Annotated in this window: 51 protein-coding genes and 3 pseudogenes (1 of these 54 running past the window's edge); 25 read left to right on the top strand and 29 right to left on the bottom strand. The window is 71.7% G+C overall.

The window, feature by feature from the left end:
- From ACZ418_RS31110 to ACZ418_RS31085, 6 genes are all read right to left on the bottom strand, one after another.
- Positions 1-295, bottom strand: partial view of a 3-oxoacyl-ACP synthase III family protein gene (locus ACZ418_RS31110; RefSeq protein ID WP_468369559.1) — the start only. Its footprint begins 725 nt before the window's first position; the window shows 295 of its 1,020 coding nt (coding positions 1-295); its start codon is at positions 293-295; its stop codon lies beyond the left edge, outside the window.
- The gene (locus tag ACZ418_RS31105; protein WP_468369556.1) at positions 292-945 is read right to left on the bottom strand and encodes an SRPBCC family protein; all 654 of its coding nucleotides are present in this window, start codon (positions 943-945) and stop codon (positions 292-294) included. Before ACZ418_RS31105 ends, ACZ418_RS31110 begins: the two co-directional genes overlap by 4 nt.
- On the bottom strand, positions 917-2,668 hold the full coding sequence (locus tag ACZ418_RS31100; protein ID WP_468369553.1) for a thiamine pyrophosphate-binding protein: 1,752 nt from the start codon (positions 2,666-2,668) through the stop codon (positions 917-919). Before ACZ418_RS31100 ends, ACZ418_RS31105 begins: the two co-directional genes overlap by 29 nt.
- Positions 2,665-3,681 carry a GlxA family transcriptional regulator gene (locus ACZ418_RS31095; protein WP_468369550.1) on the bottom strand — a complete coding sequence of 339 codons (1,017 nt, stop codon included), beginning with the start codon at positions 3,679-3,681 and terminating at the stop codon, positions 2,665-2,667. The genes ACZ418_RS31100 and ACZ418_RS31095 overlap by 4 nt, the downstream gene beginning before the upstream one ends.
- Positions 3,682-3,835: 154 nt before the next feature.
- Positions 3,836-4,711, bottom strand: a complete 876-nt coding sequence (locus ACZ418_RS31090; protein WP_468369547.1) for a universal stress protein — start codon at positions 4,709-4,711, stop codon at positions 3,836-3,838.
- A 142-nt stretch (positions 4,712-4,853) separates the two neighbouring features.
- Positions 4,854-5,774, bottom strand: coding sequence for a pyridoxamine 5'-phosphate oxidase family protein (locus ACZ418_RS31085; RefSeq protein WP_468369544.1), 921 nt, complete (start codon positions 5,772-5,774; stop codon positions 4,854-4,856).
- 116 nt (positions 5,775-5,890) lie between these two features.
- Here ACZ418_RS31085 and ACZ418_RS31080 point away from each other — a divergent pair.
- Positions 5,891-6,566 (top strand): annotated as a pseudogene (locus ACZ418_RS31080) (CBS domain-containing protein).
- A gap of 74 nt (positions 6,567-6,640) precedes the next feature.
- On the opposite strand, the pseudogene ACZ418_RS31075 reads toward ACZ418_RS31080, so the two are convergent.
- Positions 6,641-7,331, bottom strand: a pseudogene (locus tag ACZ418_RS31075) (universal stress protein).
- A 430-nt stretch (positions 7,332-7,761) separates the two neighbouring features.
- On the opposite strand from ACZ418_RS31075, the gene ACZ418_RS31070 reads away from it, so the two are divergent.
- From ACZ418_RS31070 to ACZ418_RS31060, 3 genes and pseudogenes are all read left to right on the top strand, one after another.
- A complete protein-coding gene (locus ACZ418_RS31070; RefSeq protein ID WP_468369541.1) occupies positions 7,762-9,330 on the top strand; it encodes a bifunctional aminoglycoside phosphotransferase/ATP-binding protein in 1,569 nt (522 codons plus the stop codon).
- Positions 9,331-9,765: 435 nt separating this feature from the next.
- Positions 9,766-9,999 (top strand): annotated as a pseudogene (locus ACZ418_RS31065) (4Fe-4S dicluster domain-containing protein); the annotation flags it as partial.
- Between the two features lie 43 nt (positions 10,000-10,042).
- Positions 10,043-10,921, top strand: coding sequence for a universal stress protein (locus ACZ418_RS31060; RefSeq protein ID WP_468369538.1), 879 nt, complete (start codon positions 10,043-10,045; stop codon positions 10,919-10,921).
- Positions 10,922-10,941: 20 nt separating this feature from the next.
- Here the strand turns inward: ACZ418_RS31060 and ACZ418_RS31055 are convergent, their stop codons facing one another.
- Entirely contained in the window at positions 10,942-12,318 is a 1,377-nt protein-coding gene (locus ACZ418_RS31055; RefSeq protein WP_468369535.1) for a nicotinate phosphoribosyltransferase, read from the bottom strand.
- Between the two features lie 301 nt (positions 12,319-12,619).
- On the opposite strand from ACZ418_RS31055, the gene ACZ418_RS31050 reads away from it, so the two are divergent.
- From ACZ418_RS31050 to ACZ418_RS31035, 4 genes are all read left to right on the top strand, one after another.
- A complete protein-coding gene (locus tag ACZ418_RS31050; protein ID WP_468369532.1) occupies positions 12,620-13,504 on the top strand; it encodes a CBS domain-containing protein in 885 nt (294 codons plus the stop codon).
- A gap of 194 nt (positions 13,505-13,698) precedes the next feature.
- Positions 13,699-14,604 (top strand): universal stress protein, encoded by a 906-nt coding sequence (locus ACZ418_RS31045; protein WP_468369530.1) that lies wholly within the window; start codon positions 13,699-13,701, stop codon positions 14,602-14,604.
- 24 nt (positions 14,605-14,628) lie between these two features.
- Positions 14,629-15,537 (top strand): universal stress protein, encoded by a 909-nt coding sequence (locus ACZ418_RS31040; protein WP_468369527.1) that lies wholly within the window; start codon positions 14,629-14,631, stop codon positions 15,535-15,537.
- Positions 15,538-15,660: 123 nt separating this feature from the next.
- Positions 15,661-16,539 carry an NAD(P)H-binding protein gene (locus ACZ418_RS31035; RefSeq protein ID WP_468369524.1) on the top strand — a complete coding sequence of 293 codons (879 nt, stop codon included), beginning with the start codon at positions 15,661-15,663 and terminating at the stop codon, positions 16,537-16,539.
- 147 nt (positions 16,540-16,686) lie between these two features.
- Here ACZ418_RS31035 and ACZ418_RS31030 read toward each other — a convergent pair whose 3' ends face one another.
- The gene (locus ACZ418_RS31030) at positions 16,687-17,145 is read right to left on the bottom strand and encodes a cyclic nucleotide-binding domain-containing protein (protein ID WP_468369521.1); all 459 of its coding nucleotides are present in this window, start codon (positions 17,143-17,145) and stop codon (positions 16,687-16,689) included.
- Positions 17,146-17,572: 427 nt separating this feature from the next.
- On the bottom strand, positions 17,573-18,088 hold the full coding sequence (locus ACZ418_RS31025) for a DUF2231 domain-containing protein (RefSeq protein WP_468369519.1): 516 nt from the start codon (positions 18,086-18,088) through the stop codon (positions 17,573-17,575).
- A 353-nt stretch (positions 18,089-18,441) separates the two neighbouring features.
- Between ACZ418_RS31025 and ACZ418_RS31020 the strand changes: the two genes are divergently transcribed.
- The 3 genes from ACZ418_RS31020 (at position 18,442) to ACZ418_RS31010 (ending at position 21,449) form a co-directional block, all read left to right on the top strand.
- A complete protein-coding gene (locus tag ACZ418_RS31020) occupies positions 18,442-19,167 on the top strand; it encodes an AraC-like ligand-binding domain-containing protein (RefSeq protein WP_468369516.1) in 726 nt (241 codons plus the stop codon).
- Between the two features lie 157 nt (positions 19,168-19,324).
- A complete protein-coding gene (locus tag ACZ418_RS31015) occupies positions 19,325-20,176 on the top strand; it encodes an NmrA/HSCARG family protein (RefSeq protein WP_468369513.1) in 852 nt (283 codons plus the stop codon).
- 301 nt (positions 20,177-20,477) lie between these two features.
- A complete protein-coding gene (locus tag ACZ418_RS31010; protein WP_468369511.1) occupies positions 20,478-21,449 on the top strand; it encodes an alpha/beta hydrolase in 972 nt (323 codons plus the stop codon).
- 238 nt (positions 21,450-21,687) lie between these two features.
- Here ACZ418_RS31010 and ACZ418_RS31005 read toward each other — a convergent pair whose 3' ends face one another.
- The 5 genes from ACZ418_RS31005 to ACZ418_RS30985 form a co-directional block, all read right to left on the bottom strand.
- Positions 21,688-22,872: a cytochrome P450 gene (locus ACZ418_RS31005; protein WP_468369508.1), complete on the bottom strand. Its 1,185-nt coding sequence runs from the start codon at positions 22,870-22,872 to the stop codon at positions 21,688-21,690.
- Positions 22,873-22,913: 41 nt separating this feature from the next.
- A complete protein-coding gene (locus ACZ418_RS31000) occupies positions 22,914-24,269 on the bottom strand; it encodes an NAD(P)/FAD-dependent oxidoreductase (RefSeq protein ID WP_468369506.1) in 1,356 nt (451 codons plus the stop codon).
- Positions 24,259-24,468 carry a ferredoxin gene (locus tag ACZ418_RS30995; protein ID WP_468369646.1) on the bottom strand — a complete coding sequence of 70 codons (210 nt, stop codon included), beginning with the start codon at positions 24,466-24,468 and terminating at the stop codon, positions 24,259-24,261. Before ACZ418_RS30995 ends, ACZ418_RS31000 begins: the two co-directional genes overlap by 11 nt.
- A 640-nt stretch (positions 24,469-25,108) precedes the next feature.
- On the bottom strand, positions 25,109-25,498 hold the full coding sequence (locus tag ACZ418_RS30990) for a cold-shock protein (protein ID WP_468369503.1): 390 nt from the start codon (positions 25,496-25,498) through the stop codon (positions 25,109-25,111).
- A gap of 284 nt (positions 25,499-25,782) precedes the next feature.
- Entirely contained in the window at positions 25,783-26,997 is a 1,215-nt protein-coding gene (locus ACZ418_RS30985) for a PucR family transcriptional regulator (RefSeq protein WP_468369501.1), read from the bottom strand.
- A 151-nt stretch (positions 26,998-27,148) separates the two neighbouring features.
- Between ACZ418_RS30985 and ACZ418_RS30980 the strand changes: the two genes are divergently transcribed.
- Together ACZ418_RS30980 and ACZ418_RS30975 are read left to right on the top strand one after the other, a co-directional pair.
- The gene (locus ACZ418_RS30980; RefSeq protein ID WP_468369498.1) at positions 27,149-29,488 is read left to right on the top strand and encodes a molybdopterin cofactor-binding domain-containing protein; all 2,340 of its coding nucleotides are present in this window, start codon (positions 27,149-27,151) and stop codon (positions 29,486-29,488) included.
- Positions 29,489-29,497: 9 nt separating this feature from the next.
- On the top strand, positions 29,498-29,974 hold the full coding sequence (locus ACZ418_RS30975) for a (2Fe-2S)-binding protein (protein ID WP_468369495.1): 477 nt from the start codon (positions 29,498-29,500) through the stop codon (positions 29,972-29,974).
- Between the two features lie 48 nt (positions 29,975-30,022).
- Here the strand turns inward: ACZ418_RS30975 and ACZ418_RS30970 are convergent, their stop codons facing one another.
- The gene (locus tag ACZ418_RS30970; RefSeq protein WP_468369492.1) at positions 30,023-30,673 is read right to left on the bottom strand and encodes a TetR/AcrR family transcriptional regulator; all 651 of its coding nucleotides are present in this window, start codon (positions 30,671-30,673) and stop codon (positions 30,023-30,025) included.
- A gap of 83 nt (positions 30,674-30,756) precedes the next feature.
- A complete protein-coding gene (locus ACZ418_RS30965; protein ID WP_468369490.1) occupies positions 30,757-31,707 on the bottom strand; it encodes an alpha/beta fold hydrolase in 951 nt (316 codons plus the stop codon).
- Between the two features lie 196 nt (positions 31,708-31,903).
- Between ACZ418_RS30965 and ACZ418_RS30960 the strand changes: the two genes are divergently transcribed.
- On the top strand, positions 31,904-32,581 hold the full coding sequence (locus tag ACZ418_RS30960; RefSeq protein ID WP_468369488.1) for an HAD family hydrolase: 678 nt from the start codon (positions 31,904-31,906) through the stop codon (positions 32,579-32,581).
- A 42-nt stretch (positions 32,582-32,623) separates the two neighbouring features.
- Positions 32,624-33,844 carry an acyl-CoA dehydrogenase family protein gene (locus tag ACZ418_RS30955; RefSeq protein ID WP_468369486.1) on the top strand — a complete coding sequence of 407 codons (1,221 nt, stop codon included), beginning with the start codon at positions 32,624-32,626 and terminating at the stop codon, positions 33,842-33,844.
- 68 nt (positions 33,845-33,912) lie between these two features.
- Here the strand turns inward: ACZ418_RS30955 and ACZ418_RS30950 are convergent, their stop codons facing one another.
- Positions 33,913-34,608, bottom strand: a complete 696-nt coding sequence (locus ACZ418_RS30950; RefSeq protein ID WP_468369483.1) for a type 1 glutamine amidotransferase domain-containing protein — start codon at positions 34,606-34,608, stop codon at positions 33,913-33,915.
- Positions 34,609-34,725: 117 nt separating this feature from the next.
- Between ACZ418_RS30950 and ACZ418_RS30945 the strand changes: the two genes are divergently transcribed.
- Positions 34,726-35,625, top strand: coding sequence for a LysR family transcriptional regulator (locus tag ACZ418_RS30945; RefSeq protein WP_468369482.1), 900 nt, complete (start codon positions 34,726-34,728; stop codon positions 35,623-35,625).
- A gap of 39 nt (positions 35,626-35,664) precedes the next feature.
- On the opposite strand, the gene ACZ418_RS30940 is transcribed toward ACZ418_RS30945, so the two are convergent.
- Positions 35,665-36,150, bottom strand: coding sequence for a hypothetical protein (locus ACZ418_RS30940; RefSeq protein ID WP_468369480.1), 486 nt, complete (start codon positions 36,148-36,150; stop codon positions 35,665-35,667).
- Positions 36,151-36,433: 283 nt separating this feature from the next.
- On the opposite strand from ACZ418_RS30940, the gene ACZ418_RS30935 reads away from it, so the two are divergent.
- Both ACZ418_RS30935 and ACZ418_RS30930 read left to right on the top strand, forming a co-directional pair.
- The gene (locus ACZ418_RS30935; protein WP_468369477.1) at positions 36,434-37,075 is read left to right on the top strand and encodes a phosphoribosyltransferase; all 642 of its coding nucleotides are present in this window, start codon (positions 36,434-36,436) and stop codon (positions 37,073-37,075) included.
- 35 nt (positions 37,076-37,110) lie between these two features.
- Complete coding sequence (locus ACZ418_RS30930; RefSeq protein ID WP_468369474.1) at positions 37,111-38,523, top strand: RtcB family protein; 1,413 nt, start codon at positions 37,111-37,113, stop codon at positions 38,521-38,523.
- Positions 38,524-38,570: 47 nt separating this feature from the next.
- Here ACZ418_RS30930 and ACZ418_RS30925 read toward each other — a convergent pair whose 3' ends face one another.
- Positions 38,571-39,029 (bottom strand): archease, encoded by a 459-nt coding sequence (locus ACZ418_RS30925; protein ID WP_468369472.1) that lies wholly within the window; start codon positions 39,027-39,029, stop codon positions 38,571-38,573.
- Positions 39,030-39,260: 231 nt separating this feature from the next.
- On the opposite strand from ACZ418_RS30925, the gene ACZ418_RS30920 reads away from it, so the two are divergent.
- The gene (locus ACZ418_RS30920; protein ID WP_468369469.1) at positions 39,261-39,686 is read left to right on the top strand and encodes a CBS domain-containing protein; all 426 of its coding nucleotides are present in this window, start codon (positions 39,261-39,263) and stop codon (positions 39,684-39,686) included.
- Between the two features lie 119 nt (positions 39,687-39,805).
- Here the strand turns inward: ACZ418_RS30920 and ACZ418_RS30915 are convergent, their stop codons facing one another.
- Together ACZ418_RS30915 and ACZ418_RS30910 are read right to left on the bottom strand one after the other, a co-directional pair.
- The gene (locus ACZ418_RS30915; protein ID WP_468369466.1) at positions 39,806-40,810 is read right to left on the bottom strand and encodes an acyl-CoA dehydrogenase family protein; all 1,005 of its coding nucleotides are present in this window, start codon (positions 40,808-40,810) and stop codon (positions 39,806-39,808) included.
- Entirely contained in the window at positions 40,810-41,979 is a 1,170-nt protein-coding gene (locus tag ACZ418_RS30910; RefSeq protein ID WP_468369464.1) for an acyl-CoA dehydrogenase family protein, read from the bottom strand. Before ACZ418_RS30910 ends, ACZ418_RS30915 begins: the two co-directional genes overlap by 1 nt.
- Before the next feature lie 191 nt (positions 41,980-42,170).
- On the opposite strand from ACZ418_RS30910, the gene ACZ418_RS30905 reads away from it, so the two are divergent.
- Positions 42,171-42,959, top strand: a complete 789-nt coding sequence (locus tag ACZ418_RS30905) for an SDR family oxidoreductase (protein ID WP_468369462.1) — start codon at positions 42,171-42,173, stop codon at positions 42,957-42,959.
- A 111-nt stretch (positions 42,960-43,070) separates the two neighbouring features.
- Positions 43,071-44,228, top strand: coding sequence for an acetyl-CoA C-acetyltransferase (locus tag ACZ418_RS30900; protein WP_468369459.1), 1,158 nt, complete (start codon positions 43,071-43,073; stop codon positions 44,226-44,228).
- Between the two features lie 14 nt (positions 44,229-44,242).
- Here the strand turns inward: ACZ418_RS30900 and ACZ418_RS30895 are convergent, their stop codons facing one another.
- The 4 genes from ACZ418_RS30895 to ACZ418_RS30880 are packed head-to-tail and all read right to left on the bottom strand — an operon-like array spanning position 44,243 to position 47,709.
- Entirely contained in the window at positions 44,243-45,292 is a 1,050-nt protein-coding gene (locus ACZ418_RS30895; protein ID WP_468369644.1) for an NAD(P)H-dependent flavin oxidoreductase, read from the bottom strand.
- A gap of 11 nt (positions 45,293-45,303) precedes the next feature.
- Complete coding sequence (locus ACZ418_RS30890) at positions 45,304-46,068, bottom strand: CoA-transferase subunit beta (RefSeq protein WP_468369456.1); 765 nt, start codon at positions 46,066-46,068, stop codon at positions 45,304-45,306.
- Entirely contained in the window at positions 46,061-46,918 is an 858-nt protein-coding gene (locus ACZ418_RS30885; protein WP_468369642.1) for a CoA transferase subunit A, read from the bottom strand. Before ACZ418_RS30885 ends, ACZ418_RS30890 begins: the two co-directional genes overlap by 8 nt.
- A gap of 14 nt (positions 46,919-46,932) precedes the next feature.
- A complete protein-coding gene (locus tag ACZ418_RS30880) occupies positions 46,933-47,709 on the bottom strand; it encodes an enoyl-CoA hydratase family protein (protein ID WP_468369455.1) in 777 nt (258 codons plus the stop codon).
- 79 nt (positions 47,710-47,788) lie between these two features.
- Here ACZ418_RS30880 and ACZ418_RS30875 point away from each other — a divergent pair, with 79 nt between their 5' ends.
- Together ACZ418_RS30875 and ACZ418_RS30870 are read left to right on the top strand one after the other, a co-directional pair.
- The gene (locus tag ACZ418_RS30875) at positions 47,789-48,565 is read left to right on the top strand and encodes an SDR family oxidoreductase (protein WP_468369453.1); all 777 of its coding nucleotides are present in this window, start codon (positions 47,789-47,791) and stop codon (positions 48,563-48,565) included.
- A 36-nt stretch (positions 48,566-48,601) separates the two neighbouring features.
- Entirely contained in the window at positions 48,602-49,513 is a 912-nt protein-coding gene (locus ACZ418_RS30870; protein WP_468369450.1) for an SDR family oxidoreductase, read from the top strand.
- Between the two features lie 43 nt (positions 49,514-49,556).
- On the opposite strand, the gene ACZ418_RS30865 is transcribed toward ACZ418_RS30870, so the two are convergent.
- A complete protein-coding gene (locus ACZ418_RS30865; RefSeq protein ID WP_468369447.1) occupies positions 49,557-50,318 on the bottom strand; it encodes an alpha/beta fold hydrolase in 762 nt (253 codons plus the stop codon).
- 46 nt (positions 50,319-50,364) lie between these two features.
- Positions 50,365-52,071, bottom strand: a complete 1,707-nt coding sequence (locus ACZ418_RS30860; RefSeq protein ID WP_468369445.1) for a carbohydrate binding domain-containing protein — start codon at positions 52,069-52,071, stop codon at positions 50,365-50,367.
- A 256-nt stretch (positions 52,072-52,327) separates the two neighbouring features.
- Here ACZ418_RS30860 and msrA point away from each other — a divergent pair, with 256 nt between their 5' ends.
- Positions 52,328-52,849: a peptide-methionine (S)-S-oxide reductase MsrA gene (gene msrA, locus ACZ418_RS30855; protein ID WP_468369442.1), complete on the top strand. Its 522-nt coding sequence runs from the start codon at positions 52,328-52,330 to the stop codon at positions 52,847-52,849.
- A gap of 146 nt (positions 52,850-52,995) precedes the next feature.
- On the opposite strand, the gene ACZ418_RS30850 is transcribed toward msrA, so the two are convergent.
- Entirely contained in the window at positions 52,996-54,069 is a 1,074-nt protein-coding gene (locus ACZ418_RS30850) for an NAD(+)/NADH kinase (RefSeq protein WP_468369440.1), read from the bottom strand.
- Positions 54,070-54,434: 365 nt separating this feature from the next.
- On the opposite strand from ACZ418_RS30850, the gene ACZ418_RS30845 reads away from it, so the two are divergent.
- Positions 54,435-56,135 (top strand): purine-cytosine permease family protein, encoded by a 1,701-nt coding sequence (locus ACZ418_RS30845; RefSeq protein WP_468369437.1) that lies wholly within the window; start codon positions 54,435-54,437, stop codon positions 56,133-56,135.
- Positions 56,136-56,232 lie beyond the last annotated feature (97 nt).

Below are 56,232 nucleotides of genomic sequence, written 5' to 3'. Positions count from 1 at the left end.
CCACCTCGGTTCCGGCGCCCACGAACGGCAGGTCCGGCAACTGGCTGTGCACCAACAGCACGTCGACGCCGCGTATCTCCGCCGCGCCGTGCCGTTCGATCAGGGGCTGTACGGCGCGCTCGACCATGTCCGCGTTGGTCTCGTTCCTGGCCACGTGGTGCCGTAACGGCGGGACCTTGAACATGGGGTGGTTGCGGAGCTTGTCCTCGGCTCCGGGGAACTCCGTGTAGAACGCCGCGGGGACCGGCTCACCGGGCAGGTAGCTCGCGACGTCGGTGAGGCTGACCGTGGTCACCGCGCCACCGCCCGCTGCGGAGCCGAGCTGACCGGCAGGCCGCGCCGGTGGCGGTGTTCCAGGATGGCCTTGAGGTTGTTCATCTCCACGGTGTGCCCCGCGTAGAAGAGGTCCCAGTAGTCGCCCACCCAGGGCCGGTCCGGGCGGGGAGCCAGGTCGGGGTGCGGATTGTCGTCGTAGTAGGGGTGCCGGCAGTTGGTCCAGGTGATCACCGAACCGGGCTTGTCGAGTACCAGTCGGGCCGGGACGACCCGCATCAGGTAGATCATCCACAGCTTCTCGCCCTGGTCCCAGGAGCAGTGGTAGTCCACGGTCATGGCCTCGGGGTTGGCGAGCACCTTGCAGTAGATCCTGGTGTCGTCCTCCAGCCGGTCGTGACCGACCCACAGCCCCGGTGTGCCGGTGGGCGCGAAGTCCCGCAGACTGCACGTCCACTCCTCCAGGTGGTGCCCCTGGCGCAGATAGTCGTAGACCTGCTCCGGGGGGCAGTCGACGTACTCGTGGATGGTGCAGTACTGCCCGTAGACCTGATGGTGCGGGTAGACCGCGTGGGTGAGCTCCATGCAGTGGGCGGTCAGTTCCTCCTTGTCGTTGTTCTCGATCCGGACCAGACCGGGGATGTCAGCCAACGTGGACGACTCCTCGCTCATCTGAACCCTCCTTGCTGTTGGTGGCTTCGGTGAAGGACTGGAAGGGAAGGAACGGGGGGATCTCCCGCGGGTCGCAGGCCACCGCGACGAACGCCGGGCCGCCGCCCGCGTTGCCGCGCAGCAGTGCCGTGCGCAGGTGCGCCGCGTCGGCGGCCGCCGTGGCCTGCAGGGACGGGAAGGCGGCGGCCACTCCGGCGGCGAGGTCGCTCGGGGCGAACAGGTCGTCGCTGCGGACGCCGCCCTGGAGGAACTCCTCCCGCAGCGCGCACATGGCGTGGGCGTTGTTGTTGAAGATCACGAACGTCACGGGCGCGTCGTACTCCACGGCGGTGTGCACCTCCATCCCGTGCATGAAGAAGGCCCCGTCGCCGGCGAGGACGTAGGTGCGTCGGCCGGTGGCGAGCGCGGCGCCGATGCCGGCGCCGAAGGTGTAGCCCATGCCGCCCATGCCGACCGCCACCACGAAGCGGCCGTGGCGCGGTGCCGGGAGGAGATGGATCGCGCTGGCACCTGCGTTGCCGGCGTCCACGAAGACGTGTGCGTCCTCGGGGAGTGCCGCCGCCACCGCGGCGACCGCCTGGGCGTGGGGCACGGTTCGCTCCAGGGACTGGAAGAGCGGGCCCGGCACGGGTGTGGGAAGGGGGCCGGCGTGCGGCGGGCAGGGGCGTGGGCGCGCCGGCAGTCGGAGGGTCACCGCGCGCAGCGCGTCCCGCAGGTTCCCGCCCAGGGCGGTGCCTGCCACGAACGGCGGTTCGGGGCCGAGGGACACGACTTCGGTCGTGGCGAGGGCCCCGTCGAGACCGCCGCGTGCCAGGAGCGGCAGCCGGGTACCCACCAGCAGGCACAGGTCGGCCCGGCGCAGACAGGCCTCGACGTTGGCGTGGCCCATCACCCCGGCCACGCCCGCGAACCGTGGATCACGGTTGTCGAAGACGTCCTTGGCGTCCGGGGTGACCGCCACCCATGCCCCGAGGCGGCGGGCCAGTTCGGCCAGATCCCCACGCGCGTCGGCGGCGGCGACATCCTCACCGGCGATGACGAGGACGCGACCGGCCCCGCGAAGGGCGTCCGAAACGGCCCCGACGGCAACTGTGTCGAGCCGCGCCGCGGATGCCGTCGCGGGACCGCCCGGTGCCGGTGCCGGGTCGCGGACGGGCACCTGGATCCGCGCCTGCTGCACGTCCTTGGGTAGCAACAGCACGGCCGGCCCGCGGGGATCGGCCTGAGCCGCCGCGACTGCCCGGGGCAGCAACTCCGTGAGTGAGTCCGGGTCATCGACCCGGGCGCAGAACCGGGAGACGGGCGCGAAGACGTCCCGTGCGTCGAAGGAGCCCGCCTTGCCGCTGGAGTCCTGGAACGCCCCGTGCCCTTCCTGGCCGGTCGGCGGCTGGCCCACCAGGGCCAGTACGGGCACCCGGGAGGCGTACGCCTCGGCCAGACCCGGCACGAGATTCATCGCCCCACCGCCCGAGGTGGCGGCAACGACGCCGAGGCGCCTGGTGGTACGTGCGTATCCGTCGGCCATGGTGACGGCGGAGAACTCGTGTTTCGCGACGACGCCGCGGATGGTGCCGCCGCGGTGCACCGCGTCGAACAGGTCCTCGATGTTCGCGCCGCCGACGCCGAACACGTGGGTGACGCCGGCCCGGGCGAGTTCCCCGGCCAGACAGTCGACCAGGCGTACCGTTCGGGTCTCGCGTAATTCCGAGGTCGTGGGGGTCATGCGGGGCTCCCCTCCCGCTCGTGGTGCCGGTCGATGAAGCCGCACGGCGAGATCACCTGGAAGCGGTGCCGGTACTCCTTGGGGGTGAGCCCCAGAGTTCGTCCGAAGGAGCGGAAGAACGTCTCGGTAGTGGCGAATCCGCAGCGGCCGGCTATCTGACCGATCGTCAGGTCTGTGGTCTCCAGCAGTTCGCGTGCGCGGGCGATACGCGTCCGCTCGACGTACTGGCCGGGTGTCGTGCCCACCTCGCGCCGGAAGACCCGGGCGAAGTTGCGCTGACTCATGTTGGCCTGCCGCGCGATGTCGGCCACGGGCAGCGGACTGTCCAGGTTGTCCAGGATCCACTCCTGTGCCGCCCGGATCGGCGGATGGTCGGCCAGCTGGGCGTCGAGGACGGCGCTGTACTGGGACTGTCCTCCGTGCCGCTTGAGGAACAGCACCAGAAACCGTGCCGTCTCCAGAGCGAGCGCCGATCCGTGATCGGCCTCCACCAGCGCCAGCGCCATGTCGATGCCCGTCGACACGCCCGCGGAGGTCACAAAGGGGCCGTCCCAGACGAAGATCGGCTCGGCGTCCACCGTCACATCCGGATAGCGGCACGCCATCGCCTCGCTGTACGCCCAGTGCGTGGTGGCGCGTCTGCCGTCGAGGAGGCCCGCCTCGGCCAGCAGAAAGGAACCGCCGCACACGGAGGCGACCCTGCGCGAGCGGGCCGCCGCCCGGCCGATCCAGGACACGAGCGCCTGGTCCCGGAGCGCGTTGTTCAGACTCCATCCGCCCGGCACGAGGAGCGTGTCGATCGGGCCCTGCCCCGCCTCCAGCGGCGAGGCCTCCACCACCACCCCCGAACTCATGCGCACCAGTGGTGCGTCGGCGGAGACGAACTCGGTCCGGTAGGGGGTGCCCGAGGCGCCCAGGAGCCGGTTCGCCGTATCGAACACTTCAATCGGTCCTGTGATGTCCAGGGCCATCGCGCCCGTGTACACCACCACAACAACACGTCGTTCCAACACGGTCACAGCCTGTATCGGATGTCGCACTGGCTGCAATGACAGATTAGTGACGTATCCGGCCAACAAAGCGGCGTCGCACGGGTGCGCAGGGCGCTGGTGAGGCAGTTCGCGCGCCGAGCAGACGGGGATGGGTGAGGCAGCTCACAGGACCGTCTCAGACCGGCTGGGGGACCGTGGCGACCGGGCACTCCGCGTGGTGCAGCAGGGCGTGGGCGACCCTGCCGAGCTGCAGACCGAAGTGGCCGTGCCGGCGCTGAGCACCGACGACGATCAGGTCGGCCTCGGCCGATGCCTTCAGCAGGACGCGGTGGGCCGGGCCTTCCACTGGCTGACGATGGACATCGACGCGGGGGTGCTCCCGTACGGTCTCGCGCAGTGCGTCGTCGAGGCTGGTGGCGGCCCGTTCCTCCCGCAGGCGGGCGGCGTCGTCCGCGATCAGCATGTGGTCCACGGGCTCCTGCGAGGGGTTGCGCCAGGCCCGCACGGCCGTCAACGCACACTCGCGCACCTCGGCCTCGCGGACGGCGAACCGCACAGCCCCCACGCCGCCGCCCGCCTCACCGACCCCCACCACGATGCGGCCGAAGGCTCCCCGGCGGTTGGCTTCCGCGCCACGGACCACGACGACCGGGCAGACCGCGCGCGCCGCCACCCCGAGGCTTACGGATCCCAGCAGCATCCCGGCGATCTCGCCACGCCCACGTGACCCCGTGACCAGGGCGAACGCCTCGGGCCCCGCCCGCAGCAACGCGGACACCGCGTCCTCGGGCAGTGCCCGGCCCGAGACCTTGACCTCGGGGTTGCGCCGCCGGGCCCGCTCGACGCAGGAAGCGACGATGTGCTCGGCCATGACCTCCTCGGCCGGTCGGCCGGTGCCGAAGGACGGCTGGGCCCCCTCGTAGACCTCCCACCGGGAGGCATGGACGAGGTGGAGGGGCAGCCCGTGCCGCGCCGCCTCGTCCACCGCCCAGTCGACCGCCGTCAGACTGGAGTCCGATCCGTCGACGCCCACGACCAGGGGGAGTTCCATCGCCGTCACCGCCTTCGCCGCCCGGCTGCCGAGAGGCCCCGTGAATACCGTCGCACCGCCTGCTCGGCGCCGCGACACGCCGTCCGGTCCGGACCGAGGGGACGTGCATGTGGCGGTGCCATGGCGAGTGCACCGTGACCGCCTACTGATCAGCCGGAGTGATCCGCCGCCCCGTCAGGTGCGAGGGCCGGATCGACACCCACATCTCGCGCTCTCCGCCCGCCCACGGCGTCGTGTGCGCGAGCTGGACGAGCCTGCGCACCGCCTCAGGATCCGTCACCACACTTGCGTGGCCGACGGCGAGCACGCTCCAGCCCTGGCTCAGGGCCTCGTCCACGTGGTCGACCTCGAAGGCGACCTCCGCCTCCGCTGCCGCCGCCGTCACGGTGTCGGGCGCGGTCCGGAAGACGATGGCGTCATCGACGATCTCGTAGTTGACCGGGACAACCGCCGGGCGGCCCTCGGACGTCGACACCGCGATGCGTCCCACGCCGTGTGTGGAGAGCAGGGTGCGGCACTCCTCCGGGCTGAGGTCCCGTAGCTGGGGGCGCAGCAGTGCGTGACCCCGACCGGGCGGGAGATCGATGCCTCCGCCACGCAGTGCTGCGACCGTGGTGCCCAGGGCGTCCGCCAGCCTGATGAGAGTCGCCAAGGTCGGGTCGGCGGGCCTTTCCTCCAGGTAGGCCAGGTAGTCGGGCGACATCCGGGCCCGGCCGGCCGTTTCCTCCCGGCTGAGCCCGCGCCTTCGGCGTTCGACGGCCACGCGTCGGCCGATGTCGCCGGGATTGCCCGCCCCGATCGACTGGGGCGCGGTGGAGACGGAGGCCGCCTCGTGCCGGTCCGGCACTGCCTGGTGCGCGGCCACAGGCTCCGCGTGCTCAAGATGGCGGATATGGGCGTCGGGCCCGGGGAACACGAGCGTCACCTCGTCCGTGTCCGACCAGCGCACGTCGTAGGGGGGTGTTCCGTCCTCGTGGTGGAGTCCGACGATCTTGCCGTCGCGCCTGGCCGCGCCGGTCGCCGGGCTTTCGATGACGAGTTGGTCGCCGAGGTGAGCTCGCATGATCGCCGCCCTCTCCGCAGAATGGTGCTGTATCCAACCTGCCATGCGGGCCACACCGCCGCACGGGCGGCGGCCCCGTATCCGCGAGGCGGGTGTCCCCGCACGCGGGAGGCGCCATGCACCACCGAACGGTCGAGGAGCTCATGACCCGGAACGTCGTCCGGGCACGGCCCGACACGCCGTTCAAGGAGCTCGTCAGGCTCCTGGAGGAGAACGACGTCACCGCCGTACCCGTGGTGGACGAACTCGACCGTCCGATCGGTGTGGTGTCCGAGGCCGACCTGCTGCGCAAGAGCGCCGACCAGACCGACCCGTCCGGCAGGACCCCCATTCCGCATCTCGAGGCCTGGGAGCGGGCGAAGGCCGAGGGGGCCCAGGGCCGAGGAACTGATGTCCGCCCCCGCGGTGTGCGCGCGACCCGAACGGACCCTTGTCGAGGCCGCCCGACTCATGGAGACCCAGCAGGTCAAACGGCTGCCCGTGGTCGACGAAGCCGATCGGCTCCTGGGCATCGTCAGCCGCGGTGATCTGCTGCGGATCTTCCTGCGCCGTGACGAGGCCATCCGCGAGGAGATCACCGGGGATCTCCTGCGGCGCACCCTGGGGCTCGACCCACGAGACGTGACCGCGGAGGTGCGCGAGGGGCGGGTCACCCTTGCAGGCACTGTGGAGCACAGGAGTCTGATTCCCGTCATCGAGCAGTTGTGCCGGGGCGTCGACGGCGTGGTGTCGGTCTCCGGGAACCTCACTCCCCGCACGGACGACACCCGGGATGCGCCCGCCGGCCCCTGACCGGGTGGGGCATCCGGGTTCACCCTGTGATGTCGCACGACGTGCTTCCCGCCCTGTTTCCAGCCCTGTGGCGGTCACATCTGCGGGACGACGGCGACGGGACACGGTGCGTGATGCAGCAGGGCGTGGTTGATCAGGCCGAGCTGCAGGCCCGGATGCCCAAGTCGTCGGCGGGCCCCACCACCAGCAGATCCGCCGTCGACGCGGCCTCCAACAGGGCCGGTCGTGCCGGTTTCTCGATCAGTCGCCGGCTCACCACGATGTCGGCACAGCTTTCCGGGGGGTGGCGCAGGACGTCGTCGAGCACTTGTGCCGGGGGACGCCGGTGGGCCTCCAGGAACCATGACGGGGCCTGCGGTGTCGTACACGCACCGGACGGTGCGCTCCAGGCGTGCACCGCCACCAGTCGGCAGCGCCGCACATGGGCCTCGCGCCATGCGAAGTCCACGGCCGTGCCACTGCCCTCCCGGAAAACTCTCCGAGTCCCCTGTACCCCAGTACCAGCGCAAAGGCGTTGCGCCCACGGTCGACCAGAACGGAGGCCGCGTCCTCGGGCGACACCTCGTCCGACAGCGGCACCGCCGGAGCGCCGTCCCTGGCACGCGCCCAGGCCTCGCTGATCACGGCGGACGCTTCCCGCTCACCGGCGGCCGCGTACAGGAGGTGGAGCGGGACCCCGTGCCGGGCCGCCTCGGCGGCCGCCCAGTCGACCGCCTCCAGACTCGCCTCGGATCCGTCGACGCCCACCACGAGGGGAATCGTCACCGCGTCCGTCTCCTCTCCTGCCGCGCGCCATGGCGCCGGCCCCTCCGCACGCGTCCACATGCGCCGCGGCGAGGACCGGGAGATCCTCGAATGGGGGAAGCTCATAGCGTCCGGTCAGGCAGGTGATGTCCGGACCGACCACACAGTCCGCCGCGTGCACCGTCCGCTTCAGCTTCTTACGAGACGGAGGCCGCCGCCATGCAACCAGTCGCCACCGTGGGCCTCGTAGCGCGCCGCTCCACGCACATGTGCCCTGGGGAGTGGACCACGCGTCCCGAAAGTCCGGCCAAGGCCGTTGTACAGGCCGGCGAGGGTGCCGCAGTGCTGGTCGTGGGCCGACGCCGGCATCGTGCCGGTCCGGCGCCCCACCTCGGCCCGGTCGCGCAGGCCGCCAACCATCACGGCCGCTGCCCCGTCGCCGTCGTTCCCCATGACTGAGCCCGGCCGCCACGAGCCGCGCGCCGGCACGTCCGCTCTCCGCTCCGGCGCCCGGCACGACGGCGAGCCTGTGGCGCGCGCCGGGGTCTGCGAGACCCACACCGCGACGCTGTTCTTCGTCGGCGACCGGGTCTACAAGGTGAAGAAACCGGTCGATCTGGGATTCCTGGACTACACCACGGTCGCTGCGCGCCGGGCTGCGTGCGAGCGCGAGACAGTCCTCAACCGCCGGTTCGCCCCCGACGTCTACGTGGGCGTGGGTGAATTCCACAGCCCCGACGCGGAGACACCGGAACCGGTCGTGGTGATGCGCCGCATGCCGGAGGATCGCCGCCTCTCCCACCTTGTCCGGGTCGGGGCTGCCTTGGACGACGTCCTGCGAACCGTCGCCCGGCATCTGTCCGCGTGGCACGCGGCCGCACCCCGCGGCCGTGACGTGGCCGAACAGGGCACGCGGGATGCCTTGTCGGCACGTTGGGAGGCGAGCTTCGAGCAGCTTCACGCGCTGGCCGCGGAGGGCGTCGTGCCCGACTGCCTGGCGGAGATCGAGCAGCTGGTGCGCCGCTATCTCGCCGGTCGCGAGCGGCTGTTCGACGCCCGTATCGAGGAGGGCCGGGTGGTCGACGGCCACGGCGACCTGCTCGCCGAGGATGTCTTCTGTCTCGACGACGGTCCCCGGGTGCTGGACTGCCTGGAGTTCGACGATCATCTCCGGTATGTCGACGGCCTGGACGACGCCGCCTTCCTCGCGATGGACCTGGAACAGCTCGGCGCCCCCGAGGCCGCGGAGTATTTCCTCGCCCGGTACGGCGAGTACGCCGGGGATCCCGCGCCCCCTTCGCTGTGGCATCACTACGTCGCCTACCGCGCGTTCGTCCGTGCCAAGGTCTCGGTGATCCAGGCCCGCCAGGGCGCGCCCGGCGCGGAAGCGGCGTCGCGGCGGCTTGCTTCCATCGCGCTGCGTCACCTGCGTACCTCCGCCGTCGGCCTCACCCTCGTCGGGGGACTGCCGGGCAGCGGGAAGTCCACCCTCTCCGGAGCGCTGGCCGACCGGCTGGGGGTCACTCTGCTCAGCAGCGACCGCATCCGCAAAGAGCTGGCCGGAATCCCGGCGGAGCAGTCCGCGGCGGCAGGCTACGGCGAAGGGCTGTACACGCCCGAGTGGACGGCCAGGACGTACGCCGCCCTGCTCGACCGCGCGGCCGTACTGCTCTCCTCCGGCGAATCGGTCGTGCTCGACGCCACCTGGTCCGATGCCGCACAGCGTGAGGCCGCTGTGCGGGTGGCCGAACGCACCAGCGCCGACCTGGTGGCCCTGCACTGCCATGTGCCTGGCGATGTGTCCGCGGCCCGTCTCCGCACGCGCGTCTCCGGCGCCTCCGACGCCGGCCCCGAGATCGCGGCCGCCATGGCGGCCAGGGAACCGCGATGGCCGGAAGCCGTCCCGGTCGACACCAGTGGCACGCTGGAGTCCGCCGTCGCTCAGGCGCTGACGGCCGTACGTCCGTGGGGCACCGGTCAGGCCCCGGTCTTCCGCCGCCCGTACATGGAGCCGGACTGAGCGTGCGGACATGGTGCCGGGAAGTTCGTCCGCCCCCTCGCCGACGATCAGTACGTGGCGCACGGCGGCGAGCCGACGACGTTGCCCTTCGGGCCTTCCTCGACCATCCGCCCGGTCCGCTCCGTCCGCACCGGGTCGAAGGGCCCCGTCCCCGGCCGGACGGCTCAGGGCCGCGGCCGGCGTCCCCGCGCCTGCGGGCTGCGCTCCGTTCTCCGGGATCACCTCTGCCGGCTCGCCCCGGTGAGCGGGGACCAATGGACCCCGCTCACGTGCCCGCGTGGCCCTGTCGGCGCGGCGCCGTACCGGACATGCTGCGATCGTGGGCATGAGGGGACGGCGGGGCTCCAGGTGCCTCCGCTGTGCCGAAGGAGGTCGGCCATGAGTGCCGACGCCGATGTGAACGCCTCCCGGCCGCCCGCATCCGACGGGCTCGTCATGGGCAAGGACGGCATGGCCGCGCTCGTGGACGTGCTGAGCGGGCGAGGATTCACCGTGATCGGACCCACCGCGCGGGACGGCGCCATCGTGCTGGCGGAGCTGCGGTCGGCCGAAGAGTTGCCGTACGGATGGGGCGTGGAGGTGGAAGCAGGGTACCGGCTGCGGGAGCGGTCGGACGGCGCGGCCTTCGCGAACGCGGCGGGCCCCCAGTCGTGGAAGTCCTTTCACCCTCATGTGCTGTCCGCCAGGCGGCTCATGAAAGGCGGTGAGGACAATGACACTCCTCCCTCTGGTGGTGGGCGTCGACGGATCGGACTCGTGTCTGCTGGCGGTCGACTGGGCCGTGGACGAGGCTGCCCGCCACGGTCTGCCGCTCAGGCTGGTGTACGCCTCCCTCTGGGAGCGTTATGAGGCCGGCCTTCCAACCGTGGGCCCGGGGCGTCCCTCCGAACGGGCCCCGGCCGAGCACATCGTGGCCTCGGCGGCCCGTCGCGCCGCACGGCGCAACCCGGACGTGAAGGTCACCACCGACATCGTTCCGGAAGACGCGGCGGCCGCTCTCGTACACGCGGGCGACGAGGCCTTCGCGCTGGTGACGGGGTCGCGCGGCCGGGGTCAACTCAAGGGACTGCTTCTCGGGTCGGTCTCTCTGGCCGTCTCCGCCCGGGCGCACTGCCCCGTGGTCGTGGTCCGGGGCGATCGGGCGGGCCTGGCGGGCACGCACGAGCGGATCCTGCTCGGCCTCGGTGAAGCAGACACGAGCCATGAGGCGGTGCGGTTCGCCTTCCGGGAGGCCGAGGTGCGCGGCTGTGTGCTGGATGTGGTGCATGCCTGGCGAAGGCCCGCCTACGACAGGAGCGGCGGCCGGGTACCGGTCGCAGGACCGGCGGACACATACGAAGAGCGCGCCTCGGCCGTCGTCGACGCTCGGCTCAAAGCCGCGATCGACGAGTATCCGCACGTCCGGACGCGCCCTGCGGCGCTTGAGGGACCGGCCGGCAAGATCCTCGTGGACCGGTCGGCGGCCGCAGACCTCGTGATCGTCGGGGCACGGCGCAGAACCGGTCACTTCGGATTCCAGCTCGGTTCCGTCAGCCATGCACTCCTGCACCACGCCGAGTGCCCGGTCGCGATCGTGCCCGAACGGCACTGAGCTCGGCCTGGCCCGGCCGGTCACCGTGTGCGCGCGGAGAGCGCCGAGCGAGCAGCTCCCCGGTGAGGCTCCGGGCACAACCGGGCTTCGAGGGCGGCGCGCACGGAGGCGGTCAGCTGTTCAAGAGCCTTTGACCGGACCGGCGGGACCGGTTCGGGGTTCTCGATCCGGAGTGCCGATCCGGGGAGAGCGGCGACGTCCTCGCGGAATCGCCGGCGCGCGTCCTGCCAGCGGCCCGGCACTCCGGTCCGTCGCCCACCCCGCATGACCGTGCGCAGCAACGGCCGCGCGGAGTTCGGGGGTTCCTCCACGGCCAGGGCTATGACGTCCGGCCGTCCGGGCCGGCGGAAGACCTGCTTGCGGCCGGGGGCCGTGACTTTCGCCGAGGACAGCTTCATCACGGGACGGCGGTCGTACTCGACGAGCTTGTACGCGGCGTCCAGGTACGGGGCGTCCGCAGCCACGCCCACCCGCGTGCCCACCGCGTAGACGTCGATCGGGGCGCCGGCGCGTACCAGCCGCTCCACCCCGTACTCGTCGAGTCCGCCGCTGGCAACGATGTGTACGTCGGTCAGCCCGGCGGCGTCCAGAAGTCCGCGCGCCTGCCGCGAGAGGGCGTCGAGATCGCCACTGTCCAGGCGGATGGCGCAGCCGGGGCCGCGCCCGAGATCGGTCAGGACCCGGGCGGCGATACGCACGCCCTGCTCCGTGTCGTAGGTGTCGACGAGGAGGGTGATCGGACCGGGGTGGCAGTGCGCGAAGGCGCGGAACGCCTCCTCCTCATTGGGGAAGGCCTCGATGTAGGAGTGCGCCATGGTGCCCGAGGCGGGGATGCCCAGGGAGGTGGCGGCGGCGACGTTGCTGGTGCCTGCGAAGCCCACCATGGCGCCCAGCCGGGCCGCCTGGAGTCCCGCCCCCGGGCCATGCGTGCGGCGCAGTGAGAAGTCCACGACCGGCCTTCCGGCAGCGGCGAGGACACAGCGCGCCGCCTTGGAGGCCACCACTGTCTGGTGGCAGAGCTGGTTCAGCAGGTACGTCTCGACGAGCTGGGCTTCGGGAAGCGGTGCGGTCACCTCCAGCAGCGGTTCACCGGCGAACACCACTCGGCCCTCCGGAATCGCCCGCACTTCACCCTCGAAGGAGAGACCGAGGAGCGGTTCGAGGTCCCGGACGGGGCGGTGCAGGGCGTCAGCGAACCCTTCGACGTCCTCCCGCTCCACGCGGTACCCGGCAAGGAAGTCCAGGGCGGCCTCCAGGCCCGCCGCGACCAGGAAGCCCCGGCCGGGCGGAAGGTCACGGACGAAGAGGCTGAAGGTGGCCGGTGCCCACATGTCCTCCCGCAGGTAGGACATGGCCATGGTCACTTCGTAGAGGTCGGTGGTGGTGGCCTCGGACATGGTGATCGCCGCCGGCGTCGTGGGTTTCCTGCATCCCAGTCTGACCGCGACCGCGCAGGACGAAAGGGACCTCAGGACCCCGTGCAGGTGCTGTTCGGCCCATCGGCTGGCTCGGAATGCCACGCGCTGGACCGGATGTGTTCGGCCGCCTCCGACATCAGTTCCACCGTGTGCAGTTCCCGTTCCGCCCCGCGCCGGATAGGGCCGTCACGCCGTTTCACCAGGGCCGTTCGGCTCTTGGCAGGGGATTGGGGGCGGAAGACTGTGACGGTAGGCAACTCGACGGAGTGAGGAGGCCGCCGTGAACGCGCACGAGAACTTCTCAGCGGAGGCCCAAGCCCGGCGCAATGTGCCGTCCCGTTCGTGGAGCCCTGGCGAGACGGCACCGCAGGACCTGCTGGTCCGCTATCTGGGTGCCGTGGCCACGGCCGCAGCCGAGCACGTCGGCACCGGGAAGCCGGCTCCGTCCGGTTCGGCCGGCCCGACGACCCGCACCGCTCCGCCGGCCGCCTCGCCGAAGCGGCAGTCGGTCCTCCCGCCGGGACAGGGACCGCCCGTGGTGCGGGACGTGATGGACGTGCCTGCCGCCTCGCTCCGCGACGACCTGCCGTTCCGTGACATCGCCCGCCGACTGGCCGGCGAGCGGGTGGGGGCGCTCCCGGTCGTGGATGCCGAGGACCACGTGGTCGGCGTCGTCTCGGAGTCCGATCTGCTGGCGAAGGTCGCTTTCGAGGCCTCCGGTCATCGCTTCGGTCACATCGGCAGGCTGCGCGAGCGCCGTCTGCACGGCAAGGCCCGTGGCGAAACGGCTGCCGACCTGATGACGTGTCCGGCGATCACGGTGCTGCCCGGTGCGACCGTTGCCGAGGCTGCGTGGCTCGCCGCGCTCTCCCGGCTGAAGCGGATGCCTGTCACCGATCATGAGGGCCGCCTGGTGGGCGTCGTGCGCCGTGACGCGCTGCTTCAGGCGCTCATCAGGGATGACGCCGGTATCCGGACGGAGGTCGAGGCCAAGATCGAAGCTTGCTGCCCGCCGGCCGACCGGGACGCCGTGGAGGTGGCCGTGCACGACGGCGTCGTGGAGCTGAGCGGGCGGGTGTCACGGGTCACGGCGGCCCGACTGGTGGCGGAGATCGAGCAGATCACCGATGTGGTCGAGGTCAAGAACCTGCTCACGGCCGCCTGAGCATCGGGGTCGCCGCGGAGTTCCTCCTTGGGCAGCGGGTCGGCCTCGGAGAGACTCCTCGACCCTTGGCGGGCCTGTCCGGCTTCGCACTGCAGAGGGTCGGTCGGCCTCCGATGGGGCCGGGTGGCCCCTGAGCCCGTCGGCGGCACGGCGTCACGCTGGGGTCGGAACCTTTACGCCGGGAGGCGGAGACCATGTCCCGAACCATCACCGTAGGTCTCGACGACTCGCCCGAAAGCCGGGCCGCAGCCGAGTGGGCGGCGCGCGAAGCGCTGCTGCGTGCCCTGCCGCTGAAGATCGTGCATGTCCAGGAGCCGACACCCGGGTACGTGGCCCGGACCCCGCTGCTGGACCTCGGGCGTTACCAGCACTGGGCCGAGCAGCTGACACACGAGGCCGCGGAAGGGATCGGGCTGCGCCACCCGGGCATCGAGGTGATCACCGAGCAGCTCACGGGGACCGTGGCCGACGTCCTGTGCGAGGCGGCGGGGTTCGCCGAACTGCTGGTGCTGGGCTCTCGGGGCCTCGGCGGGCTCAGCGGGTTCATGGTCGGCTCGGTCAGTCTGGGAGTGGTGGCCCGAGCCGAGCGTCCGGTGGTGCTGGTGCGCGCGGGGGAGCAGGCCGCAGACGAGCACAGGATGGACCCGGCGGGCGTGCCGTCCGCTGCGGCGCCCTTCCGGCCCGTCGTGCTCGGCCTCGACCTCGAGCAGCCGGACGACACGCTTCTGGAGTTCGCCTTCGACGCCGCCGCACGCCGGAAAGCTGCCCTGCGTGCCGTCCACGCCTGGCCCGAGCCGCCGACCTCCTTCTACCGCTTCTCCGGCGACGCCGAACTCTACGACTCGCTCGAGCGCGGTCAGGCCACCCTCCTGAGCAAGGTGCTGCGTCCCTGGCGGCAGAAGTTCCCGGACATCGAGGTGTTCGAGGCGAGCCGGTGCGGAAGCGCCCCGCAGGTCCTCCTCGACGAGTCCCGGGACGCTTCCCTGGTGGTCGTCGGCCGTCGGATCCGCACCAGCTCGTTCGGTGCCCACATCGGCCATGTCACGCACTCCGCCCTGCACCACGTCGCCGCCCCCGTCGCGGTCGTCGCGCACAGCTGACCGGCCGCCCGAGGAGAGGAAGCCATGAGTGCAACGGACGCACATGCCTGCGGCGAGCCCCTGGACCTCCCGGTGATCGTCGGCGTCGACGGCTCCGAGCCGAGCCTGCGGGCCGTGGACTGGGCCGCCGACGAGGCGGCCCTGCGCAGGGCGTCCCTCCGGCTGGTGTACGCCTCGCTCTGGGAGCGCTACGAGGGCGCTGCCCTGGCCTCCGACCTCGGTGAGCCGTCCGAGGATGTGGTGGCCGAGGACATCATCGGGGCTGCCGAGCGGCGTGCTCGCCATCGGCAGCCCAGCGTCAAGGTCACCACCGACGTCCTGCCCGAGGAACCGGAGGTCGGCCTGATACGCGAGAGCCGCACGGCTCTCGCGATGGTGCTGGGCTGCCGAGGCCGCAGCGGTGTGACCGAGGCGCTCCTCGGCTCGGTCGGCGTCGCCGTGGCAGGGCACGCACACTGTCCGGTGATCGTGCTGCGCGGAAGCCACGACAATCAGGCACGCCCGAGCGCACGCGGCCGCATCGCCCTGGGGGTGGGTGAGCAGCCGGCACGCTCGGCCGCCGTACGGTTCGCGGTCGAGGAGGCCATGCTGCGCGGCGTCCCGCTGGAGGCCGTACGTGCCTGGCGACGGCCCCTGAACGAGCCGCGTCCGCATCCCCTGATCGTCAGCGAGCCCGCGCACCTGCAGGAGCGGCAGGCTGTGGAGTGGGTGGCGGAGGCGCTGCGGCAGGCCCCGACCGGCTTGCAGGTGCAGCGGCGTACGGTCGAGGGCTACGCACGCGACGCCCTGCTGGCGGTGTCCCGTGAGGCCGACCTGCTCGTCGTCGGTGCCCGGCGACGCCAGGGCCGTTTCGGACTCCAACTGGGCCGTGTCGCCCACGGCGTGCTCCACCACGCGGCATGCCCGGTGGCGGTCGTACCTGAGCCCGCCTGAGCCCCGCCCGGGCCGCGGCCGGCGCACACGCGCACGTCCGCAGCGCGGCAAGGCGACAAAAGGTGTCTGGATTGGCTTCTAGCGTCGTGCTGGACACCGCCGAAAGGACAAGGACACCGAGCCATGCGTATCGCAGTCACGACACCCACCGGGAACGTCGGACGGCACGTCGTCGCCATGCTCCTGCGCGCAGGAGTCCGTCCACGGGTACTGGTCCGCGATCCCGGCAGGCTCGATCCCGACGTCCGCCGCGAGGTCGATGCGGTGACAGTGGACCAGCGTGACCCGGACGCCGTCGTCGCCGCGACCACCGGGGTCGACGCCCTGTTCTGGGTGGATCCCCCGACGACCGGTGAGGATCCGCTGGGAGACTACGCGCTGGCCACGGCGAGCGTGGTGCGTGCCGTCGAGTCGAACGGTATCGAGCGGACGGTCTTCCAGAGCAGCGTCGGCGCCGAAAAGCGCCATGGAGCCGGCGAGATCGACGGCCTCGCGGGGACCGAGCTCGCCCTCGACACCCTCGGCGCCACGGTCACGCACCTGCGCTGCGGCTACTTCTTCACCAATCTGGAGCTCCAGCTCGATGCCGTACGGGCCGGCGTCATCCCCGTGATCCTGCCCCTGGACCAGCCTCTTGCCTGGGTCTCGCCGCGCGACATCGCGGAGGTCGCCGCGACACGGCTGCTATCCACCGACTGGTCCGGACGCTGTGTCCAGGCCGTGCACGGCCCGGCCGACCTCACCTGGCCGCAGGCCACCGAGATCGTGTCGGCCGCCATCGGTCGCCCGTTGCGCGCGGAGCGCGTCAGCGACGACGCGATGCGGAACCTGCTGCGCGCATCCGGGATGACCGACGGCCTGGTCGAAGCGGTCATCGGGATGTCGACCGGGCTACGGGACGGCTTCGTCCCGGAACAGCCCCGAACCCCGCGCACCACCACACCCACCACTCTGGCGGCGTGGGCCTACGACGTCCTCCGCCGCCAGGTGCCGTCCCGGTAGGGTCAGGTCAGCTCGACCGTGACACAAGGTGGTTGCCGGCCGTATCGTCTCCCCGCCGCCGAGCGGCACGGAGGCGACGCTGCAGGCGGTTGGCGGAACCTGAGCGGGGGCAGGGGCTGACCTTCGAGTACGCTCAGCGGCGGGCGGTCACGCCAGGCCTCCGCTCCCGTACGGGGCGTAGAGGTCGAGCAGCCGGACGCGCGAGGCATGCAGCCGCTGCGCGACCACACGTCCCACCCAGACGGCTACGGCCCGGCCGAACTCGGCGTCGCCGGCGCACATGGTCCGTACCGCCTCGGCGTCGAACTCCCACGCCCGTACCGGGCTCAACGCCTCGGCACCGAGGTGCCAGATGCACGGAGGGAAGTGCCAGGACCAGCCGACCAGTTCACCGTGTCCCAGCGTCTCGATGACGGCGGAACGGCGGCCGGGAACGTGCAGGTCGAGGGCGATGGTGCCGGTGCGTACGATCCAGAACCGGTCGGCCCGGTGCCCCTCCTCGAACAGGCGGGTGCCGGCGTCGAAGGAGACCTCACGGGCGAGGCGCATCAGCCGTTCTCGGTGCACGGGCTCAAGAGCCGTGGTCATGGTGGTGGCGGAGGTCATCGCACGCGCTCCCTTCATGGGCTGTTGATCCCAGCGTGCGCGCCCTTTCGCCCCCGCGCCACGGGCCGCCCGGACCGGGCCGGGGGCGCTTCGGCCCATGCTCCGGATCCGCTGCCTCCGCAGGGGGCGTCCGGCGGAGGGCCCGGCAGCGCATGCGGGCGCGGACCCGGCCACGGTACGACCGGAGGGGAAGGGCCACCCGCTTCCCGCGGATCCGGATTGCGCGGTGCGCGGCTGCCGACCGCTCCGCCGCGTCTGCAACAGGTCCCCCCGGGGGCAACACGAGGACGGACCGCATGGCGGCGCGACCATGAGGCGGACGCCGACCGATGGGCCGCCTCCAGCCGGACCAGGGGGAGCATCCGGGCCGACCGGAGACAGGGCCTCTCGGCGGAGGAGCGGACCGGCTGAGCGGGCGTGCGCCCGATCAAGAGCCGTGCTCTGACCCTGTCGCCGTCTTGGAGTAGCCGTCGTGCCAGGCGGCCTTCGCTCCGGAGTCACCGATCCGGTAGACGTCCACGACCGCTCCCACCGCGACGGCCAGCGAGAGGACGCCGACGACGACCCGCACAGGCAGGGCCGACGACCAGCGCCTGCCGCTGCCCTGTCCGGGCTCCGCTGAGGCGCGCCGCCCCGCCCACCACACGACCGCCGCCAGCACGAACAGACCCAGGGCCCACGGCAGCAGTCCGTCACCCAGCTCGGTGTGCCGGCGTACCAGGGCGTCGTCGTCCACGTGCCGCTCCAGCCATTCGCCGGCCTGCGTGGTCAACGGCACGCTGACCAGGGCCACGAAGGCGAGCATCGGGAGCACGACGCCCAGCCGCCGGGCGGCGCGCGGCCAGAGCGCGGCCGTCACCAGGGCCAGCGCGGTGAGGGGTATCAGCACGACGACCACATGGACGAAGAGGACATGGGCGGGCAGACCGTTGATCAGAGTCATCCAGGGGCTCCTGAGGGGATGTGGGCGCGCCAGCGTGGCACAGCAACCTCTCAGTTACCTCTCAGCGATCAAGGTGTGTCCGGCCGATCGGTAGGCGCAGCCGGCGCAGCAACTGCGCCAGGCAGATCGTGGCTCAGATGGCTGGAGATCGCCGTCGCGATGGCGGACGCGCCGGTCCAGGCGTCCTACTTCGGCCGCCTCGACGCGGTCTCGGAGGCCGCCGGCGGAGGCGGTTGCTGCACGATGGAACATGCGAATGGCCGGAGTCGAGGTATTCCAGCACAGAGCGGGGCAGGACGCTGTAGCCGGCGTCGGCGTTGATCGCGGACAGGACCGCGTACAGGTTGGGTACGGTGACGGCGGCGCGGGCGGCTGGGCAGGCGGCGGCAGCGCCGGCGAACGAGCGTGTGGAGAGCGGCCGCCCGTGGGCGGGCGGGCTGACCGCCGAGCGCCTGGGCGCACTCCAGATCGCCACCGAGGAGTTCGGCCCGGGAACGATCCTGCGCAGCGCCCGATCGGTGGCCGCCGACCCCGGCACCCACATCCTGGTGCGGCTGCAACTGGACGGCACCGCACTGCTGTTGCAGGACAGCCGCACCGCCGAACTCCGGTCCGGCCGGCTGGCGTTCCATGACGCGCGGCGCCCGTACCGGATCGTGCTGCCCCAGCGGCAGCGGGCCCGGGTCCTCATGCTGCCCCGCGCCCTGCTCCGGTTGGAGGAGGGGCAGTTGTCCGCCCTCACGGCAACCGTGGTGCACGACACCGGGGAGGGAGCGGCGGCCCTGCTGCTGCCGCTGCTGCGCGGCCTCGTCGACGAGGCCGTCCGCGCGGACGTGACCCGACGCGACGACCTCGCCCGCATCGCGGCCGAGATCCTCGCCACCTTGGCCCTGGAGCAGGCCGGCAGGCGGACCGCGCCGGCGCTGTGGGAGCGGATCACCGCGTCCGTCCAGGTCCGGCTGCCGGACCCCGGACTCACCCCCCAGGACATCGCCGACCAGCACGGCGTCTCGCTGCGCTATCTGCATCGGCTCTTCCAGCTCCTGGGCACCACCGTCAACGCCTGGGTGCGTACCTGACGGCTGGAGGCGGCGCGCGACCTGTGCGTGCACGGGATCGAGTCCTCCAGCGCCCGTCTCGGGCGAGTCTGCGTCATGCGCAGCAGTTCGTGACGGATGGTTGCCGTCGGGGCCGACGTCGGATCCGATGCCCCGCTGCAGGGAAAGGAGTTCATCCATGGTGCAGCAGCCGATCCTGGTGCTTGCCGCGACGGGCGGGCAGGGTGGTGCCGTGACCGACGCGCTGCTGGCCCGCGGTGCCCGGATCAGGGCGCTGGTCCGCGACCCCGGCCGCAGCGCCGCGCGGCAACTGGCCGACCGGGGTGTCGAGGTGGTGGCGGGTTCCCTGAGCGATCCCCGGTCCCTCGCCGCGGCCATGAAGGGGGTGGCCGGTGTCTTCGCGTTCACCACACCCTTCGAGGCCGGTGTCGAGGCGGAGGTGGACCAGGGGCGGGCGATCCTCGCCGCCGCGGCGCGGGAGCGCGTTCCGCATCTCGTGTTCAGCTCGGTCGCCGGGGCCGACCAGAACAGCGGGGTACCGCACTTCGAGAGCAAGGCTCGCATCGAGGCGGAACTGACCGCGGGTGAAGTGCCGTACACGATTCTGGGGCCCACGTACTTCTTCGACAACGCACTCGGCGGAGCGGAACGCATCCTCGACGGTGTTCTCGATCTGCCGCTGCCGCCCGATCGGCCGTTGCAGCAGCTCGCCCGCCCCGATCTCGGCGCGTTCGCGGCGCAAGTGCTGCTCAACCCCGAACCGTACGTCGCAGAGCGCATCGAACTGGCCGGCGACGCTCCCACGCCCACGCAGATGGCGGCCGCGCTGAGCGCCGCGCTGGGACGGGAGGTCCGGCATGAGCGCGTACCGCTGACGGCCATCGGCAATCCGGACATGCATGCGATGTGGACGTTTCTGAACGGTCCCGGCTATCGCGTCGACATCCCCGCGCTCCACGCCGCCCACCCGGAGATCCACTGGACCGGCTTCGCCGACTGGGCGCAGCGTACCTGGGCGGCCGCCCGTTGATCCTGCCGTCCGCCTCTGGTCGGCTTGCCGGGCACCGCGCACGAGCACGCCCGTCCGAGCCCTGCCGCACCAGATCTCACGCGTTCACGCGATATGGCGAACACCCCCGACTGACGGTGACTTCCGGGGCGGGCCGGTACGTCATTCGTACGCTGTGGGGACATCAGACGTGCGCTTGCGGACAACTACCGCGCACGCTGGCGATCTACGTGCGGAACAGCGGCGCCGGAGTGCCCGGCACGACGATCCGGAGCAGTGCCCGGAAACGCCCGCCGTACCCGACGAACACCAGGAGACACGCATGTCTGACGCCTTTGTGCCGGTCGAGCCGGTGCTGGAACCCGCCGCAGCCGAGTTCGCCGCGGCGACCGCCAACCCGCCCTACCTCTTCGACCTGCCCCCGGCGGAGGGCCGTAAGGCGGTCGACGAGGTCCAGTCCGGCGAGCTCGACAAGCCCGTGATCGACGAGGAGTGGATCACCGTCTCCGGCGGTCCCACAGGCACCGTCCGGGCCCGGATCGTCCGCCCCGCGGACGCCGCGGGCACCCTGCCGGTGATCCTCTACATCCACGGCGCGGGCTGGGTCTTCGGCAACGCCCACACCCACGACCGCCTGGTGCGCGAACTCGCCGTCGGCGCGAACGCCGCGGTCGTGTTCCCCGAGTACGACCTGTCTCCCGAGGCCCGCTATCCGGTCGCGATCGAGCAGAACTGGACCGTGGCGAAGTGGGTCGTGGACCAGGGTGCGTCGAAGGGTCTGGACGGCACGCGGCTGGCCGTGGCGGGAGACTCGGTCGGCGGCAACATGACGGCCGCGCTGACGCTGATGGCCAAGGAGCGCGGTGGCGTCCCACTGGCGCAGCAGGTGCTGTTCTACCCGGTGACGGACGCCAACTTCGACACGCCGTCCTACCACCAGTTCGCCACCGGCTACTTCCTGCGCCGTGACGGCATGCAGTGGTTCTGGAACCAGTACACGACCGACGAGGCCGAGCGGGCACAGATCACCGCCTCCCCGCTGCGCGCCACCGTCGAACAGCTGCAGGGTCTGCCGCCGGCCCTCGTCATCACCGGCGAGGCCGACGTGCTGCGCGACGAGGGCGAGGCCTATGCCAACAAGCTCCGCGAGGCCGGCGTACCGGTCACCGCGGTGCGCTTCCAGGGCATCATCCACGACTTCGTCAAGCTCAACGCCCTGCGCGGCACCCATGCCGCGGAAGCCGCCATCACCATGGCCGCCCACACCCTTCACGCGGCCCTGCACACGGCCTGAGTCCGCGGAGCCGGCGCAGCCGCGACCATGCCCACGGTCGTGTCGTCCGCGGCGCGTGCGCCGACGCGAACGGCTGGTCCGTGGCCTGCCCCCTCGGTTGGTCGCGGTCGCGGTCGCTGCCGCAGACGTTCCGGCCCTTGCACGCACTGGCCGGGACGCTGGGCGGATGCCTGCGGTTGCGCCCAGTACTGGAACCCCGAGCTGTTCACTCGCTGGAGCCGCTCGCAGGCATCCCTCCTCACAGTTGTATGGGCAGGTGGCGGGGCCCGCGGAGCATGGCGTTCCGGCGGTAGGGAGGCGGGTCCTCCACCAGGCCTGCGGTGCCGAGGTAGGGGAGCAGCCCGCGGAGCGCGGCCTGGGCCTCGAGGCGGGCGAGGGGTGCGCCGTAGCAGAGGTGGATGCCGCTGCCGAAGCCGAAGTGCTGGATGTCCGGGCGGGTGGGGTCGAACCGGTCGGGCTCGTGGAAGCGCATGGGGTCGCGGTTGCCCGAGCCGAGGACCAGGATGACGGACGCGCCTTGGCCGATGCGGGTGCCGGCGACGTCGATGTCGGTGTGCGGGATGCGCTCGCGCATGTGGACCGGGGGTTCGTAGCGCAGCAGCTCCTCGACCGCTTGCGGCAGCAGGCCGGGTTCACGGCGCAGGTGGTCCAGGTGCTCCGGCTGGCGCAGCAAGGTGAGCACGCCGTTGGTGATGAGGTTCACCGTGGTCTCGTGTCCGGCGATGAGGAGCAGTACGGCGGTCTCGGCGAGTTCCTCCTGCGTGAGCCGCAGGGCCGGGTCCGGCTCGTTGACGAAGGCGGAGAGCATGTCGTCGGCCGGCTGGCCGCGGCGCTGTTCGGCGAGGTTCACCAGGTACCCGCCCATTTCGAGGCGAGCCTGGTCCCCCGCCTTGTCGGTGTCGGCGGTGTCCTCGTCGGGCCTGACGTCCGCGGCTGCGACGATCGCGTCGGACCAGGCCCGGAACAGCGGCTCGTCCTCGCGTGGCACACCGAGCAGCCGGCAGATCACCGTGACGGGCAGCGGATAGGCGAAGTCGTCGACGATGTCGATCCGCCGGCCGGCCTCGAAGGGCTCCAGCAGGTCCTTGGTGATCCGGTCGATCTCGCCGCGCATGCCGTCGACCCGGGCGGGGCTGTGCGGCGGGCCGAACGGCCGCATGGCCAGCCTGCGCAGCCTGTGGTGTTCGGGGTCGTCGAGCCGCAGGAACGGCGGCTTGTGGGTCACCTCGCCGCGGGTGCGGGGATCGGCACTCATCCGTGGGTCGTGGAGCAGAGCGGCGATCTCGTGGTAGGTGCCGACAAGGTAGCTGCCGCTCGCCTGGGGCACCACGGGACCGGCCTCGCGGAGTTCTGCGTACAGCGGGTAGGGATTGGGGCGGCTGGCGTAGTCGGTGATGCGTGCCAGCAGGGTCTCGGAGTCCATGGTGGCTCCTCGGGTGGGGCAGGAGGTGGACGGCCGGTGTGTCACACCACCGTCAGCCGGCGATCGGGGAGGTGTCCGGTGAGCGCGACGGTCGGGCCGTGGGACAGCACGGACGGGTCCGGCACATCGGAGGGAATCGGGACATCGGCCGCGATCGCACGGTCCGCCGCGCCCGGCGGGGGCGGGAACGCAGCAGCCGTCTCGATCAAGTGCCGGTAGTAGTCGAGGACCTTCGCCATGTCGACGGTGACCGCGGCCGTCACCCGTCCCTGGTAGCCGTAGACCATGGCCAGACGTCGCGCCTCCAAAGAGCCCTGGGCGATGACCACGTGGTCGGAGTAGGTGGGCACGCCCACCGACTTGATGTTGAGCCCGAACTGGGTCGACCAGAACACCGGGACGGCCAGGTGCGGGCGCCGCAGGGGCCCCGGGCTGACCATGTTGTGGGCCGCCACCTCGGCCTGCTCGACCGCGTTCCCCCAGTGCTCCAGGGACAGCATCTGGTAGCCGAACAGCGGGTGGGGGAAGCGGGAGACGTCACCGGCCACGAAGACGTCATCGGTGACGATCCCGTACATGTTGAACGCGCGGCATCCGGCGTCGCAGGCGACCCCGCGCGGGCCCGCCGCCAGCCCGGACTCCGCCAGCCACTCGACGTTGCGGATCGCCCCGAGCGCCACGACGCACACATCGGCATCGACGCGGCTGCCGTCCGACAGCTCCGCACCGGTGAAGCTCCCGTTCCCACGCAGGGCGGTGACCGTCACACCGGTGCGCAGATCCACGCCGTGGTTGCGGTGCATGACGGCCGCGAGCTTCGACAGCGTGCCGCCGAGCGCACCCACCAGGGGTGCGGGACCGCGTTCGGCGACGGTGACGGCCAGCCCGAGTTCCCGGCAGGCCGAGGCGATCTCCGAACCGGTGAAACCGGCGCCGATCACCAGCACCCGCTCCGGCCCGGCGGCCAGCCGCTCGGACAGCCCGCCCGCGTCCTCACGGGTGCGCAGGGTGAACACCCCGTCCAGGGCGGCCTCCTCCGGGTTGGGCCAGGGACGCGCACGGGTTCCGGTGGCGATCAGCAGCCTGTCGTACGGCAGTGACTCGCCGTCTTCCAGCACCACTCGTCTCGCCAGCGGGTCCACACCGGTGGCGGGTACGCCAAGGCGCCACTCGGCGTCCGGATCCCGGCGCATAGGCAGCTCGGTGGTCTCCGCAGTCGCCTGCCCGAGCAGCACCTGCTTGGACAGTGGGGGCCGGTCGTAGGGCGCATGGGGCTCGTCCCCGACCACGGTCAGCGAGCCGATGAAGCCCTCCTCGCGCAGCGCCTCCGCGGCCCGCAGCCCGGCCAGCGACGCACCGACGATGACGATCCGGCCGTCCTTGAGATCAGCGGGCACCAGTGCTCACCTCCTCGCCGAGGAGGATCGCCTGCACCGGACATGCCGCGGCGGCCTGGCGCACGCGGTCGATCTGATCGTCGGGCACGGCCGTGGCGTACAGCAGCCCCTCCTCGCCGTGCAGCTCGAACACCTCGGGCGCGAGGAACACGCACTGTGCGTAGCCCTGGCACCGTGTGAGGTCGACAACGGTCCGCATCTTCACCACTTCCTCCGTTGTCACACCCCCCTCATCTCCAGCATGGGGCGACATCCGCACGCTCGCACGACGACTGCTCGAGGGGCGCGGCCGGGCAGTCGTCGACCCCGGGACGCGGTGAAGATCGAAGGAGTTCCGCGCCTCTGTGGCTGATCTCCTCGGCGGGCGGGCCGAGTTGGTCGGTGACGCGAGCATCCTCGCCGAGGGCCAGGCGGATTTCGTCACGGAGTGACCGAACACATGGGCTATGTCGGTTCCAGACAACTCGCACTTTCAACCACCGCTTGCGGCGCGGCCCGCGACAGCAACGTCGCCCAGGTGCTCGCCGCGTCCGACGCCTGCTTCAGCCTGCCGGCGGCGGTCCAGGGGATCGCCCCGGGCGCCGCCGACTTCCGGCTGACCCGGGCCCTCGGGCCCAGGGGCGCCCGGCAGGTGATCCTGGGTAGGTGCCGTATCCGGGCCGCCGAACCGGAGGGACGGCGGGCGCGCGGCGGCTGCGCGGCTCCGCCGTCCTGGCCAACCGGCGGATGCCGCATCTGGCGGAGGAATCCTCGGCGGTGCGCAAGGCCGTCGAACTCGCGTCCTCCAGGTACACCGTCACACCACGGCGGGTCAGAGCGACCGCGACCGCCTGTACCACTCAGCCCTCGATCCAGCCGTGGTTCTTCGCGAACTGTGCCAGGGCGCCACGGACCTGCAGGATCTCCTCACCGGTGAGGGAGGGGGCCGAGGCCAGCAGAGTCTCGGTGACCTCGCGGGTGAACTCCTCCGCGGTGAGCAGATCACACAGTGAGTCGCCGTTCGGGTCGACCGGCCTCGCCTCGGCTCCCCGCGCGAGCCGGACGGCGGACGCCTTCGGCCCGCGTTCGCCGTTCTCCACCTCGAATTCCACCGCCACGCCGGGGCGGACGTACGCCTCGGCGATCAGCATGTCGTTCACATGCAGAAACACGTCTTCTCCGCCGTCGTCCGGCGTGATGAACCCATACCCACGCGAACTGTCGAAACGCACCACACGACCGGCAACCATGCCAACCCCCAACAACTCCGGGCCCCTTGCCCAGGAGAGACGGCTCAGATCGTAGTTGGCACGCCGGTTTCAAGCGACTCCGGTCGGTGACCGGCCTCCGCTGAGCCTCGGTTGAGCACGACACGCCAGTGTGCCGGTCTCCTGCTCCAGCCGCCGCAGCGGCTCCACCCGGCGCCCGGAGACCACCACGTGGTGCCCCTGCTCGCGCAGCAACCGGGCGGTGGCCTCGCCGATGCCGGCGCCGGCGCCGGTGTCGCCATCGGCGCTGCCGGGGATCTCCGGGCTCAGTCCAGCGTGCCGTGCCCGTCGTACGAGCCGGGCCGCCCGCTCAGACGTACGGCCTCGAGGGCGATGTACAGCTCGGCGGAGGACTCCGCGTCGGTGGTGCGGCGGCCGGTCAGTTCGGCGATGCGGTTGAGGCGGTACAGGACCGTGTTCCGGTGACAGTGCAGCCGGCCGGCCGCCGCCGTCGTCGATCCGCCGCCGGCGAACCAGGCGTGCAGGGTCGCCAGCAGGGTGGCCTGTTCCTGCGGGGGCAGGGCGAGAAGGGGGCCGAGGACCGCCCGGGCGACCTCCTGCGCCATGTCGGGGGAGGCGGCCGCCAGGAGCGACACCGGCGCGCTGCCGTACAGATGGGTGCCGCCCGCTCCCTGGGGCAGGCACTGTACGGCCAGTTGGGCCTGCCGCCAGGCGGTCGGGGCGTTCACGGGCGAGGTGAAGGCGCGGCTGACCCCGACCCGGGACAGCGCGATGTCGGACAGCTGGTCGACCGCAAGCGCGATGGCCTGCTCGTGGGGCAGGGACAGCAGGCCCACCCAGGCCCCTATCGGCTGGATCCACTCGGAGCCGATGCCGGCGGCACGCAGGCGGCTTCGCACGCTGGGCAGGGGCTCCACCCCCTCGTGGACCTCGGCGCAGACCACCAGAAAGGGGCCCTGCCGGTCGAGGTCCAGCACCCGTGCGATCTCCCATGCGCTCGCCCCGGTGCCGGCCCTGCCGTCGAGCAGGGTGGTGAGCATCATGCTCCGGGCCGTGGTGTCGCGCCGCGACTGTTCCTCGACGGTGGCCCGATAGGCGTCGGCGGCCGCACTGGAGTAGTCGTCGATGGCCGCCCAGATGTCGGAGGCCATGTGCAGCAGCTGGACGGTGCTCTCCTCGTCCACGGCGGTCGCGAGCAGCCGGTCCCAGATGAAGCGGCCGGCCAGCCGGTAGGCGTGCAGGAGGGCGGCCAGCGGGATGCCCTGCACGGCCTTCAGACGCCCTGCGGCGCGGGGCGCCTCAAGCGTCGTGGGCCGCCCCTGCAGTGCCGCGAACATCGTGGTGAGGTTGTCGCGCACCACGGCGCGCAACTGTTCCCGGGCGAGCAGAGTGCTCTCGGCGTACGCGTGCTCGTCTCCGAGGATCTCGTCGGTGAGGTCCTCGGCGAGCCGGTCCACCTTGGTCAGCAGACGGCCGACCAGTTCGACGACCCGGTCGGCGGCCCTCGGCTGCGTCGCCACGGGCGCAGTGTAGTCCGGCGGAACTGTGCGCCGGCACAGTCCTACGACGCCTTTTCCCGTCCCCCGCCTATGGCCGAAACCGGTGGCGAGCGGTGGAATCACCGGCGGCGTGCCTCATTGTGCTCGCGCGGATCGGGCATGTGCACAAATCATGGCGGATCGAAGGAGATCGCATGGACAGCTCGGGTCACATACCCGGAAGGCCGGGATCGGGCGGCGGAGATTCCTCGGGTATGTGCTGGCCGCCTCGACGCTGACCGTGGCCGCCGAAGTCGGTGAGGCGGTGTTCGCGCCGGACGAGGCGGCGGCCGTCGTCCCCTCCGTGCCGGGTCCGGCGGAGATCTACGACCTCAACGACATGCTCACCGATGCCGCACTGCCGACGGCGAACCTGATCACGATCCGCGTCGACAGCGACGGCACGGCCACCTTCGCGCTGCCCCGGGCGGAGGTCGGGCAGGGCATCACGACGTCCAGCGCCATGCTGATCGCCGAGGAACTGGACCTGCCGCTGGAGCGGATCCGGGTCACGCTCGCGGACGCGCGGCCGGAACTGCTGTTCAACCAGCTCACCGGTGGTTCCAACACCACGATCTCGACCTTCACACCGATCCGGGTGGCGGCCGCGGTGGCCCGGGGCCGGCTGCTCAGGGCGGCGGCCCTGGAACTCGGGGAGGCCCTGGACACCCTGACCACCAAGGCCGGGGTCATCACCTCGTCGGCAAGCGGCCGCAGTCTCACCTATGGCGAACTCGCCGAGAAAGCGGCGTCAGTGACGTCCGGTCAGGTGTCCGTCACGCTCAAGGAGGCCGCGGAGTTCGAGGTCATCGGCACCGCGCAGGGGCGTATCGACGCGCGGGAAGCGGTGACCGGGCGCAAGACGTTCGCCATGGACCTGCACATCCCCGATGCCCTGCCGACGATGGTCTGCCGACCGCCGACGATCAACGGCACCGTGCGCTCGGTGGAGAATCTCGCCGAGGTGCGGGCGATGCCCGGCGTCACGGACGTCGTGGCCGTCTCCACCGGCGTCGCCGTCCGCGGCCGTACGTTCGGTCAGTGCATCGACGCCGTGCGCGCGCTGAAGGTCACCTGGGGCGCCGGAACGGCCGACGGAAAGAGCGACGACACCGTCCGCGACGAACTCCGTGAGGCCGAACTCCCGCTTCCGGCGCTGGACCCGCTGACCAAGTCGGTCGACGCCAGGTTCACCTTCCACTTCGCGAGCAACAGCGCGTTGGAGACCAACTGCGCCATCGCCGACGTACGAGACGACTCGGCCGAGATCTGGGGGAGCCTGAAGTCCCCGATCGTCGCCCAGGAGCAGATCGCGTCGAAGCTGGGGCTACCGGTCTCCGCCGTGAAGGTCCATGTCACCGAGGGCGGCGGCTCCTTCGGACGCAAGCTCTTCCACGACGCCGCCGCCGAGGCCGCCGAGATCTCCCGGGCGATGGCCAAGCCGGTCAAGCTGATGTGGCACCGCACCGACGACTTCCGGCAGGGCCGTACCCACCCGATGGCCACCTCGCGGGTGCGGGCCACCTATGCCCTCGGCCAGGTGCTCACCTACGACCAGCGGCACACCTCCGTCGCCACCGACTTCGGCCACGGGGTCGGCGAGATCATCACCGCGCAGGCCGCGCGGCTGCCCGTCGGCGACCTCACCTTCTCCGAGACCGTCTTCGCGCTCAGCCAGCAGACGCCGTACGACTTCGGCGTCGTCACCCAGATGCTCGGCGAGACGGACAAGGGCTTCAACACCGGCTCGATGCGCAACATTTACTCGCCCAATGTGCGCTGTGCGCAGGAGCTGGTCGTGGACGAGCTGGCCGCGCGGATGGGCAAGGACCCCTACCGGTTCCGCCGGGAGTTCCTCAAGGACGAGCGGGCGCGGGCCGTGCTCGACAAGGTGGCCGACGTCGGGAACTGGGGCCGGAGCATGCCCGACGGGACGGCGCAGGGCATCGCGCTCCATCCCGAATACCATGCGTACGTCGCCGTCCTCGCCGAGATCGACTGCCGGCCGGAGACCACCGGCCGCACGGTCCGCGACGCCTGCACCGGCCCCCGCGTCACCAAGGTCGTGTGCGCCGTCGACGTGGGTCTGGCCGTCAACCCTCGGGGCCTTGAGGCACAGATGACGGGCGGCATCATGGACGGCATCGCGATCACCCTCAGCTCCGGCCTCCATCTGGACAACGGCCACTTCCTTGAAGGGAGTTGGGACAACTACTTCTACACCCGGCAGTGGAACACGCCGCCCGAGCTGGAGATCGTCGTCATGCCGCCGACCACCGGGCAGCCCGGCGGTGCGGGCGAGCTGGCCGTGGCGGGTGCGGCCGCCGCCGTGGCCTGCGCCTACGGCCGGGCCACCTGCACCATGCCGACCAGTTTCCCGGTCAACCACGCCGGACCGCTCGGTTTCGAGCCGCTGCCCACCACACCGCCCATCCCCGCGTCCCCCACCGACGGCCTCGACCGCGCCTTCTAGGAGACCCCTGTGCCCGAACACACCTTCATCCTCAACGGCAAGCGGGTGACCGTCGACATCGAGGACGACGTCCGGCTGCTGTGGGTGCTCAGAGACGTCCTCGGTGTCACCGGGCCGAAGTACGGCTGCGGTCTCGGCGTCTGCCAGGCCTGCACCAGCCACGTCAACGGCAAGGCGTTCAACCCGTGTTCGGTGCCGGTGCAGGACATCGGCGCCGCTGACGAGATCACCACCATCGAGGGCCTGCCCGGCACCGTCGGCCGTGATCTGCATCCGATGCAGGAGGCCTGGCTGGAGTACGACGTCGCGCAGTGCGGCTACTGTCAGCCCGGTCAGATCATGACCGCCGTCGCCAAGGTCCGCCAGGCCCGCGAGGAGGGCCGGGACATCACCGAGGCCGATCTCGACGAGATCCGCAACGTCTGCCGGTGCGGCACCTACCACCGCATCCGCGAGGCGATCCAGGCCGGCGCGAAGAAGTACTGAGGCACCGTGCTGGACCTCGCCGAGCAGCCGGCGCCCCCGGCGACGGTCCTAGTCACGGCCGGCGGGCTTCAGCTGGAGCGCGTTCTCCCAGATCTTGTCGAGCGTGGTCACCAGCCGTTCGAAGGGGATCCGCTGACCGAGCACGAACACGCTGTAGGCCATGCGGCTCACCATGCCGGACAGCGCGTGGGCTGTCACCAGCGGATCGAGCGTGGGGTCGGCCTCGCCGCTGTCCTGCAGGGCGCGGATCATCTTGGCGTTGCGTCGCGCGAAGGCGTTGCCGCGTTCGATGCGCAGCGCCCGGAAGTTGTCGTCGATGTGGGCCACCTGCTCGAAGAGGGCCATCAGGCGTGCGTTCTTCTTGTACGAGCGCAGATAGTCACGGTTGGCCGCGTCGATGAGCTGCCGGGTGTCGGTGATGCCGGTGCGCTCGCGCAGGTGCGGGTGGAGCATCTCCTCCTGCACGATGTCCACGAGCGCGCGGAAGACATCCTCCTTGTCGTTGAAGTACGTGTAGAACGAGCCGGAGGCGACATGGGCGGCCGCGGTGATGTCGGTGATCCGGGCGTCGAGATAGCCGTCGCGTTCGAAGACCTCGCGCGCCGCGGCGATGAGCGCGTTGCGCGTGCGCTCGCCCCGTCGGCTGCGCGGGGCGAGCGGTTGCCGGGAGCCGTCATGAGCCGGGGCCTGGGAAGCCAATGCAGTCCATTCGCCGTCGTTCGCACACATACAGGTGGCAGCCGATGATAGTCGCCGCCGGGCGGATCGGCCGGGCAGCCGTTTCACTGCCCCGAGTCGAGGGATCCCAGGAAGCGGAGCAGCGCCGCGTTGACCTCCTCGGGGCGCTCCTGCTGGACCCAGTGGCCGGCGCCTTCCAGGACGACGTGCTCGCGCAGATCGGTGAGGATCCTCCCCAGGTTGTCCGCCGGCATGAACCGGGCGACGGGATCCCTGGAGCCGGTGAGGAAGAAGGACGGCTGTGTGATGGGGCGACCCTCCAGTTCGCGGGTCAGCGCCCAGTTCCGGTCCATGTTGCGGTAGTAGTTGAGGCCGCCCGTGAAACCGGTCTCCTCGAACGTCCTGACGTAATGGGCCAGCTCTTCCTCGCCGAGCCACGGCGGGGGCGCGAGTTCCGCCTCGTCGCGGGAGGCCCACTCGGCGGAGTAGACCTCCCGTGCGACGAGTGTCCTGCGGACGTTCCGCGCCAGCGCACGGTCCGCGACTTCGGGCTCCTGGAACCACACCATGTAGAAGTCGTCGCCCAGCCGCGAACGAAGAACAGGCAGCGGCGGGACGGGGGAGCGCGGCGTGGCGGGAACGCTCATGCCGGCCACGGCGCGTACCCGTCCGGGGTGCAGCCAGGCCATGTGCCACACGACGTTCGCTCCCCAGTCGTGTCCCACGAAGACGGCGTCCTCGGCGCCCACGTCGTCCAGCAGACCCGCGAGGTCGGCGCACAGGCTCACCACGTCGTAGGCCTCGATGTCCTGAGGCCGTGAGCTTCCTCCGTAACCACGCATGTCCGGTGCGAGGACCCGGTATCCGGCCTCGGCGAGGGCGAAGACCTGATGCCGCCAGGAGAAGGCGAGTTCGGGGAAGCCGTGGCACAGCACCACCGGCGGCGTTCCGGGCCTGTGCTCGCCGTACTCGAAGACGCGCAGCGTGATGCCGTTCGTCGCGACATCACGCGACTCGAGGCGCTCCCAGTCCGCGAGTGAAGCCTTCGTCGTCATGTGCCACCACACCGCCAATCGGCTGATCCCGCCGAGCGAAGAAGCCCTGTTCGGCAGGGTGTTGTAAGTATTGAACTTGACGTTGGATTCAACTATACAGGGGCTCCGGCCCCGCGCACCGACGCGACGAGGAGGTCACGCAGATGACTCGAACCACCCCGCGGCAAGCCGAGGAGACGGTCGAGGTGAGTTCGTCGTGAGTACGGATCTCTTCGGCCAGGGCGCGGACACGTCGCCCGGGACCCGCAGTGCCGTCCTGTTCGACTTCGGCGGGGTGCTCACCACCAGCGTGCTCGCGGCCTTCGAGCAGCTGGGCTCCGCCCTGGGCTGCGACCCACGGCTGCCGCTGCGCCTGTTGGCCACGGACCGGGCGAGCGGCGCCCTGCTCGTGGCGCACGAGGAAGGCCGGATCGGCGAGCTGCAGTTCGAACAGGGCTTCGCCGAGCGGCTCCGTGCCCACGGAGTGGCGATCGACCCCGCCGAGCCGGGCATCGTACGCCGGGTGCAGAGCGCGATGGAGCCCGACCGCGCCATGATCGACCTGGTCGCGCAGGTGCGGGAGGCCGGATACCGCGTCGGGCTGCTGTCCAACTCGCTCGGCGACGACTGCTACGCCGGCTTCGACCTGCCGGGCATGTTCGACGCCGTCACCGTCTCGGCAGAGGTGGGCGTCCGCAAACCCTCGCGCCGGGCCTACGAGATCGCCTGCGAACGGCTGGGCGTCCGCCCGCGGGACGCGGTGATGGTGGACGACCTGGAGCAGAACATCACCGCGGCTGAGCGCGCGGGTCTCGCCGGGATCGTGCACACGGACGCCTCCGCGACGGCCGTGGCGCTGAAGTCCGTACTGCACCCGCCCGCGCGGACGCCGTGACCTTCCTTCGTTCCCCAACCACGAACCCACCGAGGTGAACCGGTGTTCCAGACGACCGACAGGGCCAAGGCGTACCAGGAGAAGCTGCTGGCCTTCATGGACGAGCACATCTACCCCGCGGAACCCGTCTACGAGGCGCAGATGGCGCAGTCGGGCGATCCGCACTTCCACCCGCCCGTCCTGGAGGAGCTGAAGGCCGAGGCCAGGAAGCAGGGACTGTGGAACCTCTTCCACCCGCATCCCGAATGGGGACCGGGCCTGACCAACCTCGAGTACGCCCCGCTCGCCGAGATCATGGGCCGCAGCCCGCACCTGGCGCCGGAGGCCACCAACTGCAACGCGCCGGACACCGGGAACATGGAGGTGCTGACGCTCTTCGGGACCGAGGAGCACAAGGAGAGGTGGCTCAAGCCGCTGCTCGCCGGGGAGATCGCCTCCGCGTTCGCCATGACCGAACCGGCCGTCGCCAGTTCCGACGCACGCAACATCCAGCTGCGCATGCGGCGTGACGGCGACGACTACATCCTCGACGGACGCAAGTGGTGGACCTCCAACGTCCTGCACAAGAACTGCAGGGTCCTCATCGTGATGGGCAAGACCGACCCGGACGCGCCCAGCCACCGTCAGCAGAGCATGATGGTCGTGCCGCTGGACACCCCCGGCATCACCGTGGTGCGCAACCTGCCGGTGTTCGGCTACCAGGACCGGGAAGGTCACGGCGAGGTCCTCTTCGAGAACGTGCGGGTGCCGTCCACGGCCCTGCTCGCCCGTGAGGGCGACGGCTTCATGATCAGTCAGGCCCGGCTGGGTCCCGGACGCATCCACCACTGCATGCGCAGCATCGGGATGGCCGAACGGGCGCTGGACCTGATGATCGACCGGGCCCAGGAGCGGACCACGTTCGGGGCGCCGCTCGCCGAGCGGGCCAACATCCAGGACTGGATCGCCGAGGCCCGTATCGAGATCGACATGGCCCGGCTGCTGACCCTCCAGGCGGCCCATCTGATGGACACCGTGGGCAACAAGGTGGCGCGGACGGAGATCGCCGCGATCAAGGTGGCCGCTCCGGACATCGCCCTCAGGGTCGTCGACCGCGCCATCCAGGTCCACGGCGGAGCAGGCGTCTGCGACGACTTCCCCCTCGCCGGCATGTACGCCCATCTGCGCACCCTGCGCCTGGCGGACGGTCCCGACGAGGTCCACAAGCGGACCATCGCCCACCGGGAACTGCGCCGCCGCGAGGCCGAGCGGGGCGCGCGGTGAGGTCGGCGGAGGGCGCGTCTCCTCGGTGCGACCTACTGCTGGACCGCTGACCGGGACACGCCCACGGTTCAGCCCAGCTTCCTCAGCAGCTCGGCGGCGAGCGGGGCGGAGGAGGCGGGGTTCTGCCCGGTGACCAGGTTGCGGTCGACCACCACGTTGGGCGCCCACGGCTCGCCGACCTGGACGTCGACGCCCGCCTCTTCGAGCCGCGTCTGCAGCAGCCACCTGGCCTTGTCGGCGAAGCCGGCCTGCGCCTCCTCCGCGTTGGTGAACGCGGCCACCCGGTAACCGGCGAAGGCGTTGGAACCATCGCTCTGCTCGGCGGCGAGCAGCGCGGCCGGGGCGTGGCACACCACGCCCAGCGGCTTGCCGGAGCCGAGCGCGTCGACGAGGAGCCTGCCGGAGACGGCGTTGACGGCGAGGTCCTCCATGGGGCCGTGGCCGCCGGGGTAGAAGACGGCGTCGTAGTCGTCCAGGCGGACGTCCTCCAGTCGGATCGGCTTGTTGATCTCGGCCATGTTGGCGAGGGCGGCGGCGATCCTGTCGGCGCCCTCCTGGCCGCCGTTGACCTCGGGCGCGAGGCTGCCGCGGTCGACGGTCGGGACGACGCCGCCGGGCGTGGCGACGACGATCTCGTGGCCGGCGGCCTTGAACGCCTCGTACGGGGCGACGGCCTCCTCGGCCCAGAAGCCGGTGGGGTGCTTGGTGCCGTCGGCCAGCGTCCAGTGGTCGACGCCGGTCATCACGAAGAGGATCTTCGACATGGTGCTTCTTTCGGGAGGAGCCGGATGGATCGCTCTCGAACGTAGGGTCCCCAGCCATTTGTTTCCAATGAGGACGCCAATGTCAGGCATTGGAACTTCTATGGCTACATTTGCTGCGTGACCGATCTCGATCTGAACCTGCTGCGCACGTTCCTCGCGGTGTACCGGTCGGGTTCGTTCACCGGTGCCGCCCAGGTGCTGGGGCTGTCGCAGCCCACGGTGACGACACAGATGCGGACCTTGGAGCGGCAGACGGGACGGGAGCTGTTCGAACGGCTGCCGCGCGGGGTCGCGCCGACGGCCGTGGCCGACGAGCTGGCGGTGCGGGTCGCGCCGGGGCTCGACATGCTCGCCGCCGTGGCCGGACCGGACGCGGCCGAGGGCCCTACGGCCGAGCCGGTGCACCTCGCCGGTCCCGCCGAGTTCCTGTGCACCAGCGTGCTGCCGGCGCTGGCGCCACTCGTGGCGGAGGGGGTGCGGCTGCGGGTGGCGACCGGGCTGACCGACGCGCTGCTCGACGAGCTGCGGGCGGGCCGCCACGACCTGGTGATCGCCACGCTGCGCCCCCGGGGCCGTACGCTCTCCGCGGTGCCGCTGGCGGACGAGGAGTTCGTGCTGGTGGCGGCGCCCGCGTGGGCCGAGCGGCTGAAGGGGCCGCTCGCTGCCGAGGGCCCCTCGGCCCTGCACTCGGTTCCGCTGGTGACGTACGCCGAGGATCTGCCCATCGCCCGCCGCTACTGGCGGCACGTCTTCGGTCGCCGGCTCTCCTGCCCCGCCGCCGTCACCGTGCCCGACCTGCGCGGAGTGAAGGCCGCGGTCGTGGCCGGCGCGGGCTTCACCGTGCTGCCCCGCTATCTGTGCGCCGGTGAGCTGGCCTCCGGGGCCCTCGTCCCCCTGCACGAGCCCGACGACCCTCCGATCAACACCGGCTACCTGGTCCAGCGTCCGGGTGTGCCGGTCAACCCGGACGTGATCCGCGTCCGCGACCACCTGCTGCGTGCCTTCCGCGGCGGGTGACGACCTGGGCACCGGCACCGCCACGTCCCGGACCGTGGCTCAGCGTTCCCGCTTTCCGTCCGGATGCCTCTCCGCGGCCATGGGCAGGGCACGAGGGGTGGTCCCCTCGGAGGTCTCCTCGGCAACCGGAACCGGCTGCCGGTAGCGGGTGGAGGTGTCGATCCTCGGTGCGGTCCGGCCGAGCCGCTGAGCCATGGCCCTCGCCTCGTCAACGTCCGGCACGGACACCGCGAGGAGCCGGAAGGGAGCCGAGGGCCGCAGTTCGACGTCCACTACGGGCCGGCCGGGCCGCAGGGCCACGAAGTCCGTCCCGCCGGGGTGGCCGCGCGTGCCGACGGACCAGCCGCCGGGAATCCAGGTGCCACGCTGCCGGACTCCGCGCAGGGCGCGCCACCAGTCGGTTTCGACCGTCACCCGGCACACCGCCGTCAGCGGCACCCGCACATCACCGCGGCGGGCGGCCACCCGCTGCCACCACGACAGGTGTACGACCAGGTCGTCCCCGTCGACGAGAATGCGTGCCATTTCTCAGCTCCTCCGTTCCATACTCGTCGCTCCGCCGGGCGGCCGCCGGACACCGCCGCGGGCGCTGCCGCTCGTCACCGAGCCCGGCGCCGCGGACACGTCGGTGTGTCCGTGTCGTGCGCCCAGGCCCGGGTACCCGACGGGGGGCCGGAGGGAGGTGCCCTCGTGCCGGTCCGGTGGTCCGAGTGCGAGCAGGCGCACCCGCCGGGCGCGAGCCGTCGTACGACCGCACGCCGTGGCCCGGTGACGAGCACGGCGCAGGTGTGGAAGGAGTCGACTGGGCATGCGGTTTCATGATCGCGTCCATGCCGGCCGGGAGCTGGCCGAGCGGCTGCGCATCCGGCAGGAGGCGGGGGCGCTGACGCATCCGGTCGTGCTGGCCCTGCCGCGCGGCGGGGTGACGGTGGCCCGGGAGGTGGCGCGGGCGCTGGAGGCACCGCTCGACGTGCTGGTCGCACGCAAGATCGGCGCGCCGTTCCAGGAGGAGCTGGGCGTCGGGGCACTCGCGGGTGACGACCCTCCGCTGTTCGACGAGCGGACCCTGGACGAACTCGGCCTGAACGAGGCGGCGCTGGACGACGTGGTCGAGCGCGAGCGGGCGGAGCTGCACCGCCGGGAGGAGCGGTACCGGCAGGGCCGTCCCGCGCCGGAACTGCGGGACCGCACCGTGATCCTGGTGGACGACGGGGTGGCCACCGGGGCGACCGCGCGGGCGGCGCTGCGCTGGCTGCGCCGGCAGTCGCCGGAGCGGGTGGTGCTGGCGGTGCCGGTGTGCTCGCCGCAGGCGGCCGAACTGCTACGCGGCGAGGCCGACGAGGTGCTGTGCCTGCAGCGGCCGACCGTCTTCCTGGCCGTGGGGGAGTGGTACGAGGACTTCGAGCAGCTGACCGACGACGACGTGCTCGCCGCGCTGCAGGGGCAGTGACCCCGAGGGCGCGCCGAGCCGGAGCGGAGACCGCGATGGAGTTGGTCGAGGAACGTTCCTTCCGCTACCGCATCGAGCCGCACGCGGGCATGCGGGTGCCCGGGGTCGTGTTCGCGTCGCGGGAGCTGCTCGCGGATGCCGAGCAGTCCCTGGAGCAGGTGGTGCACGTGGCCACGCTGCCCGGCATCGTCGCCGCCTCGTACGCCATGCCGGACATCCACTGGGGGTACGGCTTCCCCATCGGCGGTGTCGCCGCCACCGACGTGGAGGCCGGCGGGGTGGTCTCGCCGGGCGGCGTCGGCTTCGACATCTCCTGCGGGGTGCGGCTGCTGGCCGCCGACTGCGACGCCGACACGCTCCGGCCCGCGCTGACCGCGGTGATGGACGGCCTGGACCGGGCTATTCCGCGCGGGGCCGGTCCCGGCGGCGTGTGGCGCCTCACCGGCCCCGGAGAGCTGGAGCGGCTTCTGGACGGCGGCTCCCGCTACGCCGTGGAACAGGGCCACGGGGAAGAACGCGACCTGCTGCGCTGCGAGGACGGCGGTGCGGTCGCCGACGCGGACGTGACCCAGGTCGGGCAGCGGGCCCGGGAGCGTGGCCTCGGCCAGGTGGGCAGCCTGGGCTCCGCCAACCACTTCCTGGAGGTGCAGCAGGTCGCCGAGGTGTACGACGGCCCGGCCGCCGCCGCCTTCGGGATCGGGCCGGGCCAGGTGTGCGTCATGATCCACTGCGGCTCGCGTGGTCTGGGGCACCAGATCTGCACCGACCACGTGCGGCTCATGGACCGCGCCATGGCTCGCTACGGCATCTCCGTGCCCGACCGGCAGCTCGCCTGTACGCCGGTCGACTCGCCCGAGGGGCAGGACTATCTCGGGGCCATGGCCGCTGCCGCCAACTACGGCCGGGCGAACCGGCAGTTGCTGTCCGACGCGGCACGCGGCGTGTTCCGGCGCACCGCCGGTACCGGCCTGACGCTGGTGTACGACGTCTCCCACAACCTCGCCAAGATCGAGACCCATCCGGTGGACGGTCAGCGGCGGCGGCTGTGCGTGCACCGCAAGGGCGCCACTCGTGCCTTCCCGCCCGGGCATCCCGAACTACCCGAGGACATACGGGAGTTCGGGCAGCCGGTGCTGATCCCCGGCACCCTCGGCACAGCGTCGTACGTGCTGACCGGCGTGTCCGAGGGCGACGCCTTCCACTCCACCTGCCATGGCGCGGGCCGCACCATGAGCCGTCATCAGGCCGCGCGCAGCATCACCGGCAGTGAGCTGCGGGCGCGGCTGCGCAACGCCGGCATCGCCGCGCGCCCGAAGTCCTGGCGCGGCCTGACGGAGGAGACGCCGGAGGCGTACAAGGACGTCGACGCGGTCGTCGCCGCGAGCGAGGGGGCGGGGCTGTGCCGGAAGGTCGCCCGGCTGGTGCCGCTCGGGGTGGTGAAGGGCTGACGCCGGTGGCCGGCGGGTGCCCGTGCGACAGGGGTGCGCGTGTGCGGTCAGACGTCCACGATCACCGTGCAGGACCATCCGTACGCGTCCGGACCGATGTGCAACTCCTGCCAGGAGACACCCTTGGGTGCGGCACCGATGACGGTGACGTCCGCGAGGTCGGCCAGCGACAGCCGTACCGCCAGTCCACCGTCGTAGGTGGGCTCCGCTTCCACGTCGACGGGGATCCGGCCCGCCACCTCCAGCCGGTAGATCACCTCCTCCAGCAGCGCGACCAGCAGATCCGCGTCGTCGCCGGGGGCGAGACGGACCCGTTCCATGGTGGCCGGGTGCGCCTCGGAGACATCGGCGAAGGCCTCGACCATGGCGCGTACGGCCTCGGTCAGGCACTGTTCCCGGGTCGTGCCCCAGGCCTGCAGACGGGTGTCGGCCGTGTGCGGCATCGAGCGGTGACCGTTCTCGCCCTCGCGCCGTGCCCGCAGCTCGTCGCTGATGTCACCCACCATGGCCGCCGTGATCCCTTCTGCGACCCCCTCGGCTTCCATCCTCACTCGCCGGGCCCGGCGGCGCCACGCCGGCTCCTCGGCGCTCGCCGCGGGAGCGGGAGCGGGTGCGGCCCCGGTCCGCCGGGAAACGTGAGCGGCGGGCGACGGAAAAGCCGGTTTGCCCGAGCCGTCCCTGGCTACGCGGGCGGGCGAGGCCGTACGCCTCACCATTTCGGATCCGGGAGGTGCCCGATGACACGGCGGATACGTGACGTCATGTCGCCCGGCGCGGTGGCGGTGGAGCCCATGACCACGGTGGAACGGGCGGCGCTTCTCATGCGGGACCACGACATCGGTGACGTCCTGGTCGCCTACGACTGCGATCTGTTCGGTGTGCTCACCGACCGCGACATCGTGGTGCGGACGCTCGCCGCGGGACTGGACCCGCACACCACCGCGGTCGGCAAGGTGTGCAGCCGGCCGCCGTTGTTCACCCTGACCCCCGAGGACACCACGGACCACGCGGTCGAGCTGATGCGCCGGCACGGCCTGCGCCGGCTCCCCGTCGTGGAACACGGCGGCTGTCCGGTCGGGGTCGTCAGCCTCGGTGACCTGGCGGCCGTCGAAGATCCGCACTCGGCGCTGGCGGAGATCAGCACGGCGGCACCCAACCACTGAACCGTCGCCGGCCGACACCTTCGCGACAGCTGCCCGCTGCCGGGTGCGGTCCGGAAGACCGGATCGATGGCATGGAACGACGCGCTCGCACGCTTCCGTGCCCTCCCGGGCGGCGACCCCTACGGCGTGACCGGCGCTGACGCGAGTACCCGGGCTCGACAGGCCGATGGAGTCCCCCAGGAGGTCCGCAGCGCACGAGCCTTGCGGATCCACAGGGACAGGTCCAGTTCCTCGGTGTAGCCGAGGGCGCCGTGCACCTGTAGGGCGGTGCGCGCCGCGGCATACGCGGCCTCGCAGGCGGAGACCTTCGCCGCGGCGATCTCCCGCCCGCATCCGGCGTCGCCCCGCTCCATCGCCAACGCGGCCGCGTGGAGCAGTGGTTGGGCGAACTCCAGGGCGATCAGCGAGTCGGCCAGCCGGTGCTTGACCGCCTGGAAGGAGCCGATGGCGACCCCGAACTGGCGGCGCTGCCGGGCGTGTTCGACGGTCCGCTCCAGCAGGGCGCGGCCCAGTCCGAGGGCCTGCGCCGCCGTGGTGAGCGCCGCGACCTCGGCGGCGTGCGCGGCCGCGGCGGCGACGGCCGGCCCCTGGGCCAGCACGGCGCCGCCGAGCGGGCGGGCCGGCCGCCGGGCCGGATCGAGCGAGTGCTGTACCGGACCATGCGCCTCGGCCAGGCGCAGGACGTCGCGCTCGACGACGAACACCGCGTCGGCGGCCTCCGCGTCCAGGGCGTAGGGGCTGTCGGGGGAGAGCAGGCACACCGAGGCGACGACCTTGCCGGCGGCGATCCCCGGCAGCCATGCTGCGGCCGTCGTCGCGTCGCCCAGACGGTCCAGGAGGGCCGCCGCCGCGACCGACTCCGCCAGCGGGCCCGGCACCGCGTGGCGGCCCAACTCCACGAACGACACGACCAGTTCGACCGGATGTGCGCCCAGGCCGTCGTACCGCTCCGGTGTCCCGAGCGCGAACACTCCGGCCTCGGCCAGCCTGGTCCACAGCGCGCGGCCCGGTCCGGTGTCCCCGGCTGCCCAGGATCGTACGACGTCCGGCGTGCCCGCCGCCGTCAGCATGGCGTCCAGCGAGCGGGCGAAGTCGCGCTGCTCGGCGTCGAGGAGGAAGCGCATCACCGGCGTCCCTTCGGCAGGCCGAGCAGCCGCTCGGCGATGATGTCGCGCTGGATCTCGTTCGTGCCCGCGTAGATGGGACCGGCGAGCGAGAAGACGTATCCCTCGGCCCAGCCGCCGTGCGCGGGAGCGTCGGCGGCGTGGTCGGCGAGATCGCCGTAGGGGCCGAGGAGATCTAGGGCGGTCTCGTGCAGGGCGATGTCCAGTTCGGACCAGAACACCTTGTTGAGGCTCGACTCCGCCTCGATCGAACCTCCCGCCACCAGGCGCGAGGCGGCTGCGTAGGCGAACAGCCGGTAGGCGCGGGCCCCGATCACCGCGTCGGCGACCCGGTCGCGCAGGGCGGTGTCGGACGGGTCGGCGTGCTCGTGCCACAGCCGGGTCAGCCGGTCGGCGGCGGCCGTGAACCGGCCGGGGCTGCGCAGGGTGAGCCCGCGCTCGTTGCCCGCCGTGCTCATCGCGATCCGCCAGCCCTGTCCGGGCTCGCCGATGACGTCCTCGTCGGGCACGAACACCTCGTCCAGGAAGAGTTCGGCGAAGGCGGGCTTGCCGTCGAGCCGCCCGATCGGCCGCACCGTCACTCCCTCCGCGTCCAGCGGGAACATCAGGTACGTCAGGCCCCGGTGCGGCCGGTCGGCGTCCGGGTCGCTGCGGAACAGCCCGAAGGCGCGGTCGGCGAACGCCGCCCGCGACGACCAGGTCTTCTGGCCGCTCAGGCGCCAGCCGCCCTTGGTGCGTACGGCCGTGGAGCGCAGCGAGGCGAGGTCGGAGCCGGCTTCCGGCTCGGACCAGGCCTGGGCCCAGACGACCTCGCCGCTCGCCATGGGCGGCAGGACGCGCGCGCACTGCTCCGGCGTCCCGTGCTCGAAGAGGGTGGGCGCGAGGAGGTTGATGCCGTTCTGGCTGACCCGGCCGGGCGCACCGGCCGCGTAGTACTCCTCCTCGAAGATCAGCCACTGCAGGATCGAGGCGCCCCGGCCGCCGTACTCCTCGGGCCAGGAGACCACCGACCAGCGGTCGGCGAACAGGGCGCGCTCCCAGTCGCGGTGGGCCGCGAACCCCTCCGCCGTCTCCAGCGAGGGCAGCGGGGTGCCGGGCACATGTCGGGCGAGCCAGGCGCGAGCCTCGGCGCGGAAGGCGTCGTCAGCGGCGGAGAAGTCGAGGTCCATCAGCTGCCTGCCTCCTTGACACGCAGGTCCTCGGCCTGGTTCCCGGCCCACTTGGCGGGCTCCGTGGGCGCGGTGCGGGCAGTGGCCATCCGCCCTCCTTCCCTAACAAGTGTTTGGTAGGTTAATCTAACGGCCCGTCAGCCGTCGAGACCCGTCGAGCGCGTCCCCGGCCTGCCGAAGGAGGCCCGCCCGTGACCACGCCGCCGCCGCCCTACGTCCCAGGGCACGCCCTGCTGCAGGGCCGTACCGCCGTGGTCACCGCCGCCGCGGGCGCCGGTATCGGCGGTGCGACCGCCCGCCGGCTGCTGGAGGAAGGCGCCCGCGTCGTGCTCTCCGACGCCCACGCCCGCAGGCTCAAGGAGTCGGAATCGGCGCTGGCCGCGGAGTTCGGCGCGGACCGCGTCGCGGCAGTGCCCTGCGACGTCACCGACGAGGAGCAGGTCGCCGCGCTCTTCGACTTCGTGGCGGAGCGGCACGGGCGCCTGGACGTCGTCGTCAACAACGCCGGACTCGGTGGCACCGCCGACCTGGTCGAGATGACCGACGAGCAGTGGGACGAGGTCCTCGACGTCACCCTCACCGGCACCTTCCGCTGCACCCGCGCCGCGCTGCGCCGGATGAAGGCGGCGGGCGCCGGGGGCGTCGTCGTCAACAACGCCTCGGTGATCGGCTGGCGGGCGCAGCAGGGCCAGGCGCACTACGCTGCCGCCAAGGCCGGGGTCATGGCCCTCACCCGCTGCGCCGCCGTGGAGGCCGCGGAGTACGGCGTGCGGGTCAACGCCGTCTCGCCCAGCCTCGCCATGCACCCCCACCTGGTGAAGGTCACCACACCGGAACTGCTGGAGGAACTGACCGCCCGCGAGGCGTTCGGCCGTTGGGCCGAGCCGTGGGAGGTGGCCAACGTCATCGTCTTCCTGGCCAGCGGCTACTCCTCGTACCTGACCGGCGAGGTCCTGTCCGTCAGTAGCCAGCACGCCTGAGACCCGCGGGCGCCCTCTGCCGGCGGGGTCCGAGTGCCTGGTGAGCCGGCCGCGTTTCCCCTGACATCGCAGACATCACTGATCCCCCGCACTGATCCCCAAGGAGTGGCCATGGCCGAGGCGTACATCGTCGAAGCGGTCCGCACGCCGGTCGGCAGGCGCGGCGGCGGACTCGCGTCCGTCCACCCGGCCGATCTCGGCGCCCATGCGCTGACGGCGCTGATGGAGCGCTCGGGAGTCGACCCGGCCGCCGTCGAGGACGTCGTCCTCGGCTGCCTGGACACCGTCGGCCCGCAGGCCGGCGACATCGCCCGCACCTGCTGGCTGGCCGCCGGACTGCCCGAGGAGGTGCCGGGAGTGACGGTGGACCGCCAGTGCGGTTCCTCCCAGCAGGCCCTGCACTTCGCCGCGCAGGGTGTGCTCTCGGGCACCCAGGACCTGGTGGTCGCGGGCGGTGTGCAGAACATGTCGATGATCCCGATCGCCTTCGCCACCCGCCAGGCCGCCGAACCCCTCGGGCTCACCCAGGGCCCCTACGCCGGCTCCGAGGGCTGGCGGGCCCGCTACGGCGACCGGCCGGTCAACCAGTTCGCCGGCGCCGAGATGATCGCCGAGAAGTGGGGCATCTCCCGCCGGGACATGGAGGAGTTCGCGCTGCGCTCCCACCAGCGGGCCGTCCGCGCGATCGACGAGGGCCGCTTCGACCGCGAACTCGTCCCCTACGGCGACGTGACCACCGACGAGGGCCCCCGGCGCGACACCACACTGGAGAAGATGGCGGCCCTGAAACCGGTGGTCGACGGCGGGCGACTGACCGCGGCCGTCTCCTCCCAGGTCTCCGACGGCGCCTCCGCCCTGCTGATCGCGAGCGAACGAGCCGTACGGGAGCACGGTCTGACGCCCCGAGCCCGCATCCACCATCTGTCGGTGCGCGGCGAGGACCCCATCCGGATGTTGTCCGCACCGATCCCGGCCACGGCGTACGCGCTGAAGAAGGCCGGGATGACCCTCGACGAGATCGACCTCGTGGAGATCAACGAGGCCTTCGCCTCCGTCGTGCTCGCCTGGCTGAAGGAGACCGGCGCCGACCCGGAGAAGATCAACGTCAACGGCGGCGCCATCGCCCTCGGCCACCCTCTGGGCGCCACCGGCACCAAGCTCATGACCACGCTGCTGCACGAACTGGAACGCACCGGCGGACGCTACGGCCTGCAGACCATGTGCGAGGGCGGCGGCCAGGCCAACGTCACCATCGTCGAGCGGCTCTGACGCCGGGGAGGCCGCTACTCGGCCGGCGGCAGTCCACGGAGCGTGGCCCGGGCCTCCGTCATGATCCGGCCGACGAGTTCGGCACAGGACGGCAGATCGTCGATCAGGCCGGCGACCTGACCGGAGGCCATCACGCCGAGGTCGGTCCGGCCCTCGACCATCGACGCCCTGAGCAGCATGGGGGTGTTGGCGGCCAACAGGACCTGACTCCACGTCAGGTCCTTGCCGTGCCTCATCGCCAGGCCGTCGCGGATCATCCGCGCCCAGCTCATGCCGGACAGCGCCTTGAAGGACGCCGCGTGACGTACGGCGCGCAGCAGTGCGGTCGCCCGGCCCGAGCGCTCGAGGGAGTCGACCAGCTCGGTGCGCAGCATCCGGTGGGGGAGTCCGTCGACCTCGGTCGTGACGGTGACGTCGTCCACCGTGGCCGCCAGATACCGGGCCTTGACCGCGTCGGGGACGGTGCTGTCGGAGGTGAGCAGGAAGCGGGTGCCCATGGCGATCCCGGCGGCACCGTAGGCGAGGGCGGCGACCAGTCCGCGGCCGTCGTGGAAGCCGCCGGCCGCGACGACCGGGATGCCGACCGCGTCGACCACCTGGGGAAGCAGAACGGTGGTGGCGACCTTCCCGGTGTGCCCGCCGCCCTCCCCGCCCTGCACCACCACCGCGTCGGCGCCCCACGCGGCGACCTTCTCCGCGTGCCGCCGGGCGCCGATGGACGGGATGACGACCACGCCGGCGTCCTTGAGCCGGGCGATCAGTTCCCGCGAGGGCGCGAGCGCGAACGAGGCGACCCGCACCCCCTCCTCGATGATGATCCGCACCCGCTCGGCCGCGTCCGAGGCGTCCGCCCGCAGATTGACCCCGAAGGGCGCGTCGGTACGGGACCTGACCTCGCGGACGGCCGCGCGGAGCTGCTCGGTCGTCATGGTGGCCGAGGCGAGGATCCCGAGCGCGCCCGCCTCGGCGGTGGCCGACACCAGCCGCGGACCGGCCACCCAGCCCATGCCGGTCTGCACGATGGGGTGCCGCACACCGACGAGCTCGGTCAGCGGGGTGGCGATCGCGAAGTCGGTCACGCGGACACCTCGCGGTCGCGCCGCGCCTTCGGATCGATGACCTCACGGATCAGCCGCAGTTCTGCGGGGGTGGGGTCCCGGGTGTACGGCACCTCGTCCGGGACGGTGAGCGCGAAGCCGGTGGCCTCGGTGACCTGCTCGACCGTGACCCCGGGGTGCAGGGAGCGCAGTCGCATCGTCCGGTCGGGCGTCCGGAAGTCGAGGACGCCGAGGTCGGTGACGACATCCGCGATGCGGTGGTGGCGGGTTGCGGAGGGCCCGGCCGCGGCGGCACGGTCGTGGCCGACGCCGCAGACCATGTCCACCCGCTCGACGAACACCCGCTTCGAGTGTCGTGGCACCCAGTAACTGGTCGGATTGTTGAGGGTGTTGGCGGGGGCGCCGCGCACGCCCAGCAGCTGCCGGGTGGGCCTCGCCCAGTCGCCGATGCAGGAGATGTTCTGGTTGCCGTACCGGTCGAGCTGACTCGCGCCCATCATCACATGTCGCCGCCCGGTCGCGACCAGGGCCAGATGCTGCCGGTACGGCAGCCAGCCCTCGACCACCTCGGCCTTGGCGCCGACCGCCGGGACGTCACCGATCAGCAGTGCCTCGCCGTCGGTCAGCAGCAGATCGGGGGAGAAGGTCAGCTTCGCCAGCCGGGCCCCGATCGTCGGGACGGTGCCCATCGGGCTCGCCAGTATCTCCCCCGCACCGCGCCAGACCTCGGCGCAGGCCAGCACACAGTACTCGGCGCGCGTCGCCGTACGGGTGTCACTCATCTGCCGCGCCCTCCTCGTGGAACGCCGCCACCGCGGCCTGGTACGCGTCCTCGTCGCCGGACAGGAACCGCTCGGCGAAGGCCCGCCAGGCCTCCGGGTCGCGGGCGGCCCGTGCGTAGGCCCGCTGGAACGCCTCGTCGCGGTCGTGGTCGGGGACGCAGGAGGTGAAGTGGGCGCCGTGCGGTGTCTCCACGACGCCGGTCACGAACGCGCGCTTGACCAGCAGGGTCTGCGGCCCGACGTCCTTGAGCAGGTCGGCGCTGTCCACGATCCGCTCGCAGGAGACGTACGCGGCGTCGGCGGCCTCGCAGAACAGGTCGTCGAAGTAGGGATCCGGGCCCAGATACTGCGCGTTGCCGTGCACGTCCGCCCGGTTGAGGTGCACCAGTGCGGCGTCCAGGCGCAGGGCCGGGACGGCGACGAGTTCCTCGCCGTCCTCGTACGGCGAACGCACCGTCCGCAAGCGGGGGTTCACCGTCATCACGTCGGATCCGAGACCGGCCCGGACCGGCATGAAGGGCAGCCGGTGCGCGGCCGCCGTCAGTCCCCACATGAACATGGCCTCGTCCAGCTCCACCAGTTCCAGCGCGCCGCGCTGCCGTGCCGCCGTGAAGTGCGGCTCCAGGGGAATGGAGTCCAGGGTGGCGAAGGCCGCGACCAGCGTGCGGATCCTTCCCGCGGCGGCGAGCAGGCCGACGTCCGGGCCGCCGTAGGAGACGACGGTCAGATCGGTGACGTCCGAGCGCAGCAGCGCCCGCACCAGTGCCATCGGCTTGCGTCGCGAACCCCAGCCGCCGATACCGATCGTCATGCCGCTGTCCAGCCGGTCGACGACCTCCTCGGCGGTCATCGTCTTGTCCCTGCTCACGACTGCTGCTCCCGGTCCGTGCCGATGGAATCCCGGTCCTTGCCGAAGGCGGCGCGGACTCGGTCGGCGACGCCGCTGAGATTGGCCTCGAAGGTGAAGCCCTGCTCGAACCGGTAGCTGCGGCGCACGTCGACCGGGTCGATGCCGTTGATCGCCGCCTTGGCCAGCCGGATCAGGGACCCGTCCTTGGCGGCGATCTCCCGCGCCAACTCCATTGCCGCCGTGTGAAGTTGGGGACGTGGGACCACCCGCCACACCGAGCCGTGCCGGTGCAGCTCCTCGGCGGTGACGGTGCGGGAGGTGTAGTACAGGGCCCGCATCAGGTGCTGGGGCACCAGCCGGGCGAGATGGGTGGCCGCGCCGAGGGCACCCCGGTCCAGCTCGGGCAGGCCGAACACCGCGTCGTCGGCGGCCACGATCGCGTCGGCGTTTCCGGCCAGCCCGATGCCGCCGCCCAGACAGAAGCCCTGTACTGCGGCGACCACCGGGACCTCGCATTCGTACACGGCGGCGAACGCCTCGGAGCAGCCGCGGTTGGCGCCGACGAGGGCCGCGTGCCCGGCCGTGCGCTGCATCTCCTTGATGTCGACGCCGGCGTTGAAGCCGCGGCCCTCGGCAGTGAGCACCGCGCACCGGACCTTCGGGTCGGCGCCGGCGGCGCGCACGCAGGTGGCCAGTTCGTACCAGCCGTGCACGGGAAGGGCGTTGACCGGCGGGAAGTCCACGGTGACGACGGCGATGCCTTCTTCGGGGACGGAGGTGGAGACACCCATGAGCAGATCAGCTACCTTTCCACCAAACGTTTGTTAGGCGAGAAGGTAGCAGCGGAGTGCGCGCTGCGGGAGGTGTCCTTTGGCGGCGGTCATCGATCTCACCGGACGCGTCACGGTGGTCACCGGCGGAACCCGGGGCGTCGGCGCCGGCATCGCCCGGGCGTTCCTGGAGGCCGGCGCCGACGTCGTGACCTGCGCGCGCCGACCCCCGGAAGAGCCGGTCGAGGCGGCCGGCCGCACGGCCCGCTTCCTCCCTGTCGACCTGCGCGACCCCGACTCGGCCGGCGCCTTCTTCGAGCGGCTGCGGAGGGAGTACGGCCGCCTCGACACCCTCGTCAACAACGCCGGGGGCACCCCCTTCCGGCTGCTCGGCGAGGGCGGCGCCGGACGGCACGCCCGGGTTGTGGAGCTCAACCTCCTCGCCCCCCTCACCGCGTCACTCGCCGCGTACGAGGTGATGCGCGGTCAGCACAGTGGCGGCTGCATCGTGATGATCGGCAGCGTCAGCGGAACCCGCCCGTCACCGGGCACCGCGGCGTACGGTGCGGCCAAGGCCGGGCTGGACAGTCTCGCCCGCTCCATGGCCGTGGAATGGGCGCCGCGGGTGCGGGTCAACACGGTCGTCCCCGGCATGGTCCGCACCGAACTGTCGCACCTGCACTACGGGGACGAGGACGGCATCGCCGCCGTCGGCCGCACCGTCCCGCTCGGCCGCCTCGCCGCGCCCGCCGACATCGGCGACGCCTGTGTCTTCCTCGCCTCCGAGCGGGCCGGCTACATCAGCGGGGCGAGCCTGCACGTCCACGGCGGAGGGGAGCGCCCCGCGTTCCTCGACGCGGCCGGCGTCAACAAGTAGCGGGTCCTGCCAGATTCGACGAAAGGACTTTCCCTCATGACCGGACTGTGCACCGGCCGCGTGGCCGTGATCACCGGTGCGGGCCGCGGCCTGGGCCGCGCCCACGCCCTCGCCTTCGCCGCCGAGGGAGCCAAGGTGGTCGTCAACGACCTCGGTGTCGGCCTCGACGGCACGGGCGGGACCGGCGGACCGGCTCAGCAGGTCGTGGACGAGATCCGCGCGCTCGGCGGCGAGGCGGTCGCGCACGGCGGCGACATCGCCACCACCGAAGGCGCGGCCGCCCTCGTCGCCACCGCCCTGGAGACCTACGGCCGCCTGGACACGCTGGTCAACAATGCCGGGTTCCTGCGGGACCGCATGCTCGTCAACCTCGACGAGGACGACTGGGACGCGGTCGTACGGGTCCACCTCAAGGGCCACTTCCTGCCGCTCAGGCACGCCGCCGCACACTGGCGTGCCGAGGCGAAGGCGGGCCGCACGCCCGAGGCCCGTGTGATCAACACCAGCTCCGGAGCGGGGCTGCTGGGCAGCGTCGGCCAGGGCAACTACTCCGCCGCCAAGGCCGGGATCGTCGGCCTGACCTTGGTCGCCGCCGCCGAACTGGGCCGCTACGGCGTCCAGGTCAACGCCATCGCCCCGGCCGCGCGGACCCGGATGACGGAGCGGACCTTCGCCGACACCATGGCCGCCCCGCAGGACGGCGGCTTCGACACCATGGCCCCGGAGAACGTCTCCCCGCTCGTGGTCTGGCTCGGCTCCGCCGCCTCCGCCGGGGTCACGGGCCGGGTCTTCGAGTCCGAGGGCGGCCGCATCACCGTCATGGAGGGCTGGCACCCGGGCCCCACCACCGACAAGGGCGCCCGCTGGACCCCGACGGAGGCGGGCGAGGCAACCCTGAAACTACTCGCCGGGACGAAGCCCCCGCAGCCCGTGTACGGCGCACAGTAGCCCCCGACGGGCCGGCTCGTGAACATCCCGACGCGAAGGGCGCTCACCGGTGCTCGGCGAGGAAGTCCACCATCGCCGCGACCAGTTCCGGAGCCCCGGCCGCCGTCCAGTGATTTCCGGGCACCACGGCGCCGGTGGCGTGCGGCAGGACCCTGACCAGCTCGTCGGCCGAGGCGGCGCGTTCGTCGTCGGCGCCCACCGCGACGAGTGTCGGCACCTCGATCCGGCCGAGCTGCTCGGCCGGCGTGGCGACGAGGGAGTCCAGGACGTGCAGGAGCGCGACCGGGGCCGCGCCGGTCGAGCGGAGCCACCGTTCGGAGCGTTCCTCCGGCGATCCCGGCTCGGACGTCCCCCAGCCGGTGAGGACCGGCCGCAGGGCCGCGCCCGCCCCGCCGCCGGTGCCGAGCACCTGGCGCAGGCCCTGGCCCGCGACCACGGCCCGGCCGGGTGCCGCGCCGCGCACCAGCATCCTCACCACGATGCGTGCGCCGAGCGAATATCCCCCGAGGTCGTACTCGCTCAGTCCGAGGTGCTCGACGAGAGCGAAGCCGTCATCGGCCAGTACGTCCGGGGGACATGAGGCGGAGTCATGGGGCTTGGCGCTCCTGCCGTGCCCGCGGAAGTCCGGCATGATCACGCGGTGACCGGCCGCCGCGAGTGCCTCGGCCTGGCCGTGGAGCAGCCACAGCGTCGCGTCTCCGGTGAAGCCGTGCAGCAGGACCAGCGGGCGGCCCTCACCCGTCTCCCGGTAGGCGAGGCGCACACCGTCACGGCCGGAGAAGAAGGACACGGCGGGATCGGGCATGTGCCGGAGCGTATACCGGGCACGTGCAGTCGGGGGTGGGTGATGCCTAGCCGAGGGTGAAGTCGTCGGCGTACACGTTGCCCTGGCCGTACCAGCCGTGGACGTACACGGTGACCGTTCCGCTGCTGCCCGTGGTGAAGTTGACCGCCAGTTGGTTCCAACTCGTGTTGTTCGACCAGGTGCTGGCCCCGGCGCCGCCGCTGACCCCGATGTAGGCGTAGGGGCCCTGGACCCAGCCGGTGAGCGTGTAGCTGTGGTTGGGGGACAGGGTGACGGTCTGGTCGCACTCGCCGGTGCCGCTGGAGCTCGGGGTGACCTGGAGGGCGTGGCTGCCGCTGTGGACCGGGCCGGCGACCACCGTGCTGCCGCCCGTGCAGGTCCAGGGGCTCAGGCTGCCGGTTTCGAAGCCGGCGTTGGTCAGGGAGCCCCCACCGCCTCCGCCTCCGCTGGAGGTGACGGTGAGCGTGTAGGTCGCGCTGTGGCTGCCGCCGGCCGCGCTGCCGGTGACGGTGATCGGGTAGGTGCCCGCGGCCACGGACGAGCCGGCCGTCGCCGTCAGCGTCGAGGTGCCGCCGGACGTCACGGACGCGGGGCTGAAGGAGACACTGACCCCGGAGGGCGCGCCCGAGGCGGAGAAGCTGACGGATTCGGCGCTTCCGGAGGTGACGGCCGTGGTGACGGTCGCGGTCGCCGAACCGCCCTGAGCGACCGAGGCGGAGCCCGGCGACAGGGACAGGGAGAAGTCACTCGTCGTGCCTCCGCCGCCACCCGAGCTGCCTTCGTACGGCACGAACGCGTCCGTGAACGCGAGGCTGTTCTGGCTGATCTCGCTGCACGTGGGCAGCGAGTTGGCGCTTCCGCTGCACGGCTGGTCCCGGTTGACGGACCAGAAGGCGAGCCGTCCGACGCCGTTCTGCGCGGCGAAGTTCTCCACCGTCCGGGCGTCGGCCAGGGTGAACGTCGAACCGTCGTCGTTCTTGCCGATCATCGGGGTGATCCCGAGGTTGGCGTAGGTGTAACCGGAGTCGACGGACTGCATCTGCGCCAGCGTGGCCCTGGCCGCGTCGATCGCGCCCTGGCCCATCTCGGTGCCCGTTCCGGCGTAGTAGTCCATGGCCATGACGTTGACCACGTCGATCTTGATGTCCGCGGTCTTGGCGGCCTTGAGGACGTTGACGCCGTCGTTGGTCAGGCCGCTGGTCAGTACCGGCAGGGTCATGGAGAACTGCAGGCCGGGGTTGGACGCCTTGAGATCCTTCATCGCCTGCATCTGGCGGGCCGCGGCCGCGGTGTCCGCGACGGCGGCGCCCTCGACGTCGAAGTCGAGCCGGGTGACGCCGTAGTCGTTGATGAGGGCCTGGTATCCGGCGTCGATGCTGCTCTGGGTGGAGCAGGTCCAGGCGAGCGGTTCGCCGCTCGCCCCGCCGGAGGAAATGATGACGGAGGCGCCCTCGGACTTCGCCCTGGCCAGCTCGGGGTCGGTATAGGAGTCGTTGCCGATGGGGAGGGTGTCGCCCCAGATCTGGTTGCAGCCTTCGCCGAGCACGAACGCCGCCGTGTAGGCCTTGAGTTGGTGTCCGGTGATGGCGGTGTCGAGGAGTCCTTCCTGACTGTTGGACATGTCGACGTAAGGAGCCACGGAGTAGACGCTGCTCGCCGCCGCGGCGCTGCCGGCCGGTGCCAGGGCGACGACGGCGCCGGTGGCCGCGAGCGCGAGCGCGCATGCGGAAGCCGCAAATCTTGCCAGGTGCATGACAGGACCCCTTCCGGGGATGCCTCGGGCGTGGAGGTGGTGGGTTGGTGCCGTGCGAGCGAGTTGGTACATACCAAAGCGCCGGTGAGTCACCTCGTCAAGAGGACTAGACCAAGTCGTGCACGTGGACTTCCGGTGCCTGGGACTGCGCGCCGAGGGAGGTGAAAGTCGGTCGCGCGCGGGCCGTATTAGGCTGGGTGACCATCGAACCGGCGCGTCGACGACCGCGCCGGGCTGGAGCTTCAGGGAGTGACCGATGACCGTGGGAACCGAGCGGGCCGTCCTGGCGGGCGGTTGTTTCTGGGGCATGCAGGACCTGATCCGCAAGCAGCCGGGCGTGGTGTCCACGCGCGTCGGCTACAGCGGCGGTGACACGCCGAACGCCACGTACCGCGATCACGGCGACCACGCCGAGGCCATCGAGATCCTCTTCGATCCCACGGTGACGAGCTACCGCGACATCCTGGAGTTCTTCTTCCAGATCCACGACCCGACCACGCGGGACCGCCAGGGCAACGACATCGGGCGCAGCTACCGGTCCGCCATCTTCTACGGCGACGAGGAGCAGCACCGCGTCGCCGTGGACACGATCGCGGACGTGGAGGCGAGCGGGCTGTGGCCGGGCAAGGTGGTCACGGAGGTGGAGCCCGTGGGCGACTTCTGGGAGGCGGAGCCCGAGCACCAGGACTACCTGGAGCGCTACCCCAACGGCTACACCTGCCACTTCCCGCGACCGAACTGGAAGCTGCCGAGGCGAGAGGCGTCCTCGACGGACTGACCCGTCCTGGCAGAGCGGCGTACGGCTGGGGCCGTACGCCGCTGCCCGTCGCGGCCGGCGCGCTCATGCTGTCGGCACTCGTCCGCATCCGCGGACCTGGCCCTGCATCCGAGACCGTCGACCTCACACGCGTCGGCCGCCGGGTCTCAGGACAGCCGGCGCCCGTCCTCGGGAGCCGGAGGCAGCGCGAGGTGGGCCAGGTCGCCCGGTGGGGGTGTGGTCACCGGCCACAGCGGCGCGGCTTCCCCGTCGGCGAGTGCGGCGGGGGCATCGGTGAGGTTCATCCGCTCGCGCAGCCGGCCGTAGAAGTCCATCGGGCCCAGCCGGACCGCCTTCAGCCGGCGCGGCGCGGCGTACACGCCGATCCAGTCCCCGGGGCTCAGCACACCGCGCAACTGGCCGTCGATGCTGACGGCGGCCTCGCCCGACCGTTCGAGGATCCGCAGCGCGACGGGCTCGTCGGGGGCGGCCACGACCGAGCGGTTGAACACCATGTGCGGGGCGACCGGCGTGAAGACGAGGGCCTCCGCGCGCGGCGAGACCACCGGGCCGCCGGCGGCGAAGCTGTACGCGGTGGAGCCCGTGGGCGTGGCCACCAGCAGCGCGTCGGCGGAGTAGCTGGCCAGGAGCCGGCCGGCCAGATAGACACCGACCGACACCTGCCGGTCCCTGGCGAGCTTCTCCACGACGACGTCGTTGAGCGCGGTGACGTCCAGCGCGACGCCCCACTCGCCGCCCGTCTCGCACTCCCCACGCACCCGGGGCGGCGGCAGCATCGGCCCGCGGCCGTACCGCAGCAGCGCCTCCATCTGGGCGGGCACCTCCAGCCGGCAGGACGCCCGCATGGTGAGGAGCATCCGGCTCTCCACCGTGATCCGCTCGGACCGGACCGCGTCCAGCGCCGCGCGCACCGCCGATGCCGGGACCTCGGTGAGGAAGCCGACGCGGCCGAGGTCGACGCCGAGGACCAGGGCGTCGTTCTCGGCCGCCAGCCGTGCGCCGCGCAGAAAGGTGCCGTCCCCGCCGAGGGTGACGATGAGGTCGGGATCGCCCGCCGAGTCGACCTCCTCGCGGGCACTGTGCCGCGCCCCTTCCTGCCACACGTCGATGTCCGCGCATCCCACGGCGTGCTCCGCGCACCACTCGCGCACCACCCGCGCGGCGGCCGCGGCCTCGGCACGGCCGCCGTGCACCACCAGGCCGACACGGTTCACCGTCATACCCACCTCCCAGCCGGCTGCTCCCACTCGCCATCCTCACCGCGGACGGCTCCGGCGCCGCACGCGCCACGCCGCCGACGCGGCTTCCCGGGCGGGCGTGCGGGGTGGAACAGGCGCCGATGGCGGCCGTCGTCCGGTACGCGGGTGCAGCCCCTGTCAGAGGCAACTCCAGCTCGCCGTAGGGCGGGACCGGTTCTGCAAAGGGCAGCAGGCGCAGTCGGCGTCCGCGCCATGACGAGCGGCGATCCCCCTCATCGTGTCCACCGCCGTAAAGCAGGCGAAACGGCGGAGCAACGGCGTGGCGCGAACCTTCCCTGCAACGCCTCGGCACCCACCGGGGCGGACCGCAGGAAGAGGGAGCAGCCGTGACGGAGACCGTCCACAAGCAGGCGCCGCCAGCCCCGCCGTCCTCCCCGGGCAGCCGTACGTACAACGGGTGGACCCGGAACGACACGCTGGAGGACTACTCGCTGCGCTACGCGCCCAAGTCCTTCCGCCGCTGGACGCCGTACGTCGTGGCCACCACGGCCCTCGGCGGCATCGCCTATCTCGCGGACTTCGCCATCGGCGGCTCGATCGCCGTCTCCCACGGCTTCTCCAGCGCCATGGTGGCGATCCTGACCGCGGCGGTGGTCATCTTCCTCACCGGCATCCCGATCTCGTACTACTCGGCGAAGTACTCGATCGACATGGACCTGCTGACCCGGGGCGCCGGATTCGGGTATCTGGGCTCGACGCTGACCTCGGTCATCTACGCGAGCTTCACCTTCATCTTCTTCGCCCTCGAAGGCTCGATCATGGCACAGGCCCTCGAACTGGGCCTGCACATACCGCTCGCCGTCGGCTATGTCATCTGCTCGCTGATCATCCTGCCGCTCGTCGTCTACGGCATGACGGCCCTGTCCAAGATGCAGGTGTGGACGCAACCGGTCTGGCTCGTCCTGATGGTCGCGCCGTTCGTGTCCATCGCGATCCAGGAGCCGGGGAAGTTCGCGGAGTTCACGCACTTCGCGGGTGACTCGCCCACCGGATCGAGCATCAGCATGCTCGGGGTCGGGGCGGGCGCGGGCGTCGCCCTGTCGCTGATCGCGCAGATCGGGGAACAGGTCGACTATCTCCGCTTCATGCCCGACAGGACGGCCGACAACGGCAGGCAGTGGTGGGCCGCGGTCCTCGGCGCCGGACCCGGCTGGGTGGTGCTGGGCGCGCTGAAGCAGATCGGCGGTGCCTTCCTCGCCTTCTTCATCGCCGGAAGCGTGGGACTGGCCAAGGCCAACGAGCCGATCCAGCAGTACGTCCACGGGCTGCGGACCTTCGCCGCGCCCGTCGCCCTGGGACTGGCCACCTTCTTCGTCATCCTGTCCCAGGTGAAGATCAACTCGACGAACGCGTACTCCGGTTCACTGTCCTGGTCGAACTTCTTCTCCCGGCTGACCCACCGTCACCCCGGTCGCGTCGTCTACATCTTCCTCAACGTGGGCATCGCCCTGGCCCTGATGGAGGGCGGCGTCTTCGGCTTCCTCAACACCGTCCTCGGCTTCTACTCCAACGTGGCGATCGCCTGGATCGGCGCGGTCGTCGCCGACCTGGTCATCAACAAGCCGCTGAAGCTGAGCCCGTCGTACATCGAGTTCAAGCGGGCCCACCTCCACCACTTCAACCCGGTCGGCTTCGGCTCCATGCTGATCGCCTCGGCCGTGTCCATCGCCGCGTACTTCGACGCCTTCGGCGCCTATGGCAAGGCCTTCTCCCCGTTCATCGCGCTGTTCCTGGCCATGGCGCTCTCGCCGCTGTTCGCCGTGCTGACCAAGGGCAGGTACTACATCGCCCGCGCGGACGTCCTGGACGAGCCGCTGCTCGGAACCGACGGGCTGCCCTCGGCGGCCACCCTGGCCTGCTCCGTCTGCGCGACCGACTTCGAACGGCCCGACATGGCCGGCTGCCCCTTCCACCAGGGCGCGATCTGTTCGCTGTGCTGCAGCCTGGAGAAGGCCTGCCACGACTCCTGCAAGAAGGCCGCGGGCCCGGTCGAGCTGGGCCTGCCGGCCGTCCGCGCCGTGGACTGAGTGCGGGCCCGCGTGGGGGTGGGGGGGGGGGGGGGGGGGGGGGGGGGGGGGGGGGGGGGGAAAGGGAGGGCGCCCCCCTCTAGAGAACAACCTTCCT

Source organism: Streptomyces sp. NPDC030820 (assembly GCF_055572075.1).
This window is presented reverse-complemented; position numbering and strand designations above follow the sequence as displayed.

Coding starts and splice junctions, on each gene's coding strand:
- ACZ418_RS31105 (WP_468369556.1), bottom strand. CDS start 945: ATGAGCGAGGAGTCGTCCACGTTGGCTGACATCCCCGGTCTGGTCCGG.
- ACZ418_RS31100 (WP_468369553.1), bottom strand. CDS start 2,668: ATGACCCCCACGACCTCGGAATTACGCGAGACCCGAACGGTACGCCTG.
- ACZ418_RS31090 (WP_468369547.1), bottom strand. CDS start 4,711: ATGGAACTCCCCCTGGTCGTGGGCGTCGACGGATCGGACTCCAGTCTG.
- ACZ418_RS31085 (WP_468369544.1), bottom strand. CDS start 5,774: ATGCGAGCTCACCTCGGCGACCAACTCGTCATCGAAAGCCCGGCGACC.
- ACZ418_RS31070 (WP_468369541.1), top strand. CDS start 7,762: ATGACTGAGCCCGGCCGCCACGAGCCGCGCGCCGGCACGTCCGCTCTC.
- ACZ418_RS31060 (WP_468369538.1), top strand. CDS start 10,043: ATGACACTCCTCCCTCTGGTGGTGGGCGTCGACGGATCGGACTCGTGT.
- ACZ418_RS31055 (WP_468369535.1), bottom strand. CDS start 12,318: ATGTCCGAGGCCACCACCACCGACCTCTACGAAGTGACCATGGCCATG.
- ACZ418_RS31045 (WP_468369530.1), top strand. CDS start 13,699: ATGTCCCGAACCATCACCGTAGGTCTCGACGACTCGCCCGAAAGCCGG.
- ACZ418_RS31040 (WP_468369527.1), top strand. CDS start 14,629: ATGAGTGCAACGGACGCACATGCCTGCGGCGAGCCCCTGGACCTCCCG.
- ACZ418_RS31035 (WP_468369524.1), top strand. CDS start 15,661: ATGCGTATCGCAGTCACGACACCCACCGGGAACGTCGGACGGCACGTC.
- ACZ418_RS31030 (WP_468369521.1), bottom strand. CDS start 17,145: ATGACCTCCGCCACCACCATGACCACGGCTCTTGAGCCCGTGCACCGA.
- ACZ418_RS31025 (WP_468369519.1), bottom strand. CDS start 18,088: ATGACTCTGATCAACGGTCTGCCCGCCCATGTCCTCTTCGTCCATGTG.
- ACZ418_RS31015 (WP_468369513.1), top strand. CDS start 19,325: ATGGTGCAGCAGCCGATCCTGGTGCTTGCCGCGACGGGCGGGCAGGGT.
- ACZ418_RS31010 (WP_468369511.1), top strand. CDS start 20,478: ATGTCTGACGCCTTTGTGCCGGTCGAGCCGGTGCTGGAACCCGCCGCA.
- ACZ418_RS31005 (WP_468369508.1), bottom strand. CDS start 22,872: ATGGACTCCGAGACCCTGCTGGCACGCATCACCGACTACGCCAGCCGC.
- ACZ418_RS30995 (WP_468369646.1), bottom strand. CDS start 24,468: ATGCGGACCGTTGTCGACCTCACACGGTGCCAGGGCTACGCACAGTGC.
- ACZ418_RS30990 (WP_468369503.1), bottom strand. CDS start 25,498: ATGGTTGCCGGTCGTGTGGTGCGTTTCGACAGTTCGCGTGGGTATGGG.
- ACZ418_RS30980 (WP_468369498.1), top strand. CDS start 27,149: ATGGCGGATCGAAGGAGATCGCATGGACAGCTCGGGTCACATACCCGG.
- ACZ418_RS30965 (WP_468369490.1), bottom strand. CDS start 31,707: ATGACGACGAAGGCTTCACTCGCGGACTGGGAGCGCCTCGAGTCGCGT.
- ACZ418_RS30950 (WP_468369483.1), bottom strand. CDS start 34,608: ATGTCGAAGATCCTCTTCGTGATGACCGGCGTCGACCACTGGACGCTG.
- ACZ418_RS30940 (WP_468369480.1), bottom strand. CDS start 36,150: ATGGCACGCATTCTCGTCGACGGGGACGACCTGGTCGTACACCTGTCG.
- ACZ418_RS30935 (WP_468369477.1), top strand. CDS start 36,434: ATGCGGTTTCATGATCGCGTCCATGCCGGCCGGGAGCTGGCCGAGCGG.
- ACZ418_RS30930 (WP_468369474.1), top strand. CDS start 37,111: ATGGAGTTGGTCGAGGAACGTTCCTTCCGCTACCGCATCGAGCCGCAC.
- ACZ418_RS30925 (WP_468369472.1), bottom strand. CDS start 39,029: ATGGTGGGTGACATCAGCGACGAGCTGCGGGCACGGCGCGAGGGCGAG.
- ACZ418_RS30920 (WP_468369469.1), top strand. CDS start 39,261: ATGACACGGCGGATACGTGACGTCATGTCGCCCGGCGCGGTGGCGGTG.
- ACZ418_RS30915 (WP_468369466.1), bottom strand. CDS start 40,810: ATGCGCTTCCTCCTCGACGCCGAGCAGCGCGACTTCGCCCGCTCGCTG.
- ACZ418_RS30910 (WP_468369464.1), bottom strand. CDS start 41,979: ATGGACCTCGACTTCTCCGCCGCTGACGACGCCTTCCGCGCCGAGGCT.
- ACZ418_RS30900 (WP_468369459.1), top strand. CDS start 43,071: ATGGCCGAGGCGTACATCGTCGAAGCGGTCCGCACGCCGGTCGGCAGG.
- ACZ418_RS30890 (WP_468369456.1), bottom strand. CDS start 46,068: ATGAGTGACACCCGTACGGCGACGCGCGCCGAGTACTGTGTGCTGGCC.
- ACZ418_RS30885 (WP_468369642.1), bottom strand. CDS start 46,918: ATGACCGCCGAGGAGGTCGTCGACCGGCTGGACAGCGGCATGACGATC.
- ACZ418_RS30880 (WP_468369455.1), bottom strand. CDS start 47,709: ATGGGTGTCTCCACCTCCGTCCCCGAAGAAGGCATCGCCGTCGTCACC.
- ACZ418_RS30870 (WP_468369450.1), top strand. CDS start 48,602: ATGACCGGACTGTGCACCGGCCGCGTGGCCGTGATCACCGGTGCGGGC.
- ACZ418_RS30865 (WP_468369447.1), bottom strand. CDS start 50,318: ATGCCCGATCCCGCCGTGTCCTTCTTCTCCGGCCGTGACGGTGTGCGC.
- ACZ418_RS30860 (WP_468369445.1), bottom strand. CDS start 52,071: ATGCACCTGGCAAGATTTGCGGCTTCCGCATGCGCGCTCGCGCTCGCG.
- msrA (WP_468369442.1), top strand. CDS start 52,328: ATGACCGTGGGAACCGAGCGGGCCGTCCTGGCGGGCGGTTGTTTCTGG.
- ACZ418_RS30850 (WP_468369440.1), bottom strand. CDS start 54,069: ATGACGGTGAACCGTGTCGGCCTGGTGGTGCACGGCGGCCGTGCCGAG.